Genomic DNA, 56808 nt, shown 5'->3' on the forward strand with positions numbered 1-56808 from the left:
GCTGAACATTGCCGTTCTTGTCTCCGGAGGAGGAACCAACCTGCAGGCGCTGATCGACGCGCAGAAAGCCGGTAAAATACCGGGCGGAAGGATTACTCTGGTTGTGTCAAGCAGAGAAGACGCCTATGCCCTGACCCGCGCGGAACAGGCCGGGATCCGTACCGAGGTGTTGCGGCGGCGCAGCTTCTCCGAACAGGATGATTATGATACGGAACTGATCGGCCTGCTGGAGCGGGAACACATCGGACTCATCGTACTGGCCGGTTTCATGACAATCATCAGCCCGCGCGTGATTGAACGCTACCGGAACCGGATGATCAACATCCATCCGTCGCTGATTCCGGCTTTTTGCGGGGAGGGCTGCTACGGCTTGCGGGTGCATCAGGCCGCGCTGAAAAAAGGGGTCCGGGTGACGGGCGCTACGGTTCATTTTGTCAATGAGGTCTGCGACGGCGGCCCGATCATTTTGCAGAAGGCCGTGGAGGTTTTGCCGGGGGACACTCCTGAGACCCTGCAGCGGCGCGTCATGGAGCAGGCGGAATGGAAGCTGCTGCCGAAGGCGGTTGCTCTGTTCTGCGCGGGGTTTCTGGAAGTTGAAAACGGCGTTGTGAAGATAAAGGGGGATTTGCCATGCAGCGAATGAATTTAGCGGAATATCTGGGTTCCAATCCTTACCCGGGAAGAGGAATTCTTCTCGGAAACAGCGAAGACGGAAAGTATGCTGTTATTGCCTATTTTATCATGGGACGCAGTGAAAACAGCCGGAACCGGGTCTTCGAGGAAGAAGGGCAGGGCATTCGGACACGGGCGTTCGACGAGTCAAAGCTGAGCGACGCATCCCTGATTATTTACTCCCCGGTTCGGGTATCGGGGGCTTTTACGGTTGTGACAAACGGAGATCAGACGGACACGGTCTGCGAGTATCTGGAGGCGGGCAAATCATTTGTAGAAGCGCTGCGCACACGTACTTTTGAGCCGGATGCCCCGAACTACACACCCAGAATCTCCGGACTGGTTCAAACGGAGGGCGGGCTCCGGTTTACCCTTTCGATTTTAAAAAGCTGGGACGGGTCGCCGGACTCCGCGCACCGCCAGTTCTTTGAATACAATTCACCCGCCGCCGGGGAAGGAAGAATCATCCATACTTATTCCGGCGACGGGGATCCGCTCCCTTCCTTTGAGGGCGAACCGGTCCGGGTCGCGCTGGAAGGCGGAATAGACGAACTGACCCACGGAATCTGGAACGCTTTAAACGAAGACAATAAAATTTCGCTGTTTGTCCGTTTTATCAACCTGAAAACAGGACTGACCGAAACAAGAATCCTGAATAAGAACCGCTGAGAGGGAGGAACTGGAATGGCAAACGAACTGATGCTGAAATACGGCTGCAATCCGAATCAAAAGCCCGCCAGAATTTTTATGGAAAACGGCGGACCGCTGCCCGTTAAAATTCTGAACGGCCGTCCCGGCTATATCAACTTTATGGACGCGTTCAACAGCTGGCAGCTGGTGCGGGAATTGAAAGCGGCCTGCGGTCTGCCGGCGGCTGCTTCCTTTAAGCATGTCAGCCCCGCGGGAGCGGCGCTGGGGGTGGAACTGTCCGACACGGTCAAAAAGATTTGTTTTGTGGACGACCTGGAGCTCTCTCCGCTGGCGTCGGCGTATGCCGCGGCGCGCGGCGCGGACCGGATGTCCTCCTACGGCGACTTTGCGGCTCTGTCGGACGTCTGCGACGAACAGACGGCCCTTGTGCTGAAGCGGGAGGTATCCGACGGTGTGATCGCCCCCGGATACACCGAAAAGGCGCTGGAAATTCTCAGGTCAAAGCGAAAAGGCACGTACAATATCATTCAAATCGACCCGGATTACAGGCCTGAACCGATCGAGCATAAGGATGTGTTCGGAGTCACATTCGAGCAGGGCCGTAACGAAGCGGTGATCGGCCCCGAGCTTCTGGCCAATATCGTCACAAAAAATCATGAAATCCCGGATGAGGCGAAGCGTGACCTCATTCTGTCACTCATCGCGCTGAAATATACGCAGAGTAATTCCGTGTGCTACGCGCAGGACGGAAGAACCATCGGCGTCGGCGCCGGACAGCAGTCCAGAATTCACTGCACGCGCCTTGCGGGGAATAAAGCGGACAACTGGCTGCTGCGTCAGCACCCGAAGGTGATGGGGCTTCCGTTCGTCGCCGATATCCGCCGTCCGGACCGCGACAATACCATTGACGTTTATATCTCTGATGATTCTCAGGACGTGCTTGCGGAAGGCGTCTGGCGGAATTTCTTTACGGTTAAGCCCGAACCGCTCACACGGGAGGAGAAGCGGGACTGGCTGAACCGGCAGACCGGCGTGTCCCTTGGCTCCGACGCGTTTTTCCCGTTCGGGGACAACATTGAGCGCGCGCACCGGTCCGGCGTTTCCTATATTGCGCAGCCGGGAGGCTCGATCCGCGACGACAACGTGATTGAGACCTGCGATCAATACGGAATCGCAATGGCGTTCACCGGCCTTCGCCTGTTTCATCACTGACCGGCTGAAAACGAAAGCGGGGAAAATCATGAAAATATTGGTGATCGGCGGCGGCGGCCGCGAGCATGTTTTAGTAAGAAAACTAAAAGAAAGCCCGAAAGCGGAAAAAATCTACTGCGCGCCGGGAAACGGCGGAATCTCCCGCGACGCCGAATGCGTCCCGATTCCCGCGATGGATATTGCGGGCGTCGTAGCCTTTTCCAAACGGAATCAGATCGATCTGGTTGTTGTCGCGCCGGATGATCCGCTTGCGGCAGGAATGGTGGACGCGCTGGAAAACGCGGGAATCCGGGCGTTCGGCCCAAAAGCGGATGCGGCGGAGATTGAAAGCAGCAAGGTGTTTTCCAAACACCTGATGAAAAAATACGGAATTCCAACGGCGGATTATGAAGTGTTCGACCAACCGGACAAGGCGCTTGAATCGATTCGTAATCGCGGAAAATTTCCCACCGTCATCAAGGCGGACGGACTGGCGCTTGGCAAGGGCGTAATCATCGCCTCCGATTTTTCAGAGGCGGAGGCGGGAATCAAGACGATTATGGAAGATAAGGTTTTCGGTTCCTCCGGAAACCGTGTGGTTGTTGAAGAATTTCTGACCGGCCCGGAGGTCTCCATCCTCGCTTTTACGGACGGAAATTGCGTTCGCCCGATGGTTTCCTCGAAAGATCACAAGCGCGCATTGGACGGAGACAAAGGCCCCAATACCGGCGGAATGGGGACAATCAGCCCGAATCCGTACTACACGCCGGAGCTTGCCGAACGCTGTATGAAAGAAATTTTCCTGCCGACGGTCCGTGCGATGAACGAAGAAGGCCGCCCGTTCAAGGGCTGCCTGTATTTTGGCCTGATGCTGACGCGGGACGGTCCGAAGGTGATTGAATACAATTCCAGGTTCGGCGACCCGGAGGCTCAGGTAGTGCTGCCGCGGCTGAGAACCGACCTTGTCGAGATTATGGAGGCCGTCGTGGATGAAAAGCTGGAACAGCAGCCGATCGAATGGAGCGACGAAGCCTGTGCATGTGTAGTCATGGCATCCGGAGGGTATCCGGTTCAATATCAAAAAGGCTTTGAAATCACCGGCCTCGATAAAAACGGGCAGGCGGAGGACGCGACGGTCTACCATGCCGGAACGTCGTATCGGGACGGGAAGTTTTACACCTGCGGCGGGCGCGTGCTCGGAGTAACGGCTCTTGGCACGGATTTGCCCCGGGCGCTGGAAAAAGCGTATCGGGCCGTGTCCGGAATTCATTTTGAGGGCGCGCACTATCGGAATGATATCGGAAAGTAAAATGCAGAATAAAGAGCCGCGCTGCTTCCTGATTTGAAAGGCAGCACGGCTCTTCCGGATGAAAGACCCGCAAAACAGCTCAGTGTTTTGCGGGCCTGTGTTTGGGCTTTTAAAATTTATTCCGCCAGCGCTCTGCTGAGCCAGACATCCGCAAGATCCATGGCCAGGTACAGACCGTTTTTTTCGCTGGTCTTTACAATCTGTTTCCGGTTCCGCACAGTCTGATCCGTCAGCATCAGCTGAATGCCGACCCGATCCGCCACGTCCAAGTCCTTGACTTTCTTCTTGCTTTTTATTTCCAGCCTGACGACATAACGGTCCTTCATGCTTCCATAATAAATCACATCTCCGCAGCGTACCAACGGTTTTCCCTTATAGGTTGGAAACTGCGGTTCCCCGTCATTTTGCTTGTCTGCCATTCGCTGTCGACCTCCTCTTCTTCATTCGTTCGGGCTTTATTCGCCCAGATAGGATTTTACCAATACCTGCAAAAGCTCGTCGCGGTCAATTCTGCGAATCAGGCTCCGCGCATTGTTGTGAGTCGTAATGTAGGTGGGGTCCTCCGAAAGAATATAACCCACAATCTGATTAATGGGGTTGTATCCTTTTTCCTTCAGAGCGTCATATACGGTTGTGAGGATTTTCTTAATGCCTTCCTCCCGGTCGCTTCCAAGTGAAAAAGTCACCGTTTTATCGAGCATAGGAACACCTCCAGTATTGTTCATCATACAACAACGTGCGATGAAATGCAAGAAATAAATTGTGAACTAGGAGCGCAGGATGGCCCCGATGTTTTCAAGCTCCTTTACGGCCCGGGTCATCGCCGCCGTAATCTGTTCTTCCGTCAGCGTGCTGTCCGGGGAACGCAGCACAATCCGGAACGCGACGCTCTTTCTGCCCTTTTCAATTTGTTCTCCACGGTATACGTCAAACAGTTCGATTCGTTCAAGCAGGGAGCCGGCACCGATACGGATAGCCTTTTCGAGAGACATAACGGGAGTTTTATCCTCACAGATTAAAGCAAGGTCTCTTGCCACGGCCGGAAATTTGGGAAGCGGACGGTAGGTTTTATCCATGCCGGCGTTTTGGAACAGAGAATCCACATCGAGCGTAAAGCTGACTGCTCTGCAATCCATCCCGTAGTTTTCCATTACTTTCGGGTGGATTTCCCCGATGATGCCCAGCGGATTGCCGCCAATGGATAAAGCGGCGCAGCGGCCGGGATGATAGGCGAATTCCTCCGTCGCGGCGGAAATGTCCCATTCTGTTACATTAAGCTTTTCCAGAAGGTCTTCTACCATACCTTTTGCGGTGAAGAAATCGGAGCCGTTCCCGTACATTCCGCAGATCAGCTCCAGTTTTTCCTCAGGCAGCTGCTCCGCCGAGGTCGGATGGTATTCCGTCGCAAGTTCGTAAAGGCACGCGGAGTCGTTCCGGTTGTTGTAATTGCGGGAGAGAATCTCCATCATAGAGGGCAGGGCGGTTGTGCGCATAATGCCGGTGTCCTCTCCGAGCGGATTTGAAATCACGATGGAATTCCGCAGCGGAGAATCCGCGGGCATCCGGATTTTATCGTAATATTTCGGGCTGATAAAGGAATACGTCATGATTTCGCTTGCCCCGAGCGCCAACATGGTGTCGCCGATCAGCTTTTCAAATTTCTGCCCGGCGGTGTATTTGCCTTGGGCGCCTCCGCTGAGCGAGGTGGAGGCAATTTTATCGTAGCCGTAGAAACGCGCGATTTCTTCCGCAATATCGGCTTTATGAACCAGGTCGGGCCGGAAGGAAGGAACCAGAATTTCGTCGCCGTCAAATTCGCAGTCCAGCTTGGAAAGGATTGTTTTCATTTTCTCGGCGCTGAGGGATATGTCGAGAAAACGGTTGGTCCAGTCCGGCTCAAGGCGAATTCTGCGGCGCTCGGGGGAGAAATGGCTGTCTTTCAGAATGCCGTCGGTCACGTCTCCCGCATCCAGCAGTTCCACCAGCTCGCACGCGCGGTCGAGCGCCGGAATGCAGTTGTTGGGGTCCAGCCCTTTTTCATACAGGGAGGAAGCATCCGTGCGCATGCCGAGGTCGCGCGCGGTTGTGCGGACCGATGGGCCCTTGAAGCAAGCTGATTCGAAGACGATCGTCGTGGTGCCGTCCACAATTTCGCTGTTTTCGCCGCCCATCACGCCCGCAACGGCAATGGCCCGGTTTTCATCCGCAATCACAAGATTCTTTTCACGCAGCGTGCGGGGGGTGCCGTCCAGCGTCATGATTTTTTCACCTTCCTTGGCCCGGCGCACGGTGATTTTATGTCCCTGAATAAACCGGTAATCAAACGAGTGCATCGGCTGGCCGTATTCCAGCATGACGTAGTTTGTAATATCGACGATGTTATTGATCGGGCGCACGCCCATCGCACGGAGACGTTCGCGCAGCCAGCGCGGTGAGGGCTTGACCCTGACGTTTTTCACAACCCGCGCGGAATACATGGGACAAAGGTCCGGCGCTTCCACCGAAACGCTTATCATCTCAGCGCCGGAACCGTGTCCGCCTTTGACGGCGGGGGTGTGAAGCTTCAGCGGCTTATGAAACGTTGCGGCGGCTTCTCGGGCAAGGCCGATGACAGAGAAACAGTCCGGCCGGTTGGAGGTGATTTCGAATTCCACGACGGTGTCGTCAAGACCGATCGCCTCCTGAATCGGCTGACCCGGACGGCAGTCCTCCCGAATGACAAAGATTCCGTCTTCAATCGCATATGGAAAATCATGTTTGGTTAACCCGAGTTCTGAAAGGGAGCAGAGCATGCCGTTGCTTTCCAGCCCGCGCAGCTTGCCTTTTTTAATCTTCTTGCCGCCCGGCAGACACGAATTGTGAAGCGCGGCAGGCACCAGATCGCCGACCTTCAGGTTCTGCGCTCCTGTAATAATCTGAAGCGGTTCACCGCTGCCGACGTCGGTCATGGTAATCCACATGTGGTCGGAATCCGGGTGACGTTCCAGAGAAAGAACCTTTCCGACAACGACGTTTTGAATTTCGTCGCCCTCTTTCCGCCAGCTTTCAACTTTGGAGCCGCTCATAGTCATCGCTTCCGTGAAAGAGCGGATCGGCATATCAGGAAGCTCTACAAACTCCTTGAGCCATTTCATTGACAAATCCATTCCAATTCCCCCTTAAAACTGATTCAGGAATCTAACGTCGTTTTCAAAAAAGAGACGCATGTCGTCCACCTTGTATTTGCGCATGACAAGGCGCTCCAGCCCCATGCCGAACGCAAAGCCGCTGTACTCTTCCGGGTCGATGCCGCAGTTTGAGAGTACCTTCGGGTGAACCATGCCGCAGCCAAGAATCTCAATCCAGCCCTCTCCCTTGCACAGGCGGCAGCCCTCGCCGTGGCAGTGAAAGCACTGCACGTCGACTTCTGCGGAAGGCTCCGTGAACGGGAAGTGGTGCGGACGGAACCGCACGACGGAATTTTCGCCGTACATCCGACGGATGAGAGTTTCCAGCGTGCCCTTCAGGTTTGCAAAGGTAATCCCTTGATCGACGACCAGTCCCTCAATTTGATGGAACAGCGGGGAATGGGTCGCGTCGACGGCATCGGAGCGATAGACGCGGCCGGGGGAGATAATCCGGATGGGCGGCTTCTGCTTTTCCATCGTGCGCACCTGAACGGGTGAAGTCTGCGTCCGCAGGACAATGTTGTCGTTGATGTAAAACGTGTCCTGCGTATCGCGCGCGGGGTGGTCTTTCGGAATATTCAGAGCTTCAAAATTATAATAGTCGAATTCCACTTCCGGACCGCTGACAATGTCGAATCCCATTCCGATAAAAATTTCCTTGATTTCATTCAGCTCCAGATTCAGCGGGTGAGGGTGGCCGAGCTTGTGGCGCCTGCCCGGCAGGGTGATGTCGATCTCCTCTGCTTTCAGCCGAAGCGCGGTTTCTGCCTCGTGAAGTTCTTTCGCACGGTCCGTAAGCTCCTTTTCAATCAGCGTGCGAAGCTCGTTCGCGAACTGCCCGATGACAGGCCGTTCCTGTTCCGAAAGATTTTTCATCTGTTTTAAAATTGCGGTCAATTCACCCTTTTTTCCAAGATATTTAATTCGCAGGCTTTCAAGGCTTTGGCGGTCCTGCGCCTGTTTCAGCTCCGTTTCCGCCTTTTTGCGCAGAAGCTCCAGCTGTTCTTTCATTTCGGCTTCATCCTTTCTTTCGGTGAAAAATAAAAAACGCTTTCCTCCCGCAAGGGACGAAAGCGCAAAGCTCCGTGGTACCACCCTGTATTTGTACTCTGACAGCCTGCTAACGGTGCCGCCCGTTGCGGCCTACTGCGAATGGTTCAGCCGCACCGCTCCAAAGGGAACTTCGCCAGTCTTATCCGCAAACGTGCTTTCAGCCGGTGACACGTTCTCTCTGCGCGGAAGAAAAGAAAGGTTACTTCCTTTATCACAGCGTTTGATTTCTGTAAGACATAATATAACACGAATGTTGTCCGAATGCAAGAAAAATATCCGCAGAAGCCGGCTTAAGCAGGAATTCGAGGAAAATGGAGGGCATTCATTGTAAAGAATTCATCCCTGTGCTAAAATAAGGGAAAAGAATTGTCAGGGGGAGAAGAATGGACATTTTTGTGGAGCAGCTGATTAAAAAGAAATTCGGGATAAAAGACTATTTGTTTATTTTCGGAATTATTGTGCTTGGAATCATCCTTGTGCTTTTATCCGTGATCATTCTGCCGCCGATCGCTATCTTGGTTCTGGCCGGGGTTTGCTACGGCGCCTATTATCTGATCACATCGCGGAGCTTAGAATTTGAATACAGCGTGACGAACGGTGATATCACGGTCGATAAAATTATTTATCAACGGAAACGGAAACGGGTCATTTCCGTGGATGCCCATACGGTGGAGGAAATGGGAAAATATGATGCGCAGAAGCTGCGTGAAAAGAGTTTTGCTTCCCGTATTGTCGCATCAGAACGGGAAGACGGTTCCGGCGCATGGTATTTCTGTGCCCGGGATTCCAAGTTGGGGAATGTTCTGGTCGTTTTCAGCCCGGATGAAAAAACGCTGACGGCAATTCGGCCTTTCTTGCCGAGGCAGGTGGCGAGAGATGCTTTTGATCGGTACTGATCTGGTTGAAATCGCCAGAATCAGAAAATCCATGCGGAATCCTTTGTTCTGCGCGAGAATTCTTGGGAAATCGGAGTATGAGCAGCTCGCCCGGCGGGGTTTTCCGGCTCAAAGTGTCGCCGCCAGCTTCTGCGCGAAAGAAGCGTTTTCAAAAGCGGTCGGAACGGGCCTGAGCGGATTTTGCCTGCGGGAGGCGGAGCTTCTTCGCGAACCGAACGGCAAGCCGAGGCTTCAACTGACGGGGAAGGCGGCTCATCTGGCTGAAAATATGCGCTTCTCCGTCAGCGTGACACATACCGCTGAAACAGCCGCCGCCACGGTGGTCGGCTGGAATGAAAAATCAGAGATGCAGATTTCGGAGGAGCGGGACGTACCGGAGGGAAGAAGAATACTTCTGAATATGCTGAAGCCGCGCGGGCCGGAGAGCAATAAGGGCTGCTACGGGCGCCTTTTATGCGTCTGCGGCAGCGAAGGAATGGCGGGCGCGGCGGCGATGAGCACACTGTCCGCGCTCCGGTGCGGCACCGGAATTGTGGAGACGGCCCTGCCGCGTTCCATCTATCCGATTGTCGCTTCCCTTGCTCCGGAAGCGGTGTTTACGCTGCTTGACGCCTCGCCGGGCGGAGATTTGGCGGACCGGGACCTGGAATCACTGGATTCGGCGTTGTCCCGGGCGAGCGCGTGCCTTGTCGGCTGCGGCCTGGGGAAAAGCCCTTTTGCAAGAAGAACGGTTTCGAGAGTTCTTCAAACGGCGGATGTTCCGCTTGTCCTTGACGCAGACGGAATAAATATTGTGTCGGAGCATATAGATGAACTGAAAACAGTCCGCGCTCCGCTCGTGCTGACACCGCACCCCGGCGAAATGGCGCGTCTTCTGAGGACTACCCCGGAAGAGGTTCAGAAAAACCGGGAACTGTTCGCCCGTTCGTTTGCACGGGATTTGGGGGTTATTCTGGTCTTGAAAGGCTTTGAAACCCTGGTCGTTTCCCCTCAGGGAAAGCTGTATCGGAATACGACAGGAAATCCCGGGATGGCCAAGGGCGGAAGCGGCGATGTGCTGGCGGGTATGATCGCGTCCTTTGCGGCGCAAGGGGTCGACCTGTTTTCCGCGGCTGCCGGCGCGGTGTATCTGCACGGCCTTGCCGGGGACCGCTGCGCGGGGACTTTGTCCCAATGCGCCATGCTGCCGACCGACCTGATCGGAAAGCTGCCGGAGTTGTTTTTGGAATTAGGGCGGTAGCTGCGTTCCGCCCGCTTTTTGGGGGGTGCCTTTGCGCCGGAATATGATCGCAGCAGCCGCCGCGCTGTGCCTGCTGCTGGGCGGCTGCGCAAAGTCCAGAATCGGTGTCGAGGATCTGGACTTTCAACTTGATTGTAAAGCGAACGTGCATTATTCGGGGGGCAGCGTCACATGCTCTTTTCAGCGCTTGGGTCCGGAAAACGCAGCGCTGGAGATTCTTTCGGGCGGGCCGGAGGGACTTTGCTGGAACTGGAACGGCGACGGATTCACAGCAACGTTTCAGGGGCTTGCCGCGGGCGGCAAGGATTGCGTGCTTCCGCAGGATTCTTTCGCGGCCGTGATGGTACATACGCTTGATCAGGCGGAAAAGCCGGGCTCCCTGATTCCGACCCATGACAATGAGTTTTCCGGAAACGCGGGGTATGATTACACGCTGACGGCTGACCCTGAGACCGGAAAAATAAAGACGCTCAGCGTGCCGGACTGCAATGTTACGGTGGATTTTTACGATTACGCGGAAAAAACGATTGAAGTGGACTTGAATCTTGCCCCTGAACCTGATTGATAAAATTAAATCACAAAAAACCGTTGAAATTTTCGACGGTTTTATTTTTTGGGGTTTGACCTGATGAGTACGGCGACCGCTACTGTCAACAAAGGTACTCCGTTAATATTATATAACAGGCTCCGCAGAACGAATAAATCTTTCAAAGAATGTCAATACTATTCGCGGAAATCCAAAATCTGCTATATCATTTATTTTCGGAGTGTGAAAAAATGAATATTCGAAGAGGCGATATCTATTATGCCGATCTCAGTCCGGTGGTAGGGTCCGAGCAGGGCGGAGTGCGGCCGGTACTGATCATACAGAATAATATCGGGAACAGGTTCAGCCCGACCGTGATTGCCGCCGCAATCACCAGTCAGCGCTCAAAAGCGAATCTGCCTACGCACATCATGCTCAATGCCAGTACGACCGGACTTGCAAAGGATTCAATCGTGCTGCTCGAGCAGGTGCGGACAATCGATAAGCACAGACTGAAAGAACGTATGGGACGTCTTGACAACAAGGCGATGTTAATGGTGGATCAGGCCTTGTCTATCAGCTTCGGCCTCAACGAACAGGAACCGGTGCGGCAGGCTACATAGACCGCCTGATTTACGAAAGACAACGTCCGGCAACGTATAAAATATTGATTCTGCCGGATACTAAAAACACAATTTTTAAAAAGGAGTGTGTTTTTAGATGATCTCTGAAAAAGAGCTTTCGGCAATTGAAGATCAGCTCGCTCACGAGCATGTCTTGATTACAAAGTACAACGCGTACTCACAGATGTGCTCCGACCAGGAGCTAAAGCAGAAATGCAGTTCGATTGCGCAGAAGCACCAGTGCCATTTCGACAAGCTAATGGGATTTTTAAATTCTTAAAAAGGGAGGAACATTCAGGATGAATTTCAATCAGAATCCGGGCCAGGTCAGCGGTACTCAGGTCAGCAGCCCCATGGGGGAAAGAGAACTCATGGATGATGCGCTGGCTTCTCAGAAATATATGACGGACACCTACAACACTTACACGAATGAATGTGTTACGCAAAATGTCAGGGACGAATTTATGAATATTCTTTCCGAAGAACATCAGATTCAGTCCGAGGTTTTTGACACCATGAAAAAGCGCGGCTGGTACAATGTTCCCGACGCCCAGCAGCAGAAAATTCAACAGGCAAAACAGAAATTCCAGAGTCAGAGTTCTCAGGGCTGACCTGGTTGAATCGGGGGGGACGGACAAATATGTCCGCCCTCTTCTTTTTTATCTTCTGACTGCCGTGACCGGCGTTTCCAAACTTGCCGGAAAGAAAAAGTTGAATAAATGCTTTCGGAATGCTAAAATAATCAGATATGGGGCAGGTGTGGCGATTGAGTGTGAAAAAATGGCGGATTCGTCGCTGCGACGAGTCCGCCGCTTCCCAAATTGCAGAAGAGATGAAAATACCGCGTTCCGTTGCCGCACTTCTGGCGGCGCGGGGCATGACGGATGAATTCCGGAAGCCTTCCGGCGTATCCTTTTCCGACCCCTTTTTGCTGCCGGATATGGAGAAGGCGGCGGAACGGATCACCAGCGCTTTGGACGGCTTTGAGAAGATCGCCGTTTACGGCGATTACGACGCGGACGGCGTTACCGCCACTGCGATGCTGTACTCTTACCTGGAATCCTGCGGGGGGAATGTGATCTATTACATTCCGGAGCGGGAAGGAGAGGGCTACGGACTGAATATGGGGGCGGTCGACACGCTGCACGAGCAGGGAGTCGATCTGATTGTCACCGTGGACAACGGAATTTCCAGTGTGGATGAAATCGCCTATGCGAACAGTCTTGGAATCGATACGGTTGTTACGGACCACCATCACCCGCGGGAGGTTTTACCTCCCGCCTGCGCGGTGGTGGATGCCTGCCGCGCGGACAGCGGCGCGCCTTACCACGATTTTGCGGGAGTCGGCGTCGCGTTTAAACTGATTCAGGCCTTGGAGGGTCCGGATGGCGATCTGGAATCGCTGCTTGAAAATTACGGCGATCTTATCGCGATCGGAACCATCGGGGACATTGTTCCGCTGACAGGGGAAAACAGGGCGCTTGTCTCAACGGGGCTGAGTTACCTGCCCAGAACGGATCGCCCCGGCCTCAGGGCTTTGCTGGAGCAGACCGGCTTGGAAAACAGGGAGCTTTCCGCCGGACAGGTTGCTTTTATTCTGGTTCCGCGCATTAACGCGGCGGGGCGGATGGAGTCTCCGGATCAGGCCGTCCGTCTTCTGATTTCGGAATCTCAGGAGGAGGCGGCGTTCCTTGCCGGCAAAATCAGTGAAGACAACAATTATCGGCGCGACGTTGAAAACGAAATTCTGGAAAAAGTAGAGGAATGCTTCCGCCGGGAACCGGCTCTGCTTTACGACCGCGTTCTCGTGGTGGACGGGGAAGACTGGCACCATGGCGTGATCGGAATCGTAGCGGCAAGGATTGTGGACCGTTTCGGGAAACCGTGCATTGTTATTTCGCGTTCGAAAAACGAGGCGCGCGGCTCCGGCAGAAGCGTGGAAGGCTTTTCCCTGTTTGACGCCGTGTATTCCTGCCGCGATCTTCTGACACGGTTCGGCGGCCATCCGATGGCTGCGGGGCTTTCCCTGCCGCCGGGTCAAATCGGCGAATTCCGCGCCCGTATCAACGCATTCGCGGCAGGACTCGGGCAGCCGATGCCGGCGCCGGTACTCTCCATCGACTGCCTGCTGACGCCGAGGGAGCTGTCGCTGGAAATCACGCAGGCCATGCGGTATCTGGAACCGTTCGGAACCGGGAACCCGGAACCGGTATTCGGACTGAAAGGTGTGACAATCACCGATATTACACCGGTCGGCGGAGGCAAGCATCTGCGAGTCAGTGTCAGCGGGGATTCCCGCACGGTTCGCTGTATGAGATTCCGAACGACTCTGGAGGAATTCAGTTATCGCTGCGGCGACAGGGTCGATCTGGCTGTTACCCTTCAGGAACGGGAATACGCGGGCAGAACTCTCTTGTCGATTGTCATCCGCGACATGAAGCTTTCGGGCATGGACATGGACGGAGTGATTTTGGGCCAGAGCCTTTACGATCAGTTCCGCCGGGGCGAGCCGCTTTCCTCGGAGGAAGCCGCCCGGATGAAACCGAAACGCGAGGAGTTTGCGAGCATTTACCGGGCGCTGAGGGGAGAAAACGGGTATTCCGGTACGCCGGAGCTTTTGCTTCCCCGCATTCCCGGGTCGGCGCCGGGCATGGAAAAGCTGTTGACGGCGCTGGATGTTTTTGCGGAACGGGGATTAATTCGTCTGGAAAGAGACGCCGATACATACCGGGTTAAGCTGATCCCGCAGAACGGAAAAATCAATCTGAAGGATTCTGAAATCATTCGTTCTCTGGAGTTATTTGAAAAGGCAGGTGAGCAGGATGGCATGGCCGCTGAAGACCTTTGACGATTTGTTGTCTCTGATTCGTGCGAGCGAGCGCGAGTATAATCTGGATGTCATTACCCGCGCGTATTGGCTGGCGGAAAGCTCACACAGGGACCAGAAGCGTCTCTCCGGATCACCGTATATTTCCCACCCGGTCGCGGTGGCCTGCATCCTGGTTGAACTTGGCATGGATTCGGAATCCGTCGCGGCGGGACTGCTTCACGATGTTGTGGAAGACACTCCCATCAGCCTGGACCAGATCAAAAAGGATTTCGGAGCTGAAATTGCCGGGCTGACGGACGGCGTGACAAAGCTGGGGCGCATTCCATATTCCTCCCGCGAGGTGCAGCAGGCCGAAAATCTGCGCAAGATGCTGATTGCGATGAGCGAGGATATCCGCGTCATCATCGTCAAGCTTGCGGACCGGCTGCACAATATGAGAACCATTGAGTTTATGCCGCCGCAGAAACAGCGGGACAAGGCTCTCGAAAATATGGAGGTCTACGCCCCGATCGCGCACCGTCTTGGAATCCGGGCAATGAAGGAAGAACTGGAAGACCTTTCGCTGCGGATTCTGGATCCGATGGCTTATCAGGAAATTGAAAGCGGATTGGAACTGCGCTCCGGCGAACGGACTAAGTTTATTGAATCGACAAAGAAAAAGATTTTCGAGCGCGTATCCACCATCATTCCGAATGTGTATCTGGAAGGCCGTGTAAAAAGCATCAACGGCATTTACCGCAAAATGTTTGTCCAGGGGAAAACCATGGATGAAATTTATGACATTTACGCGGTTCGGGTCATTGTCGACACGGTTAACGACTGCTATAACGTGCTTGGCGTTATTCACGATATGTTCCGCCCGATTCCGAACCGGTTTAAGGATTACATTTCGACGCCGAAACCAAATATGTACCAGTCCCTGCACACGACCGTCATCGGCTCGGAAGGAATTCCGTTTGAAGTGCAGATCCGCACCTGGGAAATGCACCATACTGCGGAATACGGGATTGCGGCGCACTGGAAGTATAAGCTGGGGCTTTCCGCCAAAGGGCAGGATCAGTTTGAAAAGCGCCTTTCGTGGATTCGCCAGATGCTGGATAACGAAAAGGACAGCGAAGACGCGACCGATCTGGTGCGGATGATCAAATCCGACCTGGTTCCGGAGGAGGTGTTTGTCTTCACGCCGCGCGGCGACGTGATCAGCCTTCCGGCCGGCGCAACCGTCATTGATTTTGCCTATGCGATTCACAGCGCCGTCGGAAACCGCATGACGGGCGCCAAAGTCGACAAGAGGATCGTTCCGATTGATTACCGGGTAAAAACGGGTGAAATCATCGAGGTCCTGACCAGCAAGGAAGCGCACGGGCCGAGCCGAGACTGGCTGAAGATTGTTCAGACCAGCGAGGCGCGCAATAAAATCCGCACATGGTTCAAGCATGAAAGACGGGATGAAAATATTGCGGAAGGTAAATCAGAGCTGGACCGGGAACTGAGACGGAACAATATTGTTCTGTCCGAGGAAGAGCTTGCAAATGTTCTGGAAAAGATCGGTCCCCGGCACAACTGTCATTCAGTGGAGGATGTTTATGCCGCCATCGGTTACGGGGGAGTGCAGATCTGGAAGATCCTTCCAAAGCTGCGGGAGACCTCCCAGAAAGAACGGCAGGCTTCTGTGCCGGCCGCTCCTGCTGCCGAAAAGCCCCAAAGGCCCGTCAGCCATGCGAACGCGGGCATTATTGTAGAGGGAATGGACAACTGCCTGATTAAGATTTCCCGCTGCTGCAATCCCCTGCCCGGGGACGAAATCATCGGTTTTATCACCCGGGGGTTCGGGGTTTCCGTTCATAAGCGGAGCTGCTCCAATGTGCCGAGGGACCTGACCGAGGCGGCTGAGCCGGAACGGTGGGTTCATGTCCACTGGGCGGGCGAGGTAAAGGAAGAATTCAAATCCACCCTTGAAATAACGGCGGAGGACCGCTCCGGGCTGCTGGTTGATATTACGCAGCAGCTGTTCAATATGCACCTTTTCATCCATTCGCTGAATTCCCGTGAATTAAAAGACAGCAAGGCCGTCATTTCCGCGACCATTACCATCAACGGGCTGGATCAGCTGAGGAATATCATCGACCGCCTTTCCAAAATAAAAGGAGTCTTAACCGTACGCCGTCCGTAGCCGGACCGTTTTCCCACAAGGAGGAATACAATGAAAGTAACCAGAATTACCGGTGGGCCTCTTCCGACAAACTGCTATTTGCTCACGGACAACCGAACGGGACTGACCGCCGTGATCGACCCCGGATTTGAAAGCGAGGACCTGACCGAAAGCGTTCTTGCGGCAGGACAGGACAAAGTTCAGGCCATTTTGCTGACGCATGCACACTTTGACCACATCACCGGTGTTGCAAAGGTAAAGGAATTAACCGGAGCGAAGGTGTATCTGCATTCGGATGAACTCATGTTTGTTTCCGATCCTTCGCTGAACGCATCGGGAATTTTTTACGGTGCGCAGGTTCAGCAGTTCCGAGTCGATTATCCGATGGGCGATGGGGACGAGATTGAACTTGGGGAACTGAAAATCCGAGTGATTCACACGCCCGGCCACACCACGGGCGGGTGCTGCTTCCTTGTGGAAGACGCTCTTTTTACCGGCGATACACTGATGAAGCTGAGCTGCGGCAGGACGGATTTTCCGACCGGCAGCTACCATCAGATGATGGATTCTCTCCGCAAGCTTGCCAAATTGCCGGGGGATTTTCATGTTTACCCCGGCCACGGTCCGGAAAGCACGCTGGAATATGAACGGAAAAACAATTCTTTTCTGGGGATGGACGCGCATGACCCTTTGTATTGACGGACACGAATTTCAATATGAGATGGAAAACCTGTGCCGCGTTTTTTTCCCGGATCAGAAGATTATCTCCGCAGTAAAACCGGGTGACGGAACGGATGTGTATACCGGCGCCGAGCCTTGCGCCGAAGGGCTGCGGATCAGGGTACGGACGAAGCTGAACGGGTCCGAACGGGAAGCCGAAGAACTGCTTTCCGCAAAAGAAGCGTCCGATCCTCGAGAAGTGGAACGGTGCTTGGGAGTGCTGCTGTACCGGTTGCTGTCGTCCGCCTGCGGTTTTCGCCCCCGGTGGGGAATCCTGACCGGAGTCAGGCCGGTCAAGCTTTTTGCCCGCCTTGCCGAAAGCGTGGGAGAAGAGAATGCCGTCGGGTATTTTGAAAAAAACTGCTGGTTTCGCCCGAAAAAGCGGAATTGTGCCGTATGACGAGCCAAAACCAGAAGGAAATCCTTTCCATCCCGAGCCCCCGTTCTTTCAGCCTGTATATTTCGGTTCCGTTTTGCCCCACACGATGCGCGTACTGTTCTTTTGTATCAACTACGGTGGAAAAGGCGTTCCGTCTTGTCCCGGATTATGTGAAGCTTTTATGCGAGGAGCTGCGACGCACGGCGGAATTGGCAGCTGAACTGGGACTGATTTGCCATTCCGTCTATGTGGGCGGGGGGACGCCGACAACCCTGTCCGCCGAACAGCTTCGGCTGGTGCTGGATACGGTCGGAGACAGTTTTGACCTTTCCCGTTGCAGGGAATTCACGGTGGAAGCCGGCCGGCCGGACACTGTGACGGAAGAAAAGCTCCGTGCGCTTCTGGAAAGCGGAACGACCCGGATCAGCATCAACCCTCAGACGTTGAACGACGAGGTGCTTCGGGCAATCGGCCGGGCGCACACGACGGAGCAAACGTATGATGCTTACGCGCTCGCCAGAAAATGCGGGTTCGGCAATATCAATATGGATTTGATCGCGGGGCTGCCGAAGGACAGCACGGAAAGCTTTCGAAAAACTCTGGACGGCGTCGTGAAATTGGGCCCGGAGAATATTACCGTGCACACGCTTGCCCTGAAACGCGCGGCAAAGCTGTCGCTGGATCCGTCCGGGCCTTACAGCGGTGATGCAAAGACTGCCCAGAACATGCTGACTTATGCGGATTCGGCCCTGCTGAAAAGCGGCTATCTGCCGTATTATCTTTATCGGCAGAGCCGCATGGTGGGCAATCTTGAAAACACCGGCTGGTCAAAGACGGGGTTTGAAGGATACTACAACGTTTTCATCATGGAAGAGAAAGAAACGATTCTGGCCTGTGGAGCGGGCGCGGTTTCCAAACTGTTTGACCCGTTGTCGGATCGCCTGGAGAGAATCTTTAACTTCAAATATCCTTATGAATATATCAGCCGTTTTTCGGAAATGCTGACAAGGAAAGATAGGGTGAAGGAATTTTATGACGGCCTTGCGGACTGATTTTATCGAGTATCAGAACAGCGTCCTGCAGATTAATCAGGCGGTTAGGCATGATCCTTCGGCGTTTGTAGCCGCGGCTGAAAAGGCGTATCAGGACAGCCTGATTAAAATCGCCGACAGTCTTGTGAACGAAGATCCGCCGTGCCGGCTGGTCATGCTGGCTGGGCCGTCCGCGAGCGGCAAAACGACAACCGCGCACCGGCTGGCGGAAATACTCCGGGAAAAGGGCACGGGCGCGGAAATCATCTCCCTGGACGACTTTTACCGAGGGGAGCATCAGGCGCCGGTGCTGCCGGACGGAAGCCATGACTACGAAAGCGTGGAAGCGCTGAATGTTCCGGAAATTATGCAATGTCTTGGGGAACTGATTACAAACGGGCGCTGCAATATGCCGGTCTTTGATTTTTCCATTCATCTGCCGTACCCGCATCGTCGTCAGGTCGTGCTGGAAAACCGCGAAATCGCAATCGTGGAGGGAATACACGCGCTGAATCCCGTCCTGCTCGGCGGTCTGCCGTCCGAACATATCAGGAGAATTTATATCAGTGTGAAACAGGGTATCCGCGACGACGGAGGCGAGCTGCTCGGGCCGAATGAAATGCGCCTTGTGCGCAGGATCGTTCGGGACCGCAACTTCCGCAATGCACCGCCATGGATGACACTCGGCATGTGGGACAACGTAATGAACGGGGAGCGCAAATACATCAAACCGTTCCGTGCTTCCGCCGATTACACAATTAATTCCTACCATGCGCACGAACCGTGCGTGCTGAAAGACCAGGCCGTCGCCCTCCTACATACCGTACCGGGGGAGGACCCCGGCTGTCAGACCGCGCAAACGCTGCTGAACGCGCTGGAGCGGTTTGAACCGGTCGACAGCTGTCTTGTGCCCAAAGATTCGATCCTGCGGGAATTTATCGGCGGCGGTATTTATTAGTGTGCATGGTTGCATTTGCAATCCATCCGGTGGTATAATATAACAAATGAAAAAGAGGTGTGCTGTTATGGGACTGTTTGAAGATGTCGTAGTCAATGCCAGAACGGCAGTAAACGTCGTTGGGAAAAAGGCGAGTCAGATTGTCGATGTTTCCAAGCTGAGAATCAGCGCGGCAGATTTAAATAATGAGATTTCCAAAAGGTTTGAGGCAATCGGCCGCACGGTTTACGAAGCAAAGAAAACCGGCAATGATACGTCCGATTTAATTGCCGAGAGCGTCACGGCGATCGACGATCTTTACGAGCAGCTGGACGCAGTCAATGACCAACTGTCTGCGGCGCGTGCGAAACTGGTCTGTAAAAACTGCGGGCAGGAAAACACTCAGGGCTCGGTTTATTGCAGCAAATGCGGCCATAAGCTGTCAAACGACTAAACTTAGCAACAGAAGAGGGAAATATTTGAGCTGCCGCTGAATGAAAACGGCAGCTCCTTTCCCTGCGATGCTTTAAAGGACCCGGGTTCGGCTGCCTTTTGCGGCGGTTGGCCGACCAGTTCGGGCCGGAGGGTGCTAAACCCTCTTTTTTTATTTTCATAGGCTCTTGAAACCCGCAGTATAATATCTTATAGTTTATTTGTTTGTTAAGTAAGTGACCGATCTTGGAAACGGATGTGTTGCAATGGAACATAGGAGAGCCTCCGCTGTTAAGCGGCAGAGTTTTCTTCACGGAGCCCTGATCCTGATGGTGGCGATGGCCATCGAGCGGATCATCGGCGCGTTGTTTAAGCTCCCTTTGACCTGGATTCTCACCCCGACCGGAAACGGCTATTTTTCCAACGCCTATTCTCTTTACGCTCCGCTATACAGCCTGGCAACGGCGGGCTTCCCGATCGCGATTTCACGGCTTGTTTCGGAAAACACGGTGCGCGGGCGGTTCCGCGACGTGCGGCAGATTCATCGGGCGTCCATTCGCATTTTTCTGGTTCTCGGACTTTTGTCGTTTTCCATCATGTTCTTCGGTGCGAGACCCTACGCCAACTTTGTGCTCAGCGGAAATCCGGACAACGCACTGCCGGCGATCTATGTGCTGGCGCCCGCGGTTTTCTTTACCAGCATGATGTCGATTTACCGCGGGTACTACGAGGGTCTTCGCAACATGTACCCGACCGCCATTTCTGAGGTCATCGAGGCGCTGTGCAAGCTGATTTTCGGGCTTTCCGCCGCAGCCTTCATCGTCTGGAAAGGGATGCGGGAGTACGCCGCGGCCGGAACGGTGTTCGGCGCCGCGGTCAAATCGGAAGAATACGCGAAGCTCGCCACGCTGCCGTATGCCGCCGCGGGCGCGATTTTCGGCGTTACGCTCGGCGGAATGATCGGTTTTCTGTTTCTCTGGTCCTATCACCGCATCAACGGAGACGGCATTTCCCGCGAGATGCTGATGCGCTCCCCAAGGCCAAGGCCGATGCGGGTGACTTCCTCTCAGCTGATCCGCACGGCGATTCCGGTTGCTCTCGGCTCTCTCGCGGTGAACCTCTCCACCTTGGTGGACAGCACGTTCCTGCAGATGAGAATCAAGGATATTATGGACAGCAGCCCGGATGTTCTGCTCAACATGTACCGGGGAATTATTCCCCAGTCGGATATCCAGCTGAATCTGGTTCCGTCTTTTTTGTTCGGCTGTTTCAGCAATGCGACGCTTCTGTTCATGCTGGTGCCCGGAATTACACAGGCGCTTGGAGTCAGCGCGCTGCCCAACGTAACGGCTGCTTGGACGCAGGGAGACCCGAAACGGATCAAACACAGCGTTGAATCCGTTCTGCGCATGGTGACGCTGATTGCGTTTCCGGCCGGCATCGGGCTCTCGATGCTCTCCACGCCGATTGCCCGACTGATGTTCCGGGCACAGAACGCGCCGGAGATTACGGGTAAAATTCTGATTGTCCTTGGACTCGCCGCGATTTTTGCTTCCATCAGCACCCCGATCAACAGTATGCTGCAGGCAATCGGCCGGGTTGATCTTCCGGTAAAACTGCTGGTTGTCGGGCTGGTGATTAAAATCGTCCTGAACTATACTCTGGTCGGAATTCCCGAAATCAATGTCATGGGCGCCGGTACCGGCACCCTGGTCTGCTATTTTCTGATCACCTTCCTTGCCCTGTATTTTCTGATTCGGGAAACAAAGGTAATGCCGAATCTGTTTGCGATTTTTGTCAAGCCGCTGCTGGCGTCCGCCATCAGCGTCGGGGCCGCCTGGGCACTTCAGAAATTCGCGGCGAAGATCATTTCCGCGGACTTCGCAACCATCCTTGCAATCCTGACCGCCGCGTTTCTTTATCTTTTCCTGATCCTTTGGTTCCGCGCGCTGAACCGGCAGGATATTATAATGCTGCCAAAGGGACAAAAAATTGTGAAAATACTTGAAAAACGTCATTGGATAAGGTAGAATAAAAGCGGGTTTCCAGAGTATGACAGAGCAGGAGATAGAAAGAATTGTATTTTCAACTTAAAGAAACATATACTATAGGCGACCTGTTGGATATTATGGAAATTCTTCGGTCCCCGGGGGGATGTCCGTGGGATCGTGAACAGACCCATCAAAGCATCCGGAACAATCTTCTGGAAGAAGCCTACGAAGCTGCGGAAGCGATCGACACGGATGATAAGGTACTTCTTCAGGAAGAATTGGGGGACGTGCTTCTTCAGGTTGTTTTTCATTCCAGAATGGAAGAGGAAAACGGCGGCTTCTCCTTTTCGGATGTTGTCGACGGAATTGTCAAGAAACTTATTCTCCGTCATCCCCACGTTTTCGGGAACGGAACCGCTCAAAACAGTGAAGAGGTTCTGTTAAACTGGGAGGCAATCAAGAAAGAAGAAAAAGGCCGCAGTACCGAGACGCAGGTGCTCAGGGGCGTTTCCAAGGCCCTTCCCGCACTGATGCGCGCTCAGAAGGTTTGCAGAAAGGCTGCGAAAGCGGAAGGCAAACCGCAAAGCCTTGCAAATGCGTTGGAGACCCTGCGGGATAACGCGAAGCAGGCGGCTCTTTCCGCTGAAACCGGACAAAAAGAGGAGCAAATGGAAAAACTGGGCCGGCTTCTGCTCTCCATAGCAGAGCTTTCGGGTATTCTGGAGTTGGAAGCCGAACAGGCTTTATCAGAAGCCTGCGACCGGTTTATCGAGAAGTTTGAAGAACGGGAAAACAATCCGCCGACAGGAATTGATTGAAATTCTCAGCGATTGCTGTTGAATAATAAAAAACGGAGGTCAATAATATGAATAAAACTGAATTAATCTCTGCTGTTGCTGAAAAGGCCGGGCTTTCGAAAAAGGATGCCGACAATGCCGTAAATGTAATGCTCAGCACCATTGTTGATACGGTAGCCAAAGACGAAAAGGTCCAGATCGTGGGCTTTGGAACATTTGAGCTTCGCAGCCGCAGCGAGCGCCAGGGCCGCGACCCCAGAACAAATTCTCCCATCACGATTCCCGCGTCAAGAGTCCCGGCGTTTAAGGCGGGCAAGGCATTTAAGGATTCAACCTCCATCTAAAATAAATTAGTATTTCATTCGGGACTGTAGCAGAAGGTTTCTGTTACAGCCCCGTTGATTTATCGGAAGGGGAACAATGAGACTCGACAAATATTTAAAAGTGTCAAGACTAATTAAACGCCGGACCATTGCGAACGAAGCGTGTGACGCTGGCCGCGTCCTTGTTAATTCGAAACCGGCGCGCGCTTCTTATGAAGTCAAGGTCGGCGATCTGATCGAAATCGGGTTGGGATCCCGCAGCATCAGGGCAAAGGTCCTCAGTATCAGCGAGACCGTCGGAAAGGGACAGGCATCCGACCTGTACCAAATTCTTTCGGAGGGCCCCGCGGAGCATTAGTATATGTCCAACCGCTTTCGCATACAAATGAAACAGTACGAAGCGGGAGGGATAACTTTGGCCGAACAGAAAACGGTGAAAACGCCGCACAGCCTGATCCTGGAAAATCGTCGGACACTGACCGCGACGGGCGTGTCCAATGTCGACAGCTTTGACGAACAGACGGTGGTGGCCTACACCGATTTGGGAGAACTGGTCATCCACGGGGTGAACCTTCATATTGATAAACTGAATATTGATTCCGGAGAGCTGACGCTTGACGGAGAAATCACATCCATGTCTTATACGGACAACCGGGCGACGACGGGCGGCTTTTTCACCCGTTTGTTCAAATAGGGGCGTGAGTCGCGTTGGTAACACCTCTTTCCTTTCAGATGTTCGGCTTTTCAGCGTCCGTTGCCGCCGGCTTTCTCCTTGGCGCGATTTATGACGTGCTGAGAATCTGGCGGGACTTTTTTCATTCCCAAAAGCGCGCGGTCTTTTTTCAGGATTTTTTCTACATGGTATTTTGCGCGTTCTTCTCATTTTTGCTGGCACTTCCTCTTGGCGGCGGCGCGGTACGAATCTATCTTCTGGCGGGGGAAGCCGTCGGCTGGTTTGTTTATTATTTTACCGTCGGACAGGTTACGGCATATCTCTTCCGCGCGATTTCCGGATTTTTGTACCGCTGTTTTTTTGATCCGGTGGGCAGACTGCTGAAACGTGTTTCCGGGTGGTTTGGCAAAAAAGTAAAGATTGCAGTAAATCTCTTGAAAAAAAAGGGACGGGATTGGAAAAAACGCTTGAAACAGAGGGCGGGAATAGTGTATAATCGTCGTAACGGGTTGCGTCGCAGCAGGCAAAAACGTAAGGTCGTGCAGAGAAATGAAGGTACTCGAAAATCAAAAACAAAAAAAAAGTTTTCTGCTTAGGCTGGCTGTCTTTATTTTCGGGGCATATATGCTTGTTGCCCTGGTGAATCAGCAGATCGAAATACAAGGGAAGCGGCAGGAACTTACGGCGGCAAAACAACAGATTCAGATTCAGGAAATTAAAAATGATGATCTGAAACAGGCTTTCAGTACCGGGGCGGACGATGAGCGCGATTATATGGAGCGCAAAGCGAGAGAAGAGCTTAATTACGCCAAGCCGGGCGAGCGTGTTTTTGTTAATATAGCCGGACATTAAACAGCTCTGTTTAAGGAGGAAAACACTTACATATGCAGCTTGAGGTAGGAACGGTTCTGGAAGGGAAAGTTACGGGCATCACGAAATTCGGCGCGTTTGTGGAACTTCCGGGGGGCAAAACCGGGATGGTTCATATTTCGGAGGTCGCACCCACCTTTGTTAAGGAGATCCGCGACTTTGTGTCGGAAAATCAGATGGTCAAAGTTAAAATCCTGAATATTACTCCTGAAGGGAAAATCAGCCTTTCCATGAAAAAAGCCGTGGAGCAAGTCCGTCCCGGCGGCGGCGCGGCGAGGCCATCCAGACCAGGCAGCTACGAATGGCAGCCAAGCAGAAAAAATGAGCCCTCCAGTTTTGAAGACATGCTGTCTAAATTCAAACAGACCAGCGACGAAAAAATGCTGGATTTGAAACGGTGCATGGAATCCAAACGTGGCGGATTTTCCAGGCACGGCGGGTCCAATCAGGCAAAATAAGAATACGGAATTCTGCGGAGTGTTCGCACTCCGCTTTTTTATTGGAGGCTGTTATGCTTATTTACAATGCGAAAATCCATACCATGGCGGGGGCGGCAATTCCAGAAGGCTCTGTGAGAGTGCGGGAGGGTAAAATCAAAACGGTATCTTCCGGAAAGCTGCCGCAGCTGCCTGATGAAACAGTCCTCGACCTGCATGGGGCGGGGCTGTATCCCGGCTTCATCGACGCCCATACGCACCTTGGCATGTGGGAAGACGGCCTTACCTTCGAGGGCGACGACGGAAACGAGGAGACCGATCCGGTTTCTCCGCAGCTGCGGGCCGTTGATGCGATTAATCCGATGGACCGCTGCTTTTCAGAAGCACTGGCCGCGGGAGTTACGACGGTGGTGACCGGCCCCGGCAGCGCAGACCCGATCGGCGGTCAGCTGGCGGCAGTCAAAACATTCGGCACGAGAATCGACGATATGATTGTAAAGGCGCCGCTTGCAATCAAAATGGCGCTGGGTGAAAACCCGAAAACCGTTTATCATGGGAAAAACGAAACCCCGTCCACACGCATGGCGACGGCGTCGCTGATTCGCTCGGAGCTGTTCAAGACCAGGCGGTATCTGGAAGACCTGGAACGGTCTGAAACGGACGAGGAAACCGATCCGCCGGATTTCGACATGAAATGCGAAGCGCTTCTGCCCGCCCTCCGTCGGGAGATTGAGGTTCATTTCCATGCGCACCGCGCCGACGATATCTATACGGCAATTCGAATCGGAAAAGAGTTCAACCTCAATTATGTGGTTGTTCACGGAACGGAAGGGTATTTGATCGCTGACGGTCTTCGCCAGGATCATGTGCGGGTTTTGTCCGGCCCGATTCTCTGCGATCGCAGCAAACCGGAGCTGAAAAATCTTACCCCGGCGTCTCCGGGCATGCTGGCAAAGAAAGGGATTCTAACCGCGATTATCACGGATCATCCGGTTACGCCGATCCAGTACCTTCCGCTCTGCGCCGCGCTGGCCGTCAGGGAGGGAATGGACCCATCGGAGGCGCTTTCGGCTATCACCGTGAATCCCGCGAGAATCTGCGGCATCGACAGCCGGGTCGGAACGATTGAAGAGGGCAAGGACGCCGACCTGACGGTGTTTGATACGGACCCGCTCCGCCTCGAATCTAAACCGCTTTGCGTGATTGCCGGTGGTCAAGTCGTTTTTGGGGGCGATGCTCTGTGCGCGAAATAGGGGTTCAAAGAATTTCGGAAGAAATTGCCCGGCTTTGTTTACAAGCTAACCGTGTTTTGCCGGAGGACCTGGAAAACTGCATCGCCTGCGCCGCAAAGGAGGAAACCTCCGGGACAGGAAAGCCGATTCTGGAGGATCTTTGCGCCAACCTGCAGGCTGCGCGTAAATTGAACCTGCCGATCTGCCAGGATACTGGAGCCGCCGTTGTCTTTGCGGAAATCGGCCAGGAGGTTCACCTGACCGGCGGCGCGTTTGAAGACGCGGTCAACGAGGGCGTTCGACGCGGTTATCTGGACGGCTTGCTGCGCTGCTCCATGGTTGCCGATCCGCTGCGGCGCGTCAATACAGGAGATAATACGCCGGCCATTCTGCATACGCGGATTGTTCCGGGTGACAAAATAAGGCTTTTGGTGGCGCCGAAGGGCTTCGGAAGCGAAAATATGAGCCGGATCCGGATGTTTACTCCGTCCGCATCAGAGGACGATCTTGTGAATTATGTTGCCGAAACCGCAAAGACCGCGGGGAGCAACCCCTGCCCGCCGATGGTGCTAGGGGTTGGCATCGGCGGCGATTTTGAACAATGCGCGCTGTTGGCGAAAAAAGCGCTCTGCCGTCCGGTTTCTCAGCCTAACCCGGACCCGTTTTACGCCGGCCTGGAGCAGAAAATGCTGGAAAGGGTCAACGGGCTTGGAATCGGGCCGCAGGGCTTCGGCGGAAAAACGACTGCGCTTGCGGTAGCGATTGAATGGTATCCGACTCATATTGCGGGTCTGCCTGTGGCCGTCAACGTCGGCTGCCATGTCACGCGGCACGGCAGCGTGACGATTTAAGCGTCTCCTATTCCTTTTTTCAACGGCGTATGTTATAGTATGAATGGTGGATGAATCCTCCAAAGTACGCTAAAGGAGATGTTGTCATGAAGATCACGATTACCGGCAGAAAAGTAAACCTGCGGGATCATTTCAAAGAGCTGGCTGTGAAGAAGCTCTCTCGCTTCGACCGCATTTTCGATGAGGATGCTGAGGCGAAGGTCGTCGTAACGGTGCTGAAAAATCGCCAGACGGTGGAGATTACAGTGCATTCCAAGGGAATGATTTACCGTGCGGAAGCGACTGCCGAAGAAATGAACGATGCTCTGGATGATGTAATCGGCGCGCTTTCCAGCCAAATTCGCAGAAATAAAACCCGTCTTGAAAAGAGAATCCATTTTTCAGCCCTTGATGAAGATTTTCAGGTTCCGGATGACCGTGAGGAATCTGAAGAATATAAAATTGTCCGCACCAAGCATTTTGGTGTAAAACCCATGAGCGTGGAAGAAGCCATCCTGCAGATGAATCTGCTGGAGCATCAGTTCTTTATGTTCCGCAACCAGGAAGACAATCAGATCAATGTTGTTTACAAACGCAGAGACGGCAATTACGGACTGCTTACGCCGGACGCGGAATAGCGCCGGGGAAAAAAAGAATACTATGAAAAAAGGGCTGCCGGGCGCGGCCCTTTCTTTCTGAGGAGAGATAATATCATGGAGGATTTTAAACTGGTATGCCCCTGCCTTCTCGGCGTGGAGGGCCTTGCCGCCGATGAAATCAGGCGGATGGGAGCGGAAAATGTGGAAGCGCAGAACGGCCGGGTGGTTTTTGCCGGTTCGGAGGAAATGCTTGCGCGGGCCAACCTTTGGGCCCGCTGCGGAGAGCGGATTCTGATTCTGATGGGCGAGTTTACCGCGCGGAGTTTTGAAGAACTGTTTCAGGGAGTTAAGGCCCTGCCATGGGAGCGCTGGATCGGAAGAAAGGACGCGTTTCCCGTGAAGGGCTCCAGCTTGTCCTCTCAGCTGGCAAGCGTGCCGGACTGCCAGTCGATCGTCAAAAAGGCGGTTGTGGAACGTCTCAAGCAAAAGTACGCTGTTTCGTGGTTTGAAGAAACCGGAACAAAATACCAGATCCGTTTTCTCATTCTGAAGGACAGGGTCAGCCTGATGATCGATACGTCCGGGGAAGGCCTGCATAAAAGGGGTTACCGCGCGAATTCCGCGGCGGCTCCGATCAAGGAAACGCTTGCCGCAGCCATGGTTTCCCTTTCCCGCGTCCGCAGGGACGCCCATCTGATCGATCCTTTCTGCGGTTCCGGAACCATTCTGATTGAAGGAGCAATGTATTCGCTGAACATTGCCCCGGGGCTCCGCCGCCGCTTTGCGGGAGAGGAATTTGCCGGCATTGACGGGAAAGTGTGGCAAACGGAACGAGAGCGTGCGCGCGAGCTGGAGCGGCATGACGTTTCGTTTGAGGCGCTTGGGTGCGACGTGGACCCGGCAGCGCTCTCGCTCACGCTGGAAAACGCGAAAAAAGCGGGGGTCGGCGACCGTATCCGTACGGAAAAGCGGGATATTTCGCAGTTTCGCGCGGAGGGCGAGTCCGGCTGCGTGATCTGCAATCCTCCTTACGGGGAGCGTCTGCTTGATTTGAAGCAGGCGCAGGAAATTTACCGCGCGATGGGACGGGTCTTTGAACGGAGGCGCTTCTGGAGTTATTCCATCATCAGCCCGGACGACACGTTCGAGGATTGCTTTGGTAGAAAGGCGGATAAGCGGAGGAAGCTTTATAACGGAATGATTCGCTGCCAGTATTACATGTATTTTAAGGCATGATGTCACCAAAAAGCACGGAAATGAGGGAGTCAGTTGTTTCAGGAAGACTGGGTCATGCGGCAGATTGAGAGTATCGTTAATTTTCTTACGGAAGCCGTACTGGACAAGAAAACACCGGATTTTGAAATATCGGAAACCGAAAGGAATGATACGGATCGGCTGCATGAACGGCTGCTGAACCTGATCCGCGGGAAGCGGATCAATGAGGCGGAAGATCTTTTGTTCGAAAGGCTCGACACGGGCGATCGGCGATATCTGGAACTTGCCGTGGATTTTTATGCCAGGCTGAACAAGCTGGACGGCGAAACGCTGCGCGACAGTGATTTTTCGCGGTCGGAAATTGAAGACGGCCTGAAGGATATCGCGAGCCGGTTTGGAATCCCTTTGGCTGATTTATTTCAGTCCATGCACGGGGAGGAGAACTGATGCGGTATGTTATGATTGTCAATCCTGCGGCAGGCAGGCGGAATGCCGCCGAAACAATTCTGCCGGGAATCCGGAAGGTTTTCATCGAACGCGGCTTGAATCCCGCCTGTTACCTGACCCGGCGGCCCGGAGAGGCGGCCGAACTGGCGGCAAGGGAGGCGGAAAAGGGCGGTCCGGTCAGAATTTTTGCTTTCGGCGGAGACGGGACCCTTGGGGAAGTTGCCGAGGGCGCCGCGGGAAAAAATAATGCGGAGATAGGAATTTTTCCCTGCGGATCCGGCAATGATTATATCAAACTTTTCGGCTCTATGCGGGATTTTCTTTCACCGGAACAGCAGCTCGCGGGTGATTCGCGCCCCGTTGATCTGATCCGTACGGAACTTGGAATTTCAATCAATGTTTGCTCCGTGGGGCTGGACGCGATGGTTGCGCTGAATACGGAGCGCCTGAAGCGGGTTCCGCTCGTCAGCGGCTCCGCGGCGTATGATTTGGGGCTGATTCAGGCGCTCTTTGGGCAGATCGGGAGCAACCTCCGCATTCGGATTGACGATTCCGAAGAGTTTCAGGGGTGCTTTTTGTTCGCGCTCGCCGCCAGCGGCAGATATTACGGCGGCGGCTACTGCGGGGCTCCGCAGGCGATCCCCGACGACGGTCTGCTCGATTTTGTCATGATCCGAAAGCCTCCCTTTTACAAGATACCCATGCTGGTCGGCATGTATAAAGCTGGACGCCATATCGGCGCGAAAGAATTTGAAGAATTCCTGCTGTTTCGCCGCGGGATGAAGATGGAAGTTTTTTCCAAAAAGCCGGCTGCCTCCAATCGTGATGGGGAAGTCGCGCTGGTTGAAGCCGCAAGCTACCGGGTCCTTCCCCATGCAGTGCGCTTTATTATTCCCCAAAAAGATATGATGGAAGGAATTTGTAAATAAATTATTAAATCCTGCTTTTTCTTAAAAAACCTCTTGATTTTTATCAGGGAAGCAGATAAAATAATCTTAGCACTCAAGATGAATGAGTGCTAACAGAAAATAAACATTAAGGAGGATATATTATGACTGTAAAACCTTTACTGGACAGAGTGCTGATCAAAATGGAAGAGGCGGAGGAAACCACCAAGAGCGGTATCATTCTTGCCGGTTCCGCAAAAGAGAAGCCGCAGATCGCCGATGTTGTTGAAGTTGGCCCGGGCGGACTTGTTGACGGAAAAGAAGTCACCATGTATGTGAAAAAGGGCGACCGTGTCATCACAAGCAAATATTCCGGCACGGAAGTGAAGCTTGACGGCGTGGATTACACTCTGGTTCGCCAGAGCGATATTCTTGCAGTTGTGGAATAAGGACAGCTTTCATAATATTAAAATATTGGAGGAATCAGATCTATGGCAAAACAGATTATTTACGGCGAGGAAGCCAGAAAAGCACTGTTAAACGGCGTAAATCAGCTTGCCGATACGGTTAAGATCACTCTTGGGCCCAAGGGCCGCAATGTTGTTCTTGATAAAAAATTCGGCGCTCCGCTGATCACAAACGACGGCGTAACAATCGCGAAGGAAATTGAGCTGGACGACGCGTTTGAGAATATGGGTGCTCAGCTCGTTAAGGAAGTTTCCACCAAGACGAACGATGTCGCAGGCGACGGCACCACGACCGCAACTCTGCTGGCGCAGGCACTGATCCGCGAGGGTATGAAGAATGTTACCGCGGGCGCAAATCCGATGGCGGTTCGCAACGGCATTCAGGATGCCGTCGATGTTGCCGTTGAGGCGCTGAAAAAGAATTCCAAAAAGGTCTCCGGCCCCGACGACATTGCACGTGTTGCTGCAATTTCCGCATCGAGTGAGTTTATCGGCAAACTGATTTCCGAAGCGATGGCGAAAGTTACATCCGACGGAGTGATTACCGTTGAGGAGTCTAAAACGGCCGAAACCTATTCGGAAGTTGTGGAAGGCATGATGTTCGACCGCGGTTATGTCACTCCTTATATGGTAACCGACACCGAAAAAATGGAAGCGATCATTGACGACGCTTACATTCTGATTACAGACAAGAAAGTTTCCAATATTCAGGAAATTCTTCCGCTCCTCGAAAAGATTGTCCAGTCCGGCAAGAAGCTGGTGATCATCGCGGAAGATATCGAAGGCGAGGCACTTTCCACCCTGATCCTCAACAAACTGCGCGGCACCTTTACCTGCGTCGGCGTCAAGGCTCCGGGCTTCGGCGACAGAAGAAAAGAAATGCTGCAGGATATTGCCATTCTGACGGGCGGCCAGGTGATCTCCTCCGAACTGGGTCTTGAACTCAAGGACGCCACAATGGAACAGCTCGGCCGCGCACGCCAGGTGAAAGTGGACAAGGAAAACACGATTATTGTCGACGGTGCGGGCGAAAAGAAACAGATTTCCGACCGCGTCGGCCAGATCCGTGCTCAGATCGAAAAGACGACCTCCGATTATGACCGTGAAAAACTGCAGGAGCGTCTTGCGAAGCTGTCCGGCGGTGTAGCGGTCATTAAAGTCGGCGCCGCGACCGAAATCGAAATGAAAGAGAAGAAGATGCGCGTGGAAGACGCCCTTGCCGCAACCAAGGCTGCGGTGGAAGAGGGAATTGTCGCGGGCGGCGGCATTGCTCTTCTGAATACGATCTCCGAGGTCCAGACCTTTGTCGACAAGTCCGATGGCGATGAAAAGACAGGCGCCAAGATTGTTCTCCGCGCTCTGGAAGAGCCGTTGCGCCAAATTGCCGAAAACGCAGGTCTGGAAGGCTCCGTCATCATCAATAAAATCCAGAGTTCCGGAAAATCCGGTTACGGTTACAACTTTGAAAACGATCAGTACGGCGATATGATTACGTTCGGCGTTGTGGATCCGACCAAGGTGACACGTTCCGCTTTGCAGAACGCTGCATCCGTCGCGGCGATGGTTCTGACAACCGAATCGCTTGTTGCGGATAAGAAAGAACCGACGCCTCCCGCTGCTCCGTCTCCCGATGCGGGCATGGGCGGCATGTATTAATCCTAAATCAGTTTAAGAACAGGAACGGACGCGATATCGCGTCCGTTCTTCTGTGAAAAGGGCGGGAACGCTGAAAACGTTCCCGCCCTTTTCATGTTTATGTGGCTGAGCTTATGCGTGCCTGCGGAACCAGTCCATGATCGGCTCGCTCATGTGCTTGACGCAGCCTTGATCCATCGGGTACTCCAGCCCCGCGGCTTTGACAAGCTCCTCATAGGTTTTGCTTCCGCCTGCTTTGACGAATGTAAGGTAGCGTGAAAACGACTCATCCCAGTCTTTTTCAGAAGCGATCCAGAATTCCAGAGCCGCCGTCTGTGCCAGACAATAATCAATATAGTACAGGGGGAAAGAGTAAATGTGGTGCTGGCGCTGATATCCGCCGCCGTCTTCAAAGAAAGGAAGATGATCGAAATTTATCCAGGGACGGTATTTTGCTTCCAGCTCTTTCCATACATGTTTCCGCTCGTCCGGCGAAAGGTTTGGCTTTTCATACATCGTGGTTTGAAACTCGTCCACAAGGCACCCGTATGGAATAAAGTTGATTGCCTCTTCCAACTGATACAGATAAAACTTGTCGGTTTGCTCTTCGAAAAACAGCGGATCCCATTTGCGCGAGAATAGCTCCATCGACATGGAATGCGTTTCGGCGGCATCCATGGTCGGCGTCCGAAGTTCCAGGATGGGCATGCTTTGAGATAAATAGCTTGCAAAAGCGTGACCTGCTTCGTGAGTCAGAACTTCAACGTCTCCTGCCGTTCCGTTGAAATTGGAGAAAATGAACGGTGACCGGTAATCCGGAATTTCCGTGCAGTAGCCTCCGCCGGCTTTCCCTTTTTTGCTGTCCAGATCGAACAGCTCATTTTTTACCATGAAATCGAAAAATTCTCCGGTCAGCGGATTCATTTGCCGATACATTTTCTGCGCTTGATTTACCAGGGCCTGACGATCGCCTTTCGGGTTGGGGTTGCCGTCCGGAAACAGGGATTTATCGTCATAGAATTTCAGGTCGGGCAATCCAAGGCGTTTCGCCTGGCTCTTTTTGATTTCAGTAATCACAGGAACAAGGTCTTTTGCAACCTGATCCCGGAATTGCTTTACCTCATCCGGGCCGTAGCAGTTACGGCCCAGACGGTCGTATCCCAGTTGGACGTAGTTGTTGTAGCCCAGAATTTTTGCCTGGCTGGTCCGGTTCTGAACGAGTTCATCATAGATTTCATCCAGCCGTTTCGAATTCTCGATAAAAAAGCCGGCGGTTTTTTCCCATGCCGCTTTTCTGGTCGGTCTGTCGGAAGATATCTGATACTTTTGAATTTCTGAAAGGTTCAGCGTTTCTCCGCTAAACTCGATCTTTGCTGAGGCAAGCAGCTTTTCATACTCCGTAACCAGAGCGTTTTCTTTTTTCTTCAGATCGATAACCGCAGGCGAAAAAGACCGCATGGATATTTCCAGGTTTTTAAAAAACAGCTTTCCTGTTTTTTGCTCCAATTCCGGGCGGAATTTAGAGGCGACGATCACTTTGTAAAAATTCTGAACGGATTCTTCGAACACAGGATTGTTGGAATCGAAAAACGCTATTTCTTTTTCATAGAAAGGATCCACCGTGTTAATGCTGTTGCGAATATAGGCAATCGTTCCCATCGACTGAAAATTGCTCATCAGTTTTTCGTGTTGCAGGATCAGATCGTATTGTTCGGATGCAGTGGAACAGTCGGGGAATTGCCTGGTAATTTCGATGTATTGCCGCTTGATCGCGTCAAGTTCGGGACGCTCATACTTCATATCGGAGAATTTCATGATATTAGCTCCTTTATTTGATTTCGGACGAATCGGATTCCGATAGTTCTATTATAGTACAACGGTTTTTAAAAGGAAAGAGATGGAATTACAAATCGACAAAAAAGCATGATCATTAAATGCGGGCATATAATGGAAATAAAGGCTGGGTTCAGACTTTTGAACGAAAAACGGAGGGGGAAATCGGTATGAACGAATTTTTTGCATGGTCAACTCTGGTTACTTTTACCGGCTGTTCCGCGGCTACGGGGATCATCACGCAGTTCCTGAAAAATTCATTTCAGAAACTGCCTACGCAATGGTTAAGCTATTTTATTGCCGTCGTTATTCTTTATGCGGCTACATACTTTACAGGCGCGCTGACGCTGTCTGCGGCCGCGGCGATTCCGCTTAACGCAATTCTTGTCGCGCTTTCGTCAAACGGAGCGTACAGCGCCGTCCTGAGAGTGAAGACCGGTAAGCCGGTTGATAAAGCTTGAATCTATTGCTGTAATTCGCCCGCAGAAGATTGGGCGAAGTCGACAGGCTGACAGCACTTTGCTTGCAAGGTGCTGCTTTTTTGTTGCCGAAACCACCGGCGGTGCCGGTGAGACCAGTTCTGTTTTAAAGTAAGTGCAGACAATTCCCAAAGAGTATGCTTCCTCATTTGCATTTCAATTCTGTGGCTGCGCGGCTCTTGATCCTCGGCCTGCACCACCGATTTTCGGTGGCCCTCGCTTAAAGCGGATTTGGTAATTTAATCAAAAGATAAATAAATAAGGACCGGCTTTTTACAAAGAACTGGTATTGTATCAGTGTTCGTGCTGATGAAATCAAGGAGGCTCTCAATGGATAAAATTGAACTTCGCAATATTACCAAGGCGTATGCGAAAAATCCCCCTGTAATAGAAAACTTGAACCTGAAAATTTCCGAGGGCAGCTTCACGGTCCTTCTGGGGCCTTCCGGCTGCGGAAAATCCACAATTCTGAGAATGATTGCCGGACTGGAAAAGGAAACGGCCGGCGAGCTGCTGATTGACGGAAAAAATGTCAGCGGCGTTGAACCCGGAGACAGGCATGTTGCCATGGTATTTCAAAACTATGCTCTGTACCCGACCATGAACGTGAAGGAGAACATTGAGTTTGGTTTAAAAAATTTGAGAATACCAAAGGCGGAGCGGGAAAAACGCATTCAGGAAATTGCAAAGATGGTCGGGCTGGGGGAATACCTGTCCAGAAAACCTCAGCAGCTGTCCGGCGGGCAGCGCCAGCGGGTGGCGCTTGCAAGGGCGATCGTAAAAAAGCCCGCCGTGTTTCTGATGGATGAACCGCTTTCCAACCTCGACGCCAAATTGCGGAATCAGATTCGTACGGATTTGATTGAGCTTTACCGGAAACTGAACGCTACCTTTGTGTATGTGACGCACGACCAGGTGGAGGCCATGTCGATGGGAACGGATATTGTCCTTCTGGAAAAGGGGGAGATTCGGCAGATCGGCAGTCCGCCGGAAATTTACGGAAAACCGGAAAACGTCTTCACGGCAAGATTTATCGGCTCGCCATCAATGAATATTCTGAGCGCCGAGGAACTGAAAAGAGCGGATCTCCCGGTTCCTCCGAAAGCCAAATATGTAGGCTTTCGCCCGGAAAAAGCTTCCATCGGCGGGCGGGAAAAAGCACCCCGTGAAAACGAGGTTGCTTTGCAGGGGACAATCCTTGCACGGGAAATGCTAGGGGATCAAATCCTTTACAAAGTGCAGTCGCCGTTCGGCGTGTTCCATGTTAAGAGTTTTGACCTGCAAATGCTGGAATATGGAACAAATTCGGTTTTGATTAAAAACAGCGATCTGTTTTATTTTGATGAAGAAGAGAACAGAATGGTCTGTTAAGCGGAAGGATGGCGAACATTCATGGAGACAAATTATGCGCTGAACGGAAGAGTGAGAACAAGTGCGGCGGTGTCGAAGAAGTCCGGCGCCGGAAAGGCCGGGGCGAAATTGCTTCCCTATGCGATGGTTGCCCCGTCCATAGCGGTATTTTGCGTATTTATTCTGTATCCGATCGGCTATATGATTTACCTCAGCTTTTTTCACTGGAACCTGATCGGGCCTAAAACGTTTATCGGTCTTGAAAATTATCTTGACCTGTTACACGACGCGGATTTCTGGCAGGTGATGGGGAATTCCTTTCTCTATATGTTTTTGATGGTCTCTTTCTCGCTGATGATTCCTCTTCTGCTGGCATTTACTCTCAAGCAGGACACAAGGCTGAACAAATTTCTGCAGGGTGTGCTCTTTACCCCTTACATCGTATCTCTCGTCTCTATTTCTTATGTGTGGATGTGGATGATGGATTCGGATTACGGCCTGATCAACTATCTTCTGCATTTGTTTGGAATGTCCCCGGTGGGCTGGCTGAGCGACCCAAGCGTCGCCTTGCCGTCTCTGATCTTTGTTTCGGTGTGGAAAGGAATCGGCTACAACACGATCATATTTATTTCCTCAATGGAAACAATTCCTCAGTATCTTTATGAAGCCGCAAACCTTGACCACGCGAAGAAACACACGGTCTTTTTCAGGATCACGCTTCCGATGATTTCACCGACGATTTTCTTTCTTACCCTGATGAATATTATTTCCGCGTTCAAAGTGTTTGAGACCGTGAATCTGATGACGCAGGGCGGCCCTATGAATTCGACAAATACGTTGGTCTACGACATTTATCAATACGGGTTTCAGTTTTATAAAATCGGTTACGCTTCCGCAATGGGCGTTGTGCTGATGGGAATCATCGGAATCTGCACCGTGCTTTATTTTCGCGCGCTCAGCCGGCGCATTCATTATCGATAATAAATGAGGAGGCAGAGATGAAAAGAAACGTTTTACGCCGTGCAGGCCGGGGCCTTGCCGGTCTGATTCTCGTTTTGATCTTTTTCGCGCCGTTTTACTGGATGGTGTTAACTTCCCTGAAAACGCTCGGCCAGACCTTGAAAATGCCGCCGGATTTTTGGGTGTCCGACCCGCAGTGGCGGAATTTTTCGGAGGTGATGAGAAGAATCCCCTTTTTTTCCATGCTGAAAAACAGCATCATCGTAACAATCGGAATTTTGGTTTGCCAGTGCCTCACGGTAATCCCAGCAGCGTATGCTTTCGCCCGGTTTCAGTTCAGAGGAAGCTCTTTTCTGTTCGGGCTGACTTTGACAACCATGATGATTCCGGCTCAGATGATTTTTCTGCCGCTTTTCCTGATGTTCAGCAAAATGCAGATGATCAACACCTATGCCAGCTTAATCCTTCCTTCGGCCAGCAGCGCATTTGCCATTTTTATGATGCGACAGACCTTCAAGCAGGTTCCGGATGAAATTGTGGAGGCGGCGCGGCTGGACCACGCGGGCGAGTTTAAAATCATGTGCAGAGTCATGCTGCCCATTGCCAGACCTACGGTGGTAACTTTGGCGCTGATTACTTTTATCGCCACCTGGAACGATTATTTCTGGCCGCTGGTGCTCACGACCAAAGACACGGTGAGGACCCTTCCGGTTGGAATTACCGCTCTTCATCTGGATGAGGGAGGCATCGACTACAATGTTTTGATGGCGGGAAACGTTCTGCTTGTAATTCCGGTGATGATCGCTTTCTTTTTTGCCCAGAAACAAATCATTAAGGCGTTTACCTATATCGGCGATAAGTAAATAGCCGCTGCCGCCGATCGGCGTTTTGACGGCGTTTTTATAGAAAATGTACTTAAAATTCAGGAGGAAAACAATGAGGAAAATTATCTCGGCTTTACTTTGCGCGGCCATGATGGTGTCCGCAGCAGCCTGCTCTTCCGGCACCGCGGATACCGTTGGCAGCTCCGGTCAGGGTTCAGAGGATCCGTCGGGTGCAAGCCCGACTAAAATCACTTTCTGGTATGCCTGGACCGACAAAATCCAGGAAAACAATGTGAATTTGGCCAAGCAGTTTAACGAGACGGTTGGTAAGGAAAAAGGAATCGAAGTGGACGCACAATATCAGGGAAGTTATGACGACGTTCACCAAAAGCTTCAGGCAGCGTATGTGTCAGGTTCCACACCGGCCGTTTCCGTGATGGAAATTTCCTCCATCAAAAGATTTGCTCAGAACGGCGTGATTGAACCGTTAAGTCCCTACATACAGCAGGACGGGGTCGATATGAATGATTTTTATCAGGGACTTTTGCAAAACTGCAAGGTGGGTGACGCTTGGTACGGTTTGCCCTATCTGAGAAGCACTCCGATCCTTTATATGAATACCACTCTGCTGGAAAAAGCGGGGCTTGATCCCAGCGGTCCGAAAACCTGGGAGGAATTGGCCGATTACTGCAAAACGATCAAGGAAAAGACCGGGGCTTACGGCCTGTCGATGTATTCCTATATCTGGACGCTGGAAGCGTTTTTTCTGGAAAACGGCACCTCTGTTTTAAACAAGGACGAGTCGGCGACAAATCTTAATACGGATCAGGGAAAATACGTGCTGAAGTATTTCAGAGACCTGATTGATAAAGGAGATGTCCGCTGCGTGGCGGGCGCGGATTCCAGCAAGGTGGATGCGGATTACATGAATCAGAAGTGCGCGATGTGGTTCGCTTCCACGGCAAATCTCAGTAAAGCTCTCAGTGTCGCGAAGCAGAATCATTTTGAGGTGAACACCTGCTATATTCCCAAAAATGTTCAGTACGGCGTCCCCACGGGCGGATGCAATCTGGTCATGACGACGAAAATCTCTGAAAAAGAAAAGAAAGCTGCCTGGGAATTTATCAAATGGATGACGGACACGGAGCAGTCTGCCTATGCAAGTAAATACACCGGATATGTTACAAGCCGCAAAAGCGCGACCAAAACTTCCACCATTCAAGATCTTTACAAGACGACTCCGCAGTTTAAGGTCGCTCTGGATCAGTTAAACGATTGCAGCGTGGGACGCCCGATGAATCCCGGATATACGGAGGCCAGCAAGGAATTGGTCAACGTGATGGACGCGGTCTGGGTCAACGGGGCGGACATCGATTCCACAGTGGCAAAAGAGGAAACAAAGATCAATCAATGCCTGAAATAGGGTGATTTCTGCGCGCTTTGTGAGTCGGATGACCCGAAACAGAGGGAGCGGTTGAAGAGTTATAATTATTACCTTAAACGCCGGTAAAACGGCAGAAGTGGAGCCGGTCATGCCAAAAAAATTAGTTGTATTGTCTTTCGACGCCCTGCAGACGGGCGACTTGGAATTGCTTTCAGGTTTGCCCTGGTTTTCGCGGATTCTAAAAAAAGCCGCGGTCGTGAAAAATGTCCGGGAAATCTATCCCACGCTTACCTACCCGATTCACACCACTATGATTACCGGAGTGCATCCCGACCGCCATGGCATTACACACAACCAGAAAGCCCGGATCAATCCCGATGACCCCGATTTCAGCATCATGGGCTCGGACTGGTACTGGGAAAAGGAAAATATTAAGGTGAAGACGCTGACGGACGCCGTCTGGGAACAAGGCGGCAGTGTCGCCACGGTGCTTTGGCCCGTAACGGCGGGGGAGAAGAGGGGCTACAATCTTCCTGAAATCTGGCCCGTGAGGGGCGGGGGAGAGGACCCGAAATCGGTGTATGAGAAGGCTGCTTCCGATAACGTTATGAGCGATTACTACGGCCGTTTTGTCGGGCATTACAACTGGTCCGATAATGAGGATATGTGTTATTACGGCGTTGAGGTCGCTCTCGACCTGCTGAAAACCCAAAGGCCGGATCTCCTCCTGTGCCATGTTGTGATGCTGGACCACACGCGCCATTTGTACGGCGACCAGGGAAATGAAGTAAACGACTGCCTCCGCGAGCTTGACATCATAGCGGGACGCTTTGTCGAGGCCGTCCGGGAGGCGGGAGAATGGGACAGCACGAATTTTGTGATTCTTGGGGACCACGGTCAGATTGATATTGAAACCGTCTTCAACATCAATTCCGTGTTCAAAGACATGGGACTGATCCGAACCGATGAAAAAGGAAAGGCGGTGGATTATGACGCTTACAGCTTTTCCGCCGGTTTCTCCGCACAGGTTTTTCTGAACGAACCGGGAGACCCTCAATGGGTTCAAAAAGTATACCGCGTCCTTGAGGAAATCAGGAGAAAGTATCCGCGGTATCTGGAACGGATTTATACCGCGGAAGAGGCGGAGGCGGAAGAACAGCTGCGGGGCGGCTTTTCCTTTGTTTTGGAAGGAACGGAAGGGACGCTTTTCGGCAACGAGGTATCTGTTCCCGCCGTCATTTCGGCCGACTCACCTTTGTTTCAGTTCCACAGAGCGATGCATGGCCATCACCCAGATAAAGGGGATAAGCCGCCGTTTTTGGCGTTTGGACCCGATATTCTGCCGGGAGTTCGGCTTGACAGCGGGAATATGATCGATGTTTGTCCGACTTTTGCAAAACTGGCACGGGTTGATCTGCCCGCAATGGAGGGGAAGCCTTTCCCAATTTTAAAGGCTTAACCTTCTAAGCTCCGCCGATGAGAAGCTGAAAGCCTGAGGTTTGCTTTTTTGCAGACCTCAGGCCTTTCTGCGTATTGTACCGAAACCGTCGGTGCTGCCGGTGAGACCGCCCCTTCCGTATTAAATTTCGTTCGCTTTTGCTCGTATTGTGTGGGAGAGGGCAGGGGATGAGTCTTGCGATCCCGATGAGCGCCATTATCCTGCGCAGTTTTTCGCATGCCTCTTTGTTAAGTTTCTGAAGCCGCTTGTCCTTAATAATTCTTAAGATTTTCCCTCTTACCGGATAATTTGTTTTCGATATCATTAAGAAATGGAAGATTGGTTCCCTCCGGCGTTAAAAAGTCGGCCCCCAGAGAGATATGCTGGAAGTTACATACCGGACGAGTTGCTCCGCTATCACCTCAGCGGAAAGGGAAAAGTTTTCATCGATCCACCAAAGAACGGCTCCGACAAAAATCGACACGACGATCTCCAAATAAAGCGTTTCATCGATCGGAAGCGTCTTGATGCGTGGGCGGATCGCGTCCCATTCCGCAAGGATCTTTTCCTTTACGATTTTCTTGAGTTCCTTGAGAAAATTGTAATTTCCGTTGACACCGAGAAGGGTTTGATAGAGCGCGCGGTCCTCCTCAACGGCGCGGAACAGCGAAAGCACCATGGTGTGATAGAAGGAAAGATTGATTTTTCCGTTGCCGTCGACGATTTCTTCCGGGTTGACGATGCGGACGATTTTTTGGATGGCTTTCTGCGTAATCCGGTCCAGCAGGTCATATTTGTCCTGATAGTGAGCGTAAAAGGTGGAACGGTTGATTCTCGCATAAAGGCACAGGCTTCTGACGGTGACGCCGTCGAACCCTTTTTCGCCGATCAGGCTCAGCAAGGCGCTTTCTATCGCTTCCTGCGTTTTTTGAACGCGGAGATCCGGTTCCTGCATGGTGCCGTGCCCCTTCCTTTCAAAGTTTTCCAACAGAAATGCCGCAGCTGTTGGTTAAACGGCATTTTTCACTGAATTAGCGGTTGCTAATTCTTGTGAAATCATTATAATGCAAACGGGTGAAAAAAGAAAGATAGTTTTAACGGTTTACTAATCTGGCTTTCAAGGAGATTTTTCATGGATTTTATCACATTGGAAGACGTGGAACGGGAGTACCGCGTCGGGGATAACATTATCAAAGCGGTGGACGGCGTCAGCTTCGCATTGGCACAGGGGACTTTCAACGTCATACTCGGCCAGAGCGGAGCGGGGGAAGACCACCATCCTCAACCTTCTGGGAGGGATGGATTCTCCGACCTCCGGAACCATTTCTGTGGGCGGTGAAGAAGTTTCCGGCATGGAGGAGCGGGAGCTCACAAATTACCGCAGAACAAAGATCGGCTTTGTGTTTCAGTTTTACAATTTGGTGCCGAACCTCACTGCGCTGGAAAACGTCCAGCTTGCTGAGGAGGTCTGCCGAGACCCTCTCGATGCTCAGGAGATGCTTGACCGGGTTGGTCTTTCGAAGCGCATGGACAACTTTCCGAGCCAGATGTCCGGCGGCGAGCAGCAAAGAGTCTCCATCGCCAGGGCCCTTGCGAAAAACCCGCAGATCGTTCTGTGCGACGAGCCGACCGGCGCGCTGGATTCCGTCACGGGCCGAAAGGTGCTGAAGCTGATCCGCGACGTTGCCATCGACCTTGGCAAAACCGTTGTTATCGTGACGCACAACGCGCCGATAGCCGAGATGGCGCAGACGGTCATTCATATGCGGGACGGAAAAATCGCGGAAACAGAGACTCACGAGCATCCGAATGATGTGGAGGAAATCGTATGGTGAGGGGGGCTCTGTGGAAAAAGACAATCCGGGACATGAAACAGTCGAAGTCCCAGTTCGTCTCCATCCTTATCATGGCGACTCTGGCGGTCAGCATCGTGACGGGCCTCGACAGCATCTGGTTCACCATTCAGAACCACGCGGACGCCATGTACCGGTCGACCAGTTTGTCCGACCTTTGGGTGACCGTCGCCAACCCCGTCGGAGCAGCAGCTGTGGGGAATCAAGCAGATCGACGGGGTCACGCGGGTGGAGCAGCGCTATTGCGCTGACGCGGACACGGACCTTCCGGGAAACCCCACGCTGCGGGTTTACGCGCTGGACGACCGCAGCACGCTCGACCAGCCGGACGTGCAGGAAGGCTCCTTTGAAAAATATGGAGGCGGAGCGGTCCTGGATGAAAATTTTGCCGAAAGCAACGGGCTTAAAATTGGGGACGTCGTTTCCATCAAGCTGAACGGCGCCTGGGTCCGGGTTCCTATCACCGGGCTGGGACTGAGTAGCGAACAGATCTTTGCGGTGAAAAACTCCGCGTCGCTGATGCCTGACTCGAAGAGCTTTGGTTTTCTGGTTGTTCACGTCGGAACGCTGGAGAGCGTCTACGGCAGGAAGGTCTACAATCAGATCAGCGTCCGGCTCGCGTCCGGAACGGATGTCCCGCAGGTGGAGCGGCAGGCCGACGCGGTGATCGGAAAGGAACTGATCGGGATTGTCTCGCAGAAAGACAGCGGCAGCGTTAACAGCGTCGATTCCAGAATTCAGCAGTTCAGGACGCTTGGCATCGTGTTCCCTCTCCTGTTTTTCATCGTGACGGCGCTGATCACGCAGAGCACAATGGTGCGCCTGGTGGAAAATCAGCGCAGCCAGATCGGAATCCTGAAGGCGCTGGGGTATTCCAGACGGAGTATTCTGTGGCACTATACCTCCTATGGCGTGGTCATCGGCTTATGCGGCTCTCTGCTGGGGCTGGCGATTGGGCCCAATGTATTCGGCAGGATTCTGGTCCCGAGGGTTAAGCTGACGTTCAGCGATTACCGGATCAGTGTTAATTTCTTGCATTTCTTTCTCGCCATGGCGCTGATTCTGATTTGCACGGGCGGGGTTTCCTTTTACGCCTGCCGCAAGCTTCAGGGGGACACTCCCGCAGTGCTGCTCCGGGACAGGCCGCCCAAAAAGGGGAACCACATTTTTCTTGAATCCCTCCCGTCTCTCTGGAGAAAATTGAAGTTCAGCAGCAAACTGATTGCCAGGAACACCATGAAAAATAAGGGCCGCCTGATGATGAGTACCGTCGGAGTCATGGGCTGCACCGGCGCAATCCTTGCGGCGCTGACGATCCGGAGCATGATTTCGGGGATTACGGTGCAGATGTATGGAACGACGTTCAACTATGACCAGAAAATTCTTGTGGACCAAACCAAAACGGACACCCGCTATCTTGCTAACCAGGAACTAAATGGGATTGTGCAGCAGACGGAGGAAAGCAATCTTGAACTGATTTGCCCGGACGGCCAGAGAAAAATGGAGCCGCTGACCATCACCTCGAAAAACAGTCCGCTGATTCATCTGCAGGATGTCTCCGGCAACCCGGTCTCTATTCCTGAAAGCGGCGTCGCCGTGAGCCGCAAGCTTACCGAAACGCTCGGCGTAAAGCCGGGTGACAGCATTCAGATCAAGCGCACGGATCAAAAATATGTTACGGTCCCGGTCACTCAGGTTTTCTACCTCGCCTCCGGACAGGGGATCTTTCTGTCGGATACCTATTGGGAATCCCTTGGGGAAACCTTCAAGCCGACCGCGCTGCTGGTTAAATGGAACGGCGTTCCGAATGAGAAATTCCTTTCCAGCGACGCGGTCAAGGAATCGGTGACCCGCGAAAGTCAGCGCTCCGGCCTTTCCAGCAGCACGCAGGTGGTAAACATCGCGGTGGCAATGATGATCGTGATGGGCGCGGCGCTGGCATTCGTCGTTCTGTACAACACCAGCATCCTCAATTTCACCGAGCGGATCCGGGACCTCGCCACACTGCGGGTACTCGGGTTCTACCACGGCGAAATCCGAAATCTGGTGTTGATCGAAAATTATTTTTCCGTTTTGCTCGGGATGATTTTCGGCATTCCGGTCGGAAGGTCGATTTCCTGGATTGTTGCAAAAAATCTGGACAACAGACTGGACCTTTTCGGAACGATCACGCCGCAGAACGTGCTGATCGCCGGAATCCTGACTCTGCTTTTCGCGTGGATCATCAACCGCGCGGTCGCAAAAAAAATGAAAAATCTCGATATGCTCTCGGCACTGAAGAGCGTCGAATAGAATCAACCTTCAGGGGGTTTACAGATGAAAAACTGGATCACAAAGGGAAAAGAGTGGGCCGTAACCCATCGAAAAACGGTTTTGCTCGCGGCCGGAGCGCTGGCCGCTCTTCTGGTGGTTTTTGGCGTTTTCCATGCACGGGCGGGCATATCCTCCGAGACGGAGGACGGCACGCCATCCGGCACGGCGGCACATAGCGGCGAAATCGACGCCTGGGGCGAAGTAAAGTACAGCCGGTCCGTGGATGTAATCGTCGATTTTCCCTCCATCGTGACAAAAGTCGATGTGAAGGAAGGGGACCGGGTGACTTTGGGCCAGCCCCTCGTTACACTGGACCTTTCGGAGTACCAGGCGGCGCTCACGAAGCTTCAGGGCGCGCTTTCAGCCAACCAGGCGGGGCTCTCCGCAGCCACGCAGGACACTGCGGCGCTTGAGGCGGACATCGCCGAAACGCAGAGCGTCCTGAGCCGAAAGACAAGTGAGTACCATAAGGGAACCAGCCCGGACCTGCAGCTTCTGCAGAATTCGCTGGCGCTTACTCAGAAAGAGGTCACGAACGCCAAACAGGACGTTCAAAGCTACCAGGCCCTGTACAATTCGGGCGCCGTGGCAAAATCCGTGCTCGACCAGTACACGGACGCGCTGGACCAGAAACAGAAGGCATTGACGGATGTTCAGGACAACCTGACGAAAACTAAGAACGCTCTGAAGGATGAGATCAACCAGCTCAGTGTGTCGCTGAAATCCAAACAGGCGCAGCTTGCCGCACTGAACGACAGCAATACGGCGAATCAGGAAAAGCAGAAAAGCGGAATCTCTTCGGCGCAGGCGGACCTGGATGTCATGACGGCGAAAACGCAGAAGGACTACCTCAAAGGAAACCAGATCGTTTCCGACCTGAAAAACGGGATCGTGCAGAACATTGCCGTTAGCGACGCCGACCATCTTGGAACGCAGAATCAGCCGACCAAAGTGCTGCAGCTCATCGACGCGGATTCACTCACGGTGAGCGCCGAGGTGGATGAGGAATTTATCGGCAGGGTGCAGGTAGGCGAAACCGTTCAAATCGTACCGACCTCCGCGCCGGACGCTTCGCTTTCCGGCACCGTCACGCAGATCCCGAATCTCGCGGTTGAAAAGGACGGCAAACGCGTCGTCCGTGTACTGGTAAAGCCCAAGGACCCCAAAAACCTGCTCAAACCCGGGTACACGGCGGACGTGTATTTTCCGGTGAAATAAGGAGGAGTCTATGATGAAATTTCAAAAAGCGACGGCGATTTTGCTCTCAGCGCTGCTGCTCTGCGGCGCGGTCCCGGCTTTCGCCGCGGATACGTCGGACGGCACCGAACCGCAGGTGCTGACTGTAAGTTACTCGGATCTTGAAAATTACGTCCGTTCCAGCAACCAGACCATCCGTGCTAACAAACAGACGCTGGAAGCCCTGCAGGACAATGACCTCGCCGAACAGAAAATCGGCGATCTTCATTCCAGCGCCGCTTCGCTCTCCGGCGTGAGCAAAATGCTTCAGCAGGCGGATGCCGCCGTAAACGCGCTTCCCGCTTCGACACAAACGCAGTCGATCGACAAGTCGCTGCAGGGAAGCATCGCATCCATCAGCGCGATTTGTTCCATCCTTGACAGCGAGGCGGACCAACTGGAAACAGACGATGACCAGATTGACAAAACGGAGCTTCAAATGAAAGACGCGGCCGACCAGATTGTCGTCGCCGCGCAGAAGCTGTTTGTAACCTACCACATCCTGGATTCACAGCGCTCCGTGCTGACAGAACAGCAGCAGGTGCTGGCCGCCGCTTATCAGGCCGACCAGCTTCGGGCGCAGGTCGGGCTGATGTCGCAGACCGACCTTCTGAACGCGCAGCAGCAGCAAAACACGGCGGCCGACCAACTGGCCAAGCTGGTCAGCCAGATGAAAGCCGTCAGGGATAACCTGAGAATTTTGCTGGGCTATTCTGATGATTACAGTCTCAAGATTTCCTTAATGCCGCAGGCTGATTCCGACAAAATCGCCAAGATGAACTATGACGCCGACTACCGGACGGCACTGGACAGCAACTGGACTCTTCGGGAAAAACGGAAGGAAATTGACATCGCCGACGAGGATTACGACAGAGACCTGGATTCCACGGTCGAAACCCGCAAAGCGGCTCTGCTGAACCGCGATTTGGCTAAAAATCAGTTCGACGCGGCTTTTCGGCAGGCGTATGACGACGTGGCGCTGAAACAGTCCCTTGTAACCACGGCGCAGTCCGCTTACGACGCAAAGGAGAAGGCGCTGGAGGCCGTCAAGCAGAAAAATTCTCTCGGAATCGCCTCCGAGCTTGACGTAAAAAACGCGCAGATGGACTGTGACAGCGCGAAAGCTTCTCTCAGCCAGGCGCAGTACGGCCTGTTTTCTTCCCAGGAACAGTACCGTTGGGGCCTGCTCGGAGTTTTGGATCTATCTTCTTCCGGCGGCTAAATATATTTGAAACCGACAGAAAATATGGTAAGATGAGAAAAGTATAAGAGCCGGGAGGGGTAAGAATGGGGAAAATTCTGATTGCAGACGACGACCGCGAGATTGCTGAGCTGATTTCCGATTCTCTAAGCGACGAGGGATACGAATGCCTTCTTGCCTTTGACGGGGAAAGCGCTCTGACAAGCATCAAAAATGATTCGGAAATTGCGCTGATTATTCTCGATATCATGATGCCTGACGTCGACGGACTGGAGATTTGCCGCCGAATTCGGGAAACTGTTTCCTGCCCGATTCTGTTTGTCACTGCGAAAAGCCGCACGTTTGACGCCATGCTCGGCTTTGAGATGGGTGCGGACGACTATATCACAAAGCCGTTTGTCGTGGAAGAACTTGTCGCCCGGGTCAAAGCGCATCTGCGCAGGGAGCGGCGGAGCCGGCAGGCAAAGCCGGCGCTTCTGGAAGCGGGAGACGTTTGTCTGAACGTTGAAAGCTACGATGTTACCGTCCGTGGGGAACCGGTTAACCTCTCCCTGCGGGAATTCCAGCTTCTGCGCTTTCTCTGCGAGAACGCGGGAAAGGTGCTTTCGCGGGAGCAGATTTTCCAGTCGGTGTGGGGAATGGATTACGGCGATATCGGTACGGTGGCCGTCAACATCAAAAACCTGCGGGATAAAATCGACCGGGACGGCCGCCGCATTAAGACCGTCTGGGGCGTTGGGTATAAATTCGTAAAGAATGAGGGGAACGGCAGTGAGCATTAAAATCAAGCTCCCCTTCTTTATCCTGCTCGCCATGCTGTGCAACTTCCTGCTCATCGTCGGATATTACCACTTTTATCTTTCCACTCAGATCTCCGAAACGAGCAACGAGGTTCAGGAGGAACTGCAGAAAGAGACGGACCGCATTTCCGCCGAACTGAAGAACCGCGGCGACGCCGTCGCCCGACTTGAAAAAATCTCTGAAACGGAACATCTCCTGATCCTGGTTCAGGACGAAACGGGGAATATTCTGTTTCAAAGCGGAAACAAGATGGGCGTCAAATTTGAGCACCGTGCTTCCGCCCTTTTTCCCTTTCAAGGGAAAATCTGTATTCTTCAGATTACAAAAGGGGTTTCCATCACAAATCTTTCCGCGTTTCAAAACGCTCATGATTTGCTTACAACGGAGCTTGGCATCATTTTTATCGTTTTGGTGCTGAGCGGCGTCTATATTTATGTGCGGTATGCAAAGCAGGTCGTTTCCCTGCAGAAAAAAATGGAACGCTATCAGTCCGGGATCCGGCCCGAGCGAGTCAAACGCCGCGATGAAATCGGTCAGCTTCAGAACCGGTTTGCCGATCTGACAGACGCGCTTGAGGAGGAAAAGCAAAAACAGGACCGAATCATCGTTTCCATTTCCCATGACATCAAGACACCGCTTACCTCTGTAATGGGTTATGCGGAACGCCTGAAAAAGAAATCCCTGACCGAAGAAAAACGGGAGCAGTATGTCGATACCATCTACCGTAAATCAGTCGTCATTAAGTCCCTGATCGACGATTTTGACGAGTACCTCAGCTACCATGCCCCGTCCTCGCTCCGAAAGCAGCTGATCACGGTAGAACAACTTGGGCAGGTGCTGCAACTAGAATACGGCGAAGAACTCCGGGAGAGGGGCGTTCCGTTTTCCCTGAAAATCGGCTGCCCCCAGGTTAAGCTCGCCGTGGACCTTTCGAAGATTCGGCGCGTCTTCGGAAATCTGATTGACAACAGCCTCAATCACAGAAGCAAAACACCGCTGGAAATCTCCGCTGTCTGCAAGAGAGAGAACGGCAGCGTGATTTTCTCAGTGGAAGACAACGGCACCGGCGTAAAAAACGAAGAGGAACTCAGAAAGATTTTTGAACCGTTCTATACCTCGGACAAGGCCCGTGCCTTTGCGGGCCTCGGCCTATCGATCTGCAGGGAAATCGTCGAGGCGCACGGAGGCAGCATTCATGCGGAAAACCGGAGGGAAGGCGGTTTGCGCGTCATCTTCTGTCTGCCGGAGGAATGCGGGACGGGCCGACATCTGATTAAAAAATCCTGAAGATAATATAGAGTATGTCACCCGAACCCATTGGGACCTTTGCTTTTAGTGAAATCCACAGACAAGCCGGTGGGACTTCCGCGGTGCCGGACAAGCATGTTCCCTGCGGGGGTTATTGCAAGACAGCTCGAAAAAGAAGTCGGAGCAACCATACCCAAAAGGATTGGCTGCTCCGGCTTTTGTTGTAACGAAAATCTGTTTTCCGGGGCGTGAGGAAAAATGTAAGCGGAGCCTGACCTGTAATCCCGCTGATTGCGGTTTTAGAACATAAGCAGCTTCCATAAAAGTGCGAAGTGCTTTAGCAGGGAGGGACAGGGGTGAGAAACGCTTTGCAAACCATGTGTTTGACGCGTGAATTGAATTTTGGCAAATCAGTTCAGGGCCAAAGGAAACTCTATTTTCATGTGAAGGATGCATCCTTCCAAAGTAACATCAGCGATTTTCCCATTCATTTTTTCTATTAGCGTCTTTACAATGTAAAGGCCAAGTCCCGATCCGCTGCTGTTTCGGGATTTGTCCGCTGTATAAAAGCGCTCAAACAGATGTTTGATATCATTCGCCTTTAGATTTGGCGCGGGATTACGAATGGACAAAAAAGCATAGGATCCGGACGCTTCCAAACTGATTCCGACATTTCCTTTTGCATAACGTGACGCATTGTTCAGTAAATTTTGGATGATGCGTGTGCAGGCAACACAATCACCGGTGATCCAGACGGGATGACTAGGGAGATGAACGTTAAGAGTAATTCCAAGTCTATGAAACAGTTCATATTGGCCTGCTAAAACATCACCAAGCAATCGGTTTAAGTCCAGCTTCTCTGTTTTAAGCGGTGTTTCCCTGACATCCAGTACAGACAGTTCATACAGATTGTTGATCATGGATTTCAGGGCATGTGCCTTATTATCGACGGTTTTCAGATATTCCTTGCGCTTTTCATCCGGGCACTCGGGATTCTGAGACAATTGCAGATATCCTAAAATCGAAGTCAGTGGTGTCCGCAGATCATGGCTAAGATTTGCAATCGAATCTTTTAGTTGAAGATCACTACGGCGTACTTCAATACGCAGTTTTTTTTGCAATTCTAAGTTTCGGTTAATCGCAGCGGCAAGTTTGTTGAGATCGTCGTCAATCAATGCAACCGTTACCATTTTTTCTGTCTTCTCACTTGTGCGTTCGTTCAGTTGAACGGTTATATTACGAAATTGTCGCTTTAGGCGAAAAAGGCGGGTTCCTAAAATGAATGCTGCAATACAGACGCCCAATAGGATCCAGATCATTTTTCACCGCCTTCTTCCTTTGCTATTTTAATTCACATCTGCGGAATACACAATAAGCGATGCTTAAAAAGAAAATTGTCCAGCCTACGGCTACACCGGCAGTCCAAAACATCTGTAAAGGAGTAAGCGTTGAATATAAGGCATATCGCATTAAGAATGCGGGATGCAGGTACAACGAAAGCGACGGATTTATTGGATAAATTGTCCCATGAACCTTTGGAACAGCTTGTTCCAAAGCCGGCATTGTCCAGCAGGCGACCAAAAGGAACAATGCGGAAGTGGTTATCGTTTTGGCTGTGTCTCTGAGAAATGCCACAATAAGGATACAGGCCGAGAAAAGTGAAAAATTCAGTAACAGCAATAGTACAATAGCACGAAATAGATAAGGGATCATTTCTTCTGCGGAAGGTGATGGAATGCTTCCCACCCACCGTAGACAGCCAACGAATACTGCCAGGAAAACGGCGATGTTTGGAACAGAAAATCCTGTTATGCATTGACTGAAGAATATGGATTTCCGACTGTGGCCCGCTGCAACCTCCTGATCGACTGTCCGATCAGAGAATAGCTGACCAAGCATCATTGCGGTAAACGTGTCGCTGATAATCAGCAATGGGTAAATTGTGTCCGCCGTTAGGGCTGCAAAAAAGCCTTTGATGTTATAAGAAACGCCTGCAACCATAGGGGGATCTGTCAGGTATTGCAATCCGGTGGAATTTGTAATTAGAAGAGTGAATGCACAGCATACCACAAGTGTGATCCCCAAAATCGGATTATGCCTTATTTCAAACCATCTGTGTTTTAGCAAATTACTCATTTTACACCTCTCAGCAAAGCTCTTCGTTCCGAAAAATCAAAGAAGAAATGGCAAACAGGGATACCGACCATAGGCTCCCCACCAGTATGCCATAAGCCGGAGAAACTGTGCCGTTTACCATAAGGAGCAAGATCCCAGCCGGGAAAACATGTGCAAGCATATTGGCATGTGGGCCATTCAGCAGCAGGATCATAACAAAGTACAGGATGATCGGAATACCGATGGTGCGACCGACATCGCGGAAGCAGACTGCCGCCAACAGTGAAAAAGTTCCGATTGCAAACCCGAGAATGAGAAGTGCCGCAATCAAACCTGCCAACTGTAAAATTGCACCCCGGGAAAGCGCAGTACCCCACCCGTTCCTTACGGTACAGGTAATGGTAAGGAATAGGGGGAAAATAAACAATATAACATCAATCGCGATTAAAAAAGCGCTGGTCTTCGCCAAAAGTACGGCTACACGGCTTTTTCCTGCCATCAATGCATGATACAGCGTTCGGTCCGCGAAATCACTGCCAATAAAGAGGCCCCCGTAGATGCACGATATCAAAATTGTAAGGATCTCTTTTCTCATCATTTCCGAAAGTGCTTGATTCCCTGACATGCTGAAGATTGCACTGCCGGAGATTACAATCATATTAAATGCTATGATTACAATGAGGGTTATCCAGAATGTTTTGTCGTGAAAGAGTTTATACCTTTCTGCGTGTAACAATTTTCCCATATCACCGGCCTCCGATTTTATGCAGAAAATAGTTTTCCAGACTGTCACCGGCAAGGCTGAGGCCAGTTACGAGCAAACCTGCCTGTGCAAGAATCCGCGCCACATCTTCCATGTTGTTCAAATGATCATAAAGCCGCACTGTATTATCAGGCATGACATGAAAATTTGTCGTGTGAAGAGCGTTTTCCAGCGCGGCCGCCGTTTTAGAGGCATCGTTTGTTTTAATGGCGATATGCCGCTTGCATTTTTCATCCAGCTCATTTTGAGTTAATTCTTCCAATACGCGGCCTTTATGCAGCAGGATATAACGTGTGGCTGTCTGATACAACTCGCTGAGGATATGGCTGGAAACAAGAAGTGTAATTCCTCTTTCACGATTGAGCCGTTTCATAAGTTCCCGGATTTCCACAATTCCTGACGGATCAAGGCCGTTGATCGGTTCGTCAAGAATTAAAAATTCAGGGTCATTCAGCAGAGCCATTGCAATGCCCAATCGCTGGCGCATGCCAAGCGAAAAATGACGCACGCTTTTTTTACCTGTATCTGACAAGCCAACCAGTTTCAATGTTTTGCCGATACATTCTCGATCCGGAATGCCTCGCTGAATTCGTTGAGCCTCCAGATTCTGTTCAGCGGTCATGTTTTTATAAAGCGCAGGCGTTTCCACCATGCACCCTATGCGGGCGCGCTGCATTTGCAGTTCTTTTTCCCCAAGTTTTCCAAACAACGATATGCTTCCCTCTGTCGGAAACGATAAGCCTGTGACAAGACGTATCGTAGTGGTTTTTCCCGCGCCGTTTTCGCCGATAAAACCATATATCTCGCCGCGCTGCAATGAAAGATTAATATGATCGAGCGCTAATGTGTGCCGGTATTTCTTCGTTAAATTTCTCGCTTCAAAAACGGTTTCTTCCATTCCGTTCATCTCCCTTTGCCATTTATTATGAATGGCAATTTTCAAGAGTTTCTAAAGAGATTCTAAAAAGATTCTAAAGAAATCGCCCGTTCTCATGTAAAACAAGAACAGGCGACAAATTTGATTAGGAATTGACAGCAAGTTTATATCCGATGCCCCACACTGTTTCGATAAATTCCCGATCGGGGCAAACAGTTCTTAATTTTCGTCTTAGATTGCTGATGTGAGTATTGACAGCATTGTCATCGTAATTGTATTCTTCATCCCAGACACTTGTAAAAAGATTGGCCTTCGTAAATAATTTTTGCGGATTTTCCATAAGCAATCGAAGTATTTTTATTTCAGTTCCCGTTAATGAGACAAATCTCCCTGCCACTTTGCAACAATTGGTTTCCGTATCAAATTCCAAAGGTCCAGCGACAAGCGGAGAGGACGAATAACCTCGACTTCTCCGTAAGTTACTTTCCACTCTTGCCAACACTTCCTCGTTGTCAAAAGGTTTGGTGATATAGTCATCCGCGCCTGTGCGAAGCATATCCACCTTCACTGCCGTTTCATCCTTGGCGGAAATGATAATAACAGGAGTATTGGAAAACCGTCGATAGCTTTTAAGTAATTCTTCGCCTGAAATCTCGGGAAGCATTAAATCCAGGAGTATCATATCAAATTTGCTGTTCTTCATAGTTTCGGATGCGGCTTTCCCTGAGAATCGAGGTACACAGCAATAGTTATTTTCAGTCAATATATTGCAAAGCAAACGGCTGATTTCCTTATCATCTTCAATAACCAGAATTTTTGGCATGCCATATCACCCCAGACAATTATAGCACAAATTGTGTGCCTGATAAAATATGCACCTCATCCTTTTATCACCCGAATCGTGTCAATCATTCGTCGGACCATGTTGTCTGATTTTTTAAACAGTTCCTCACCGCTTGTTAGGTCAGTGAAATACCATAAAACGAGGCCAACTTGCTTTCTGTTTTATATTCGGGTAAAGTAAGTTTACAAAAGAGGACATCAGAAGCGAAGATTAAAATTCTTTTATGCTGTATGATGATCGCAGGAAGGTGAAAAAATGGAATGGCTGAAGAAGAAGACAAATCCACGGAATCATCAAATGCTCCGGTAACTGAATTGATTTTCCATTAAAAGTCCACGTAGAACTGATATATGGTGGATTCATATACATCGTAGCCCACATAATTACCGGAATATCTTTATCTATATATTCAGGGCTGCCCGGTCGATCTGCCCCTTTTTCACAGGCATGCCAATGGGAACATGCGCTTCTTTTCCCTGACCCTTGGATCGGAAACGGTTAAGGGCTTTAAACTCGGCGTATTGGAGCGTGGTGTCACCCGCCAAAAGGCGGAACGGCATAAGGAAGTGTAAGAACACAATTTGCAACTGTCAAAAATCGAGAAGAAAAGCCTATTATCTATGGCGATTTACCATCCCCATCATCATGCATTATGCAGATGACGGGAATTTTTTTATACTGAGTAGCACCATTAGTTTCACGCGTTCCTGCTCACGGAGGCAAAAGGTGATATTAGCCGACATGATTCGACTGTTGCAGAAATGGCTTTTTCGCTGTCTTTCTATATGGAAGCAAATATCGATTTATCATGGCACTAATCCAGCATCCAACGGTGTCTGAGTTTCAAACCAAAGAAATTTAATTCCTCACTTTGCCAACAGAGATGTGCGGAAGACGTGGTCTATGGATGCGTTTTCCGTCTTTTTTAAGCGGGTGCCCCAGAATGACGAAAAATTAATTAGAAGCGTTTACAAATATTGGAATCTCACCTCTTTATCAGTTGAAAGGTGGGATATCCAATGACTGCGGATTTGATTACTCAATCCCATAGCGGTAACGCTGACGCTACCATTGCGCTGATCAATCAATTCAACCCCGTTGATAAAGGAATTTGCTTATCAGCTGCATGAGGATGACGCTTACAATGATCTCCTGGTCGATTTTGTTCAACTCATTCATGACATTGACCTTGACAAAATACATAATCGGTGCGATGGGTGCCTGGTGTCGTATATTGGCAGAGCAATGAAATGTGCCTTTATTAAGAAGTCCAAGCAAAAAAAGTCATTGCAAGAGATCGTTTTAGCCTCGGAACTAGAGGATGATCAAATTTACCATATTGAATCTTTATTGTCCCAAAGGGATAGCTATTTTGAACAAGAATTGCCCGGTATCGAATCCGTTTTGACAAAACCGGAGGCTTCAGTAATACGAATGATCTATATCAATGGTGATTCAGTTTGTGAAGCCGCACAGCGGCTTGGAATTTCCAGACAAGCTGCCAACCAAATGAAAAACCGTGCGCTCAAGAAGTTGAAAATGCAATTCGTGGACAAGCCTTGAGCGGGGGTGGTGACAATGGAAAAAATTTTAGAAGACTGCAAAATACTTCTTGTTTGTATGGGAGGTCTTCTGGGATGGCTGTTAGGGGGCTTTGATTCTTTAATTTACGCTTTGGTTGCGTTTGTTGGATTGGATTACGCAACAGGTGTTCTGCTGGCTATCCATGATAAGAAACTTTCGAGCGAAATCGGATTTCATGGCATATGCAAAAAAATAATGATTTTTACACTCATCGCGCTGGGACACGTAATCGATCAGTATGTCATTGGTACAGGCAGTGCTCTCCGCACAATGCTGATTATGTTTTATTTATCCAATGAAGGAATCAGTATCATAGAAAATGCAAGTGAGATGAGCATCCCGATCCCCGATAAGCTAAAAGACGTTTTACAGCAGCTCAGTAAGAATAATGATGAAAAAAAGTAAACCTTCATTTTGAGGGTTTACTTTTTCTTTGCCAGCCTCTCCTTAATAAATAGACTTGCAAGTCAAAAATTTATAAGGAGGATTTTATTATGGCTACATTATCAGGAACAGTGAGTAAACTTTCATCCGGAACGAGAGGGGCAGATACAGCTACAAAGCTAACCGCAACATCTGCAGCAAAACTTAAGGAACCTCTGATTTAATCCGCCCCTCTACCGAAGAGAGGAGAACTCTGGTAAAATAGAACTATCAATTCACAGGCGGTGCAGAGAAATGAAAAAGCAACAAACTTTTACGGATATCGAATATAGCTGCAGAAAGAAGAAAACACGGCGGGAAGAGTTTCTGGAAACCATGGACGAGATTATCCCGTGGGAAGAGTGGGTCGGTATCATTGCGCCGTATTATCCCCACGGCAAACGGGGACGTCCACCCATGGGCATAGAACGGATGCTGCGGATGTATCTGCTGCAGATCTGGTTCAACCTTTCCGACCCGGCTACCGAGGACGCAATCTATGACAGCTATGCCATGCGTAAGTTTACCGGCATCGATTTCATGACGGAGAATGTCCCGGATGAGACGACGCTTTGCAAGTTTCGGCACCTGCTGGAAAAAGACGGGCTAAACAAGCTGTTTTTTGACGCCATTAACCGCGTCATGGTAGCTACCGGCCACATGATGAAAGGCGGCACAATTGTAGACGCTACCATCATCAACGCACCCAGCTCTACAAAAAATGCGGAGAAAGCACGCGACCCGGAGATGCATCAAACAAAAAAGGGGAATGAATGGCGTTTCGGCATGAAGTGTCACGCCGGCGTTGACGCCGGCAACGGGCTGGTTCACACGATAGAGGTAACTGCCGCCAACGAACATGATGTGACCGCAGCGGCGAAACTCATCCGTAAGGATGACGAGGTGGTCTATGGTGATTCCGGTTATCTTGGTATTCAAAAGCGCCCGGAGGTTCGGAATGACGCGCATTTATCCAAGATCGACTACCGTATCAACCGCCGTCCGCACAGTCTGCCCAGGGTTTCCGACAATTCCATTGATTGGGAGCGTCTCATCGAACATCGCAAATC

At 51.7% G+C, this 56808-nt stretch carries 59 protein-coding genes, 1 pseudogene and 1 other annotated feature (3 of these 61 cut by a window edge); of the genes and pseudogenes, 49 read left to right on the plus strand and 11 right to left on the minus strand.

Annotated elements, in window-relative coordinates:
• Positions 1–5: the 3' end of a phosphoribosylformylglycinamidine cyclo-ligase gene (purM, locus tag HCR03_RS00855; RefSeq protein WP_187036238.1), read on the plus strand. 1030 nt of this gene lie to the left of the window's left edge; only the last 5 of its 1035 coding nucleotides appear in the window; its start codon lies beyond the left edge, outside the window; its stop codon occupies positions 3–5.
• Positions 1–643: the 3' portion of a phosphoribosylglycinamide formyltransferase gene (gene purN, locus HCR03_RS00860; protein ID WP_066642463.1), read on the plus strand. 2 nt of this gene lie to the left of the window's left edge; the window shows 643 of its 645 coding nt (coding positions 3–645); the start codon is cut by the window's left edge — 1 of its three bases falls inside, at position 1; its stop codon occupies positions 641–643. Before purM ends, purN begins: the two co-directional genes overlap by 7 nt.
• Positions 631–1341 carry an IMP cyclohydrolase gene (locus HCR03_RS00865; protein WP_066642460.1) on the plus strand — a complete coding sequence of 237 codons (711 nt, stop codon included), beginning with the start codon at positions 631–633 and terminating at the stop codon, positions 1339–1341. Before purN ends, HCR03_RS00865 begins: the two co-directional genes overlap by 13 nt.
• Before the next feature lie 15 nt (positions 1342–1356).
• Positions 1357–2535 (plus strand): phosphoribosylaminoimidazolecarboxamide formyltransferase, encoded by a 1179-nt coding sequence (locus HCR03_RS00870; RefSeq protein WP_187036240.1) that lies wholly within the window; start codon positions 1357–1359, stop codon positions 2533–2535.
• Positions 2536–2563: 28 nt separating this feature from the next.
• Positions 2564–3823, plus strand: a complete 1260-nt coding sequence (gene purD / locus HCR03_RS00875) for a phosphoribosylamine--glycine ligase (RefSeq protein WP_187036243.1) — start codon at positions 2564–2566, stop codon at positions 3821–3823.
• Positions 3824–3939: 116 nt separating this feature from the next.
• Here purD and HCR03_RS00880 read toward each other — a convergent pair whose 3' ends face one another.
• From HCR03_RS00880 to pheS, 4 genes are all read right to left on the minus strand, one after another.
• A complete protein-coding gene (locus HCR03_RS00880) occupies positions 3940–4242 on the minus strand; it encodes a hypothetical protein (protein ID WP_187036245.1) in 303 nt (100 codons plus the stop codon).
• A 36-nt stretch (positions 4243–4278) separates the two neighbouring features.
• Positions 4279–4524: an IreB family regulatory phosphoprotein gene (locus HCR03_RS00885; RefSeq protein WP_066642453.1), complete on the minus strand. Its 246-nt coding sequence runs from the start codon at positions 4522–4524 to the stop codon at positions 4279–4281.
• A gap of 66 nt (positions 4525–4590) precedes the next feature.
• Positions 4591–6969 carry a phenylalanine--tRNA ligase subunit beta gene (gene pheT, locus HCR03_RS00890; protein ID WP_187036247.1) on the minus strand — a complete coding sequence of 793 codons (2379 nt, stop codon included), beginning with the start codon at positions 6967–6969 and terminating at the stop codon, positions 4591–4593.
• A 12-nt stretch (positions 6970–6981) separates the two neighbouring features.
• Complete coding sequence (gene pheS, locus HCR03_RS00895; protein ID WP_066642450.1) at positions 6982–8001, minus strand: phenylalanine--tRNA ligase subunit alpha; 1020 nt, start codon at positions 7999–8001, stop codon at positions 6982–6984.
• A gap of 49 nt (positions 8002–8050) precedes the next feature.
• Positions 8051–8267: a binding site (T-box leader), on the minus strand.
• A gap of 159 nt (positions 8268–8426) precedes the next feature.
• On the opposite strand from pheS, the gene HCR03_RS00900 reads away from it, so the two are divergent.
• The 29 genes from HCR03_RS00900 (at position 8427) to groL (ending at position 32233) form a co-directional block, all read left to right on the plus strand.
• Entirely contained in the window at positions 8427–8939 is a 513-nt protein-coding gene (locus HCR03_RS00900; RefSeq protein ID WP_187036250.1) for a DUF6106 family protein, read from the plus strand.
• Positions 8920–10179, plus strand: a complete 1260-nt coding sequence (locus tag HCR03_RS00905) for an NAD(P)H-hydrate dehydratase (protein ID WP_187036252.1) — start codon at positions 8920–8922, stop codon at positions 10177–10179. Before HCR03_RS00900 ends, HCR03_RS00905 begins: the two co-directional genes overlap by 20 nt.
• Positions 10180–10210: 31 nt before the next feature.
• Positions 10211–10744: a hypothetical protein gene (locus HCR03_RS00910; RefSeq protein WP_066642440.1), complete on the plus strand. Its 534-nt coding sequence runs from the start codon at positions 10211–10213 to the stop codon at positions 10742–10744.
• 212 nt (positions 10745–10956) lie between these two features.
• On the plus strand, positions 10957–11328 hold the full coding sequence (locus tag HCR03_RS00915; RefSeq protein WP_066642437.1) for a type II toxin-antitoxin system PemK/MazF family toxin: 372 nt from the start codon (positions 10957–10959) through the stop codon (positions 11326–11328).
• A gap of 97 nt (positions 11329–11425) precedes the next feature.
• Positions 11426–11608: a ferritin-like domain-containing protein gene (locus HCR03_RS00920; RefSeq protein WP_066642434.1), complete on the plus strand. Its 183-nt coding sequence runs from the start codon at positions 11426–11428 to the stop codon at positions 11606–11608.
• 19 nt (positions 11609–11627) lie between these two features.
• The gene (locus HCR03_RS00925) at positions 11628–11939 is read left to right on the plus strand and encodes a spore coat protein (RefSeq protein WP_066642431.1); all 312 of its coding nucleotides are present in this window, start codon (positions 11628–11630) and stop codon (positions 11937–11939) included.
• Between the two features lie 161 nt (positions 11940–12100).
• Entirely contained in the window at positions 12101–14176 is a 2076-nt protein-coding gene (gene recJ, locus HCR03_RS00930; RefSeq protein ID WP_228725174.1) for a single-stranded-DNA-specific exonuclease RecJ, read from the plus strand.
• Positions 14151–16331, plus strand: a complete 2181-nt coding sequence (locus HCR03_RS00935; RefSeq protein ID WP_187036255.1) for a RelA/SpoT family protein — start codon at positions 14151–14153, stop codon at positions 16329–16331. Before recJ ends, HCR03_RS00935 begins: the two co-directional genes overlap by 26 nt.
• A 30-nt stretch (positions 16332–16361) precedes the next feature.
• A complete protein-coding gene (locus HCR03_RS00940; protein ID WP_066642422.1) occupies positions 16362–17009 on the plus strand; it encodes an MBL fold metallo-hydrolase in 648 nt (215 codons plus the stop codon).
• Complete coding sequence (locus tag HCR03_RS19590) at positions 16993–17430, plus strand: hypothetical protein (protein WP_228725048.1); 438 nt, start codon at positions 16993–16995, stop codon at positions 17428–17430. Before HCR03_RS00940 ends, HCR03_RS19590 begins: the two co-directional genes overlap by 17 nt.
• Complete coding sequence (gene hemZ, locus HCR03_RS00945) at positions 17427–18461, plus strand: coproporphyrinogen dehydrogenase HemZ (protein WP_267459203.1); 1035 nt, start codon at positions 17427–17429, stop codon at positions 18459–18461. The genes HCR03_RS19590 and hemZ overlap by 4 nt, the downstream gene beginning before the upstream one ends.
• Positions 18442–19398, plus strand: coding sequence for a uridine kinase family protein (locus HCR03_RS00950; RefSeq protein ID WP_066642416.1), 957 nt, complete (start codon positions 18442–18444; stop codon positions 19396–19398). Before hemZ ends, HCR03_RS00950 begins: the two co-directional genes overlap by 20 nt.
• A gap of 67 nt (positions 19399–19465) precedes the next feature.
• Entirely contained in the window at positions 19466–19831 is a 366-nt protein-coding gene (locus HCR03_RS00955) for a zinc ribbon domain-containing protein (protein ID WP_066642413.1), read from the plus strand.
• Positions 19832–20075: 244 nt separating this feature from the next.
• Complete coding sequence (locus HCR03_RS00960) at positions 20076–21839, plus strand: putative polysaccharide biosynthesis protein (RefSeq protein ID WP_187036257.1); 1764 nt, start codon at positions 20076–20078, stop codon at positions 21837–21839.
• Between the two features lie 47 nt (positions 21840–21886).
• Positions 21887–22618, plus strand: coding sequence for a nucleoside triphosphate pyrophosphohydrolase (gene mazG, locus HCR03_RS00965; protein ID WP_187036259.1), 732 nt, complete (start codon positions 21887–21889; stop codon positions 22616–22618).
• A 47-nt stretch (positions 22619–22665) separates the two neighbouring features.
• On the plus strand, positions 22666–22941 hold the full coding sequence (locus HCR03_RS00970; protein WP_066642400.1) for an HU family DNA-binding protein: 276 nt from the start codon (positions 22666–22668) through the stop codon (positions 22939–22941).
• Between the two features lie 76 nt (positions 22942–23017).
• Positions 23018–23278 carry an RNA-binding S4 domain-containing protein gene (locus tag HCR03_RS00975; protein ID WP_066642398.1) on the plus strand — a complete coding sequence of 87 codons (261 nt, stop codon included), beginning with the start codon at positions 23018–23020 and terminating at the stop codon, positions 23276–23278.
• Positions 23279–23335: 57 nt separating this feature from the next.
• Positions 23336–23614 carry a sporulation protein YabP gene (gene yabP / locus HCR03_RS00980; protein WP_066642396.1) on the plus strand — a complete coding sequence of 93 codons (279 nt, stop codon included), beginning with the start codon at positions 23336–23338 and terminating at the stop codon, positions 23612–23614.
• Positions 23615–23628: 14 nt separating this feature from the next.
• Positions 23629–24189, plus strand: coding sequence for a spore cortex biosynthesis protein YabQ (gene yabQ, locus HCR03_RS00985; protein ID WP_066642394.1), 561 nt, complete (start codon positions 23629–23631; stop codon positions 24187–24189).
• A 28-nt stretch (positions 24190–24217) separates the two neighbouring features.
• Complete coding sequence (locus tag HCR03_RS00990) at positions 24218–24445, plus strand: FtsB family cell division protein (protein ID WP_233452715.1); 228 nt, start codon at positions 24218–24220, stop codon at positions 24443–24445.
• Between the two features lie 32 nt (positions 24446–24477).
• Positions 24478–24921 carry a S1 RNA-binding domain-containing protein gene (locus HCR03_RS00995; RefSeq protein ID WP_066642390.1) on the plus strand — a complete coding sequence of 148 codons (444 nt, stop codon included), beginning with the start codon at positions 24478–24480 and terminating at the stop codon, positions 24919–24921.
• A gap of 53 nt (positions 24922–24974) precedes the next feature.
• Positions 24975–26153, plus strand: a complete 1179-nt coding sequence (locus HCR03_RS01000; RefSeq protein WP_187036261.1) for an amidohydrolase — start codon at positions 24975–24977, stop codon at positions 26151–26153.
• Complete coding sequence (locus HCR03_RS01005; protein WP_187036263.1) at positions 26141–26983, plus strand: fumarate hydratase; 843 nt, start codon at positions 26141–26143, stop codon at positions 26981–26983. Before HCR03_RS01000 ends, HCR03_RS01005 begins: the two co-directional genes overlap by 13 nt.
• Positions 26984–27069: 86 nt before the next feature.
• Entirely contained in the window at positions 27070–27600 is a 531-nt protein-coding gene (gene hpf, locus HCR03_RS01010) for a ribosome hibernation-promoting factor, HPF/YfiA family (protein ID WP_187036265.1), read from the plus strand.
• A 75-nt stretch (positions 27601–27675) separates the two neighbouring features.
• Positions 27676–28797, plus strand: coding sequence for a THUMP domain-containing class I SAM-dependent RNA methyltransferase (locus HCR03_RS01015; protein WP_187036267.1), 1122 nt, complete (start codon positions 27676–27678; stop codon positions 28795–28797).
• Positions 28798–28851: 54 nt separating this feature from the next.
• On the plus strand, positions 28852–29223 hold the full coding sequence (locus HCR03_RS01020) for a DUF6483 family protein (RefSeq protein ID WP_156990004.1): 372 nt from the start codon (positions 28852–28854) through the stop codon (positions 29221–29223).
• Positions 29223–30152 (plus strand): diacylglycerol/lipid kinase family protein, encoded by a 930-nt coding sequence (locus HCR03_RS01025; protein ID WP_066642379.1) that lies wholly within the window; start codon positions 29223–29225, stop codon positions 30150–30152. The genes HCR03_RS01020 and HCR03_RS01025 overlap by 1 nt, the downstream gene beginning before the upstream one ends.
• A gap of 122 nt (positions 30153–30274) precedes the next feature.
• Positions 30275–30559 carry a co-chaperone GroES gene (locus HCR03_RS01030; RefSeq protein WP_066642377.1) on the plus strand — a complete coding sequence of 95 codons (285 nt, stop codon included), beginning with the start codon at positions 30275–30277 and terminating at the stop codon, positions 30557–30559.
• A 42-nt stretch (positions 30560–30601) separates the two neighbouring features.
• Positions 30602–32233 (plus strand): chaperonin GroEL, encoded by a 1632-nt coding sequence (gene groL / locus HCR03_RS01035; RefSeq protein WP_066642375.1) that lies wholly within the window; start codon positions 30602–30604, stop codon positions 32231–32233.
• Between the two features lie 111 nt (positions 32234–32344).
• Here groL and HCR03_RS01040 read toward each other — a convergent pair whose 3' ends face one another.
• Positions 32345–34027: a M3 family oligoendopeptidase gene (locus HCR03_RS01040; RefSeq protein WP_187036269.1), complete on the minus strand. Its 1683-nt coding sequence runs from the start codon at positions 34025–34027 to the stop codon at positions 32345–32347.
• A gap of 188 nt (positions 34028–34215) precedes the next feature.
• Here HCR03_RS01040 and HCR03_RS01045 point away from each other — a divergent pair, with 188 nt between their 5' ends.
• The 6 genes from HCR03_RS01045 to HCR03_RS01070 all read left to right on the plus strand — a co-directional run bounded on the left by HCR03_RS01045 (position 34216) and on the right by HCR03_RS01070 (position 40501).
• Positions 34216–34506, plus strand: coding sequence for a hypothetical protein (locus HCR03_RS01045; protein WP_139103991.1), 291 nt, complete (start codon positions 34216–34218; stop codon positions 34504–34506).
• A gap of 348 nt (positions 34507–34854) precedes the next feature.
• Positions 34855–35895 (plus strand): ABC transporter ATP-binding protein, encoded by a 1041-nt coding sequence (locus HCR03_RS01050; protein ID WP_066642364.1) that lies wholly within the window; start codon positions 34855–34857, stop codon positions 35893–35895.
• 21 nt (positions 35896–35916) lie between these two features.
• A complete protein-coding gene (locus HCR03_RS01055; protein WP_083209907.1) occupies positions 35917–36855 on the plus strand; it encodes a carbohydrate ABC transporter permease in 939 nt (312 codons plus the stop codon).
• Between the two features lie 17 nt (positions 36856–36872).
• Complete coding sequence (locus HCR03_RS01060) at positions 36873–37697, plus strand: carbohydrate ABC transporter permease (protein WP_156990000.1); 825 nt, start codon at positions 36873–36875, stop codon at positions 37695–37697.
• 73 nt (positions 37698–37770) lie between these two features.
• A complete protein-coding gene (locus tag HCR03_RS01065; RefSeq protein WP_187036270.1) occupies positions 37771–39081 on the plus strand; it encodes an ABC transporter substrate-binding protein in 1311 nt (436 codons plus the stop codon).
• Positions 39082–39190: 109 nt separating this feature from the next.
• Positions 39191–40501 carry an alkaline phosphatase family protein gene (locus HCR03_RS01070; protein WP_187036272.1) on the plus strand — a complete coding sequence of 437 codons (1311 nt, stop codon included), beginning with the start codon at positions 39191–39193 and terminating at the stop codon, positions 40499–40501.
• Positions 40502–40835: 334 nt separating this feature from the next.
• Here the strand turns inward: HCR03_RS01070 and HCR03_RS01075 are convergent, their stop codons facing one another.
• Positions 40836–41435 carry a TetR/AcrR family transcriptional regulator gene (locus tag HCR03_RS01075; protein ID WP_187036275.1) on the minus strand — a complete coding sequence of 200 codons (600 nt, stop codon included), beginning with the start codon at positions 41433–41435 and terminating at the stop codon, positions 40836–40838.
• A 177-nt stretch (positions 41436–41612) separates the two neighbouring features.
• Between HCR03_RS01075 and HCR03_RS01080 the strand changes: the two are divergent.
• From HCR03_RS01080 to HCR03_RS01105, 6 genes and pseudogenes are all read left to right on the plus strand, one after another.
• A pseudogene (locus HCR03_RS01080) lies at positions 41613–42315 on the plus strand (ABC transporter ATP-binding protein).
• A 246-nt stretch (positions 42316–42561) separates the two neighbouring features.
• Positions 42562–44625 (plus strand): ABC transporter permease, encoded by a 2064-nt coding sequence (locus HCR03_RS01085; RefSeq protein WP_228725049.1) that lies wholly within the window; start codon positions 42562–42564, stop codon positions 44623–44625.
• A 24-nt stretch (positions 44626–44649) separates the two neighbouring features.
• Positions 44650–45864: an HlyD family secretion protein gene (locus HCR03_RS01090; protein WP_187036277.1), complete on the plus strand. Its 1215-nt coding sequence runs from the start codon at positions 44650–44652 to the stop codon at positions 45862–45864.
• Positions 45865–45874: 10 nt separating this feature from the next.
• Positions 45875–47104 (plus strand): TolC family protein, encoded by a 1230-nt coding sequence (locus HCR03_RS01095; RefSeq protein ID WP_187036280.1) that lies wholly within the window; start codon positions 45875–45877, stop codon positions 47102–47104.
• Positions 47105–47169: 65 nt separating this feature from the next.
• Positions 47170–47865, plus strand: coding sequence for a response regulator transcription factor (locus HCR03_RS01100; RefSeq protein ID WP_066642330.1), 696 nt, complete (start codon positions 47170–47172; stop codon positions 47863–47865).
• Positions 47855–49171: a sensor histidine kinase gene (locus HCR03_RS01105; RefSeq protein ID WP_187036282.1), complete on the plus strand. Its 1317-nt coding sequence runs from the start codon at positions 47855–47857 to the stop codon at positions 49169–49171. Before HCR03_RS01100 ends, HCR03_RS01105 begins: the two co-directional genes overlap by 11 nt.
• 371 nt (positions 49172–49542) lie before the next feature.
• Here the strand turns inward: HCR03_RS01105 and HCR03_RS01110 are convergent, their stop codons facing one another.
• The 5 genes from HCR03_RS01110 to HCR03_RS01130 form a co-directional block, all read right to left on the minus strand.
• A complete protein-coding gene (locus tag HCR03_RS01110) occupies positions 49543–50451 on the minus strand; it encodes a sensor histidine kinase (RefSeq protein WP_187036285.1) in 909 nt (302 codons plus the stop codon).
• A gap of 22 nt (positions 50452–50473) precedes the next feature.
• On the minus strand, positions 50474–51268 hold the full coding sequence (locus HCR03_RS01115; RefSeq protein ID WP_187036287.1) for a hypothetical protein: 795 nt from the start codon (positions 51266–51268) through the stop codon (positions 50474–50476).
• A gap of 10 nt (positions 51269–51278) precedes the next feature.
• Positions 51279–51992: a hypothetical protein gene (locus HCR03_RS01120; protein ID WP_187036289.1), complete on the minus strand. Its 714-nt coding sequence runs from the start codon at positions 51990–51992 to the stop codon at positions 51279–51281.
• Position 51993: 1 nt separating this feature from the next.
• Positions 51994–52908, minus strand: a complete 915-nt coding sequence (locus HCR03_RS01125; protein ID WP_187036291.1) for an ABC transporter ATP-binding protein — start codon at positions 52906–52908, stop codon at positions 51994–51996.
• A gap of 124 nt (positions 52909–53032) precedes the next feature.
• Positions 53033–53710, minus strand: a complete 678-nt coding sequence (locus tag HCR03_RS01130; RefSeq protein WP_187036293.1) for a response regulator transcription factor — start codon at positions 53708–53710, stop codon at positions 53033–53035.
• A 1245-nt stretch (positions 53711–54955) separates the two neighbouring features.
• Here HCR03_RS01130 and HCR03_RS01135 point away from each other — a divergent pair.
• The 3 genes from HCR03_RS01135 to HCR03_RS01145 all read left to right on the plus strand — a co-directional run.
• Positions 54956–55294 carry a sigma factor-like helix-turn-helix DNA-binding protein gene (locus HCR03_RS01135; protein ID WP_187036295.1) on the plus strand — a complete coding sequence of 113 codons (339 nt, stop codon included), beginning with the start codon at positions 54956–54958 and terminating at the stop codon, positions 55292–55294.
• A 15-nt stretch (positions 55295–55309) separates the two neighbouring features.
• The gene (locus tag HCR03_RS01140) at positions 55310–55720 is read left to right on the plus strand and encodes a phage holin family protein (protein ID WP_187036296.1); all 411 of its coding nucleotides are present in this window, start codon (positions 55310–55312) and stop codon (positions 55718–55720) included.
• A 273-nt stretch (positions 55721–55993) separates the two neighbouring features.
• Positions 55994–56808 carry the 5' portion of an IS5 family transposase gene (locus tag HCR03_RS01145; RefSeq protein ID WP_187036298.1) on the plus strand. 172 nt of this gene lie beyond the right edge of the window, so the window shows 815 of its 987 coding nt (coding positions 1–815); it begins with the start codon at positions 55994–55996; the stop codon falls past the right edge of the window.

The organism is Caproicibacter fermentans, from assembly GCF_014303955.1.
GTDB classification, from domain to species: domain Bacteria; phylum Bacillota; class Clostridia; order Oscillospirales; family Acutalibacteraceae; genus Caproicibacter; species Caproicibacter fermentans.

Bases quoted from the DNA above. Each gene is read 5' to 3' on its own strand.
- HCR03_RS01140 (WP_187036296.1), top strand. From the start codon at position 55,310: ATGGAAAAAATTTTAGAAGACTGCAAAATACTTCTTGTTTGTATGGGA.
- HCR03_RS19590 (WP_228725048.1), top strand. From the start codon at position 16,993: ATGACCCTTTGTATTGACGGACACGAATTTCAATATGAGATGGAAAAC.
- HCR03_RS01055 (WP_083209907.1), top strand. From the start codon at position 35,917: ATGGAGACAAATTATGCGCTGAACGGAAGAGTGAGAACAAGTGCGGCG.
- HCR03_RS00950 (WP_066642416.1), top strand. From the start codon at position 18,442: ATGACGGCCTTGCGGACTGATTTTATCGAGTATCAGAACAGCGTCCTG.
- HCR03_RS01075 (WP_187036275.1), bottom strand. From the start codon at position 41,435: ATGCAGGAACCGGATCTCCGCGTTCAAAAAACGCAGGAAGCGATAGAA.
- HCR03_RS01090 (WP_187036277.1), top strand. From the start codon at position 44,650: ATGAAAAACTGGATCACAAAGGGAAAAGAGTGGGCCGTAACCCATCGA.
- HCR03_RS01040 (WP_187036269.1), bottom strand. From the start codon at position 34,027: ATGAAATTCTCCGATATGAAGTATGAGCGTCCCGAACTTGACGCGATC.
- HCR03_RS00885 (WP_066642453.1), bottom strand. From the start codon at position 4,524: ATGCTCGATAAAACGGTGACTTTTTCACTTGGAAGCGACCGGGAGGAA.
- HCR03_RS00915 (WP_066642437.1), top strand. From the start codon at position 10,957: ATGAATATTCGAAGAGGCGATATCTATTATGCCGATCTCAGTCCGGTG.
- pheT (WP_187036247.1), bottom strand. From the start codon at position 6,969: ATGGATTTGTCAATGAAATGGCTCAAGGAGTTTGTAGAGCTTCCTGAT.
- HCR03_RS00975 (WP_066642398.1), top strand. From the start codon at position 23,018: ATGAGACTCGACAAATATTTAAAAGTGTCAAGACTAATTAAACGCCGG.
- pheS (WP_066642450.1), bottom strand. From the start codon at position 8,001: ATGAAAGAACAGCTGGAGCTTCTGCGCAAAAAGGCGGAAACGGAGCTG.
- hemZ (WP_267459203.1), top strand. From the start codon at position 17,427: ATGACGAGCCAAAACCAGAAGGAAATCCTTTCCATCCCGAGCCCCCGT.
- HCR03_RS01065 (WP_187036270.1), top strand. From the start codon at position 37,771: ATGAGGAAAATTATCTCGGCTTTACTTTGCGCGGCCATGATGGTGTCC.
- HCR03_RS00955 (WP_066642413.1), top strand. From the start codon at position 19,466: ATGGGACTGTTTGAAGATGTCGTAGTCAATGCCAGAACGGCAGTAAAC.
- hpf (WP_187036265.1), top strand. From the start codon at position 27,070: ATGAAGATCACGATTACCGGCAGAAAAGTAAACCTGCGGGATCATTTC.
- HCR03_RS01000 (WP_187036261.1), top strand. From the start codon at position 24,975: ATGCTTATTTACAATGCGAAAATCCATACCATGGCGGGGGCGGCAATT.
- HCR03_RS00995 (WP_066642390.1), top strand. From the start codon at position 24,478: ATGCAGCTTGAGGTAGGAACGGTTCTGGAAGGGAAAGTTACGGGCATC.
- HCR03_RS01030 (WP_066642377.1), top strand. From the start codon at position 30,275: ATGACTGTAAAACCTTTACTGGACAGAGTGCTGATCAAAATGGAAGAG.
- HCR03_RS00935 (WP_187036255.1), top strand. From the start codon at position 14,151: ATGGCATGGCCGCTGAAGACCTTTGACGATTTGTTGTCTCTGATTCGT.
- HCR03_RS01070 (WP_187036272.1), top strand. From the start codon at position 39,191: ATGCCAAAAAAATTAGTTGTATTGTCTTTCGACGCCCTGCAGACGGGC.
- HCR03_RS01020 (WP_156990004.1), top strand. From the start codon at position 28,852: ATGCGGCAGATTGAGAGTATCGTTAATTTTCTTACGGAAGCCGTACTG.
- HCR03_RS00940 (WP_066642422.1), top strand. From the start codon at position 16,362: ATGAAAGTAACCAGAATTACCGGTGGGCCTCTTCCGACAAACTGCTAT.
- HCR03_RS00970 (WP_066642400.1), top strand. From the start codon at position 22,666: ATGAATAAAACTGAATTAATCTCTGCTGTTGCTGAAAAGGCCGGGCTT.
- HCR03_RS01060 (WP_156990000.1), top strand. From the start codon at position 36,873: ATGAAAAGAAACGTTTTACGCCGTGCAGGCCGGGGCCTTGCCGGTCTG.
- HCR03_RS01120 (WP_187036289.1), bottom strand. From the start codon at position 51,992: ATGGGAAAATTGTTACACGCAGAAAGGTATAAACTCTTTCACGACAAA.
- HCR03_RS00865 (WP_066642460.1), top strand. From the start codon at position 631: ATGCAGCGAATGAATTTAGCGGAATATCTGGGTTCCAATCCTTACCCG.
- HCR03_RS01095 (WP_187036280.1), top strand. From the start codon at position 45,875: ATGATGAAATTTCAAAAAGCGACGGCGATTTTGCTCTCAGCGCTGCTG.
- HCR03_RS01125 (WP_187036291.1), bottom strand. From the start codon at position 52,908: ATGGAAGAAACCGTTTTTGAAGCGAGAAATTTAACGAAGAAATACCGG.
- HCR03_RS00870 (WP_187036240.1), top strand. From the start codon at position 1,357: ATGGCAAACGAACTGATGCTGAAATACGGCTGCAATCCGAATCAAAAG.
- HCR03_RS01115 (WP_187036287.1), bottom strand. From the start codon at position 51,268: ATGAGTAATTTGCTAAAACACAGATGGTTTGAAATAAGGCATAATCCG.
- HCR03_RS01025 (WP_066642379.1), top strand. From the start codon at position 29,223: ATGCGGTATGTTATGATTGTCAATCCTGCGGCAGGCAGGCGGAATGCC.
- HCR03_RS01015 (WP_187036267.1), top strand. From the start codon at position 27,676: ATGGAGGATTTTAAACTGGTATGCCCCTGCCTTCTCGGCGTGGAGGGC.
- purD (WP_187036243.1), top strand. From the start codon at position 2,564: ATGAAAATATTGGTGATCGGCGGCGGCGGCCGCGAGCATGTTTTAGTA.
- groL (WP_066642375.1), top strand. From the start codon at position 30,602: ATGGCAAAACAGATTATTTACGGCGAGGAAGCCAGAAAAGCACTGTTA.
- HCR03_RS00925 (WP_066642431.1), top strand. From the start codon at position 11,628: ATGAATTTCAATCAGAATCCGGGCCAGGTCAGCGGTACTCAGGTCAGC.
- HCR03_RS00990 (WP_233452715.1), top strand. From the start codon at position 24,218: ATGCTTGTTGCCCTGGTGAATCAGCAGATCGAAATACAAGGGAAGCGG.
- HCR03_RS01050 (WP_066642364.1), top strand. From the start codon at position 34,855: ATGGATAAAATTGAACTTCGCAATATTACCAAGGCGTATGCGAAAAAT.
- HCR03_RS00960 (WP_187036257.1), top strand. From the start codon at position 20,076: ATGGAACATAGGAGAGCCTCCGCTGTTAAGCGGCAGAGTTTTCTTCAC.
- HCR03_RS00880 (WP_187036245.1), bottom strand. From the start codon at position 4,242: ATGGCAGACAAGCAAAATGACGGGGAACCGCAGTTTCCAACCTATAAG.
- HCR03_RS01110 (WP_187036285.1), bottom strand. From the start codon at position 50,451: ATGATCTGGATCCTATTGGGCGTCTGTATTGCAGCATTCATTTTAGGA.
- HCR03_RS01045 (WP_139103991.1), top strand. From the start codon at position 34,216: ATGAACGAATTTTTTGCATGGTCAACTCTGGTTACTTTTACCGGCTGT.
- HCR03_RS00905 (WP_187036252.1), top strand. From the start codon at position 8,920: ATGCTTTTGATCGGTACTGATCTGGTTGAAATCGCCAGAATCAGAAAA.
- HCR03_RS01130 (WP_187036293.1), bottom strand. From the start codon at position 53,710: ATGCCAAAAATTCTGGTTATTGAAGATGATAAGGAAATCAGCCGTTTG.
- HCR03_RS00920 (WP_066642434.1), top strand. From the start codon at position 11,426: ATGATCTCTGAAAAAGAGCTTTCGGCAATTGAAGATCAGCTCGCTCAC.
- HCR03_RS01100 (WP_066642330.1), top strand. From the start codon at position 47,170: ATGGGGAAAATTCTGATTGCAGACGACGACCGCGAGATTGCTGAGCTG.
- HCR03_RS00900 (WP_187036250.1), top strand. From the start codon at position 8,427: ATGGACATTTTTGTGGAGCAGCTGATTAAAAAGAAATTCGGGATAAAA.